This is a genomic window from Streptomyces sp. NPDC006385, from assembly GCF_040612485.1.
Taxonomy (GTDB): domain Bacteria; phylum Actinomycetota; class Actinomycetes; order Streptomycetales; family Streptomycetaceae; genus Streptomyces.
Window position 1 is genome coordinate 1 of the sequence record NZ_JBEXQG010000071.1, and the last position, 47,891, is coordinate 47,891.

Genomic DNA, 47,891 nt, shown 5'->3' on the forward strand with positions numbered 1-47,891 from the left:
GGGGTGCGGGCGCGGCACGAGGGAGGCGTACGTCGGCTCGGCGACCTCGGTCAGGAGCCCGTCCAGCGTGTCCCGTACGTCCGGGGCGCGGGCGAACCGCAGCCGGCCACGCCGGACTCGCTCGGATCCCACTCCGCGTCCCGCGGTGGAGCCCACGACAGACAGGGGGAAATCATGCAGTCGGCCACGGGGAAGGCCCAGGGAGTACTCATCCTCAGCCATGTCGGGTTCTCGTTCCTGGAGGACCTCGTCGAGGTACTGGACGCCCGCTCTCTCGCGTCCTACGTGCTGTCCTCGCTGCCCCTGCCCGAGCACCAGCTCGACAGGCCGCGCGAGATGCGCGAGAAGGCCGACGACGTGCGCGTCGTCGCCCGGCACGAACTGACCGAGGAGGACGTCGAGGCGTATCTGGCCGACCTGCGCGAACGCGGTGAGGACGTGGTCGCCTGCGTCAGCGTGTGGGAGGGCTACCGGCACCTGATGGCGCACGCCAACGCCGCGCTCGGTGTCCCCGACCTGGATCCCAAGCAGGTCCTGACGCTCCGCGACAAACTGACCGTGCGCAACCGGCTCGCCGACGCCGGACTGACCCGGTCCCGTGCGGCCGAGCTGACCAGGGAGTCGCTCGCGGCCCATCAGGGCCTGGAGCGGCGGCAGTTCGTCAAACCGGTGAGCGGCATCGCCTCCTACGGCGCCTTCCCGCTGTCACCCGGCACCACCTGGGACGACATCGAGCGGATCGTGCGGGAGGCAGGCGGCGACACCGTCTACGCCTCCGCCTTCGGCGACGACGGACTGACCTTCCTCGTCGAGGACTACGTCGAGGGGCAGGAGTTCAGCTTCGAGGTGATCGCCGACGACGGCGCCGTCTCCGTCGTGGCCGTACACGAGAAGTGCGAGGTCACCGAGGCGGCGGACACCGTACTGGAGAACGCCTGTGTCAGCCCGCCCCACGCTGTCGGCCAGGACGACCTGGCCCGGGGCCTGGCCTGGGTGCGCGAGGTGCTGGCCCACTTCGAGCTGCGGTGGGGCTGCTTCCACATCGAGGCCCGCTACGACGGCTCGCACTGGGACCTGATCGAGATCAACCCCCGAGTCGGCGGCGCCCTGATCTCCCCCAGCGTCAGGGAACTGACCGGACAGGCCGGGATGCTGGACCTCTGGACGGACGCACTGCTCGCCGCGGCCGGCGGGCCCTCGCGGCGCGCGGCCTTCCGGGACCGGCTCGCGGCGCTCGCGTACGCGCAGGACGGCTCGACGCCCACCCGGACGGCGACCTTCTTCCGGGTCTTCTTCGCCGAGAAGGGCCGCATCGAGCACCTCGGACCGCGCGAGGACCTGCCGCTGCGCCCCACGGTGACGCAGCTGCTGCTCAAGGCCGGTGACGTCGTCGACGCCGCCGCGCGCGAGGTCTTCCTGGGCCAGCTGCTGTGGAGCTTCCCCCGCGAGGAGAGCACCGCACGCCTGGCCGAGCTCGCCCGCACGTCCGCGCACGCCCTCGACGTCCGGTACGCGGACGCCACGCCGGATCTCTGACAGGCCCCAGGAGGCGCACCATGCCGGAACCCGCGACACGGTTCCTGATCATCGACTACAACCTGAGCCGGGTGGGTGACGTCCAGCGCATGGCGGAGTACGCCCGCAGCGCCTACGGCGCCGAGGTCACCCTCGTCCGCCCGAACCCGACCGCGACCGACCACCGGATCTGCGACGAGGTGATCGACCTCGACCCGCTGCGGCCCGACTTCGTCGAGGCGGGCGAGAAGCTGCTCGCCGACCGTAGCCACGAGTTCGCGGCGGGCGTGGTCTTCTCCGACAACGCGGTGGCCGGCGGTGCCGAACTGCTGAAGCGGCTCGGGCTCGCGGTGGACTCGCCCGCACTCGCCGACGGCGCGTTCTGCAAGCACGCCTACCGCAGCGCCGAGGCCCGCTCCCGCGACCTGCTCACCGCCCAGCGTGTCCTCGTCCCCGACTTCGCCCGCATCCGCTCACGGGCCGGCCTAGACGACTTCGCCGCCCGGCACCCGGAGGGCTTCGTCGTCAAGCCCACCAAGGAGGGCAACAACCGGGGCGTCGTCCTGGTCGGCCCCGGTGACGACGTGGACGCGGCGTTCGCCGAAGTGCTGCCGTACCTGGAGGACGGCGTGATCTGCGAGACGGTCATCCCCTACCGGCGTGAGTACTCCTACGACGGGCTGGGCGGGCTGTCCTTCCTCACCGAGAAGGTCAGCGCCGCCGGCCGCTACCCGGTGGAGGTCGCGCAGATCCTGCCGGCGCGGCTGGACCGGGCCGAACGCGGCACGCTGCAACGGGCCGGCCGTCTGGCGAACCTGCTGGTGGGCCAGTGCGACGGCCCGTTTCACAACGAGATCAAGCTCAGCGACGACGGCCAGTACGCCGCGGTCGTCGAACCCAACCGCCGCCCGGCCGGCATGCGGATCTGGTCCCTGGCCGAGTGGGTGTACGGAGTCGACCTGTACCGGCTCTGGGTGGACGCTGCCTTCGGCCGCTCCGGGGAAGTGGAACTGCCCACGCCGGGCTGCTCCGCGGCGGCGGTGATGCTGGGCGTCGCCGCCGACCGCACCTTCGGCCCCGACGACGTCGCACCCGGCGCCACGCCGTTCGAGGACGCCGTCGACCGGGCCGCGGCTCACCACGGGCTGGCCCCCGGCGAACTGTCCGCCACGGAGTTCGCCTGGCTCAGCCCCGAGCGCCGGCCGATCCACGTCGTCCCCCGGGACAACGCCGACTTCGCCGCCATGGGCTGCGTCGTCCTGCGCACGGACCGCGTGTCCGTGCGCGAGGTCGTGGACACGCTGCGCGCCGCCTGGCCGACCGCCCTGATGCGCAGCTGCCGCCCCGTCGCCGCCCCGGCGCACGCCACCTCCCACCAGGACCGCCGGACCGAGCTGGAAGTCACGCGATGAACATCCTCATCCTGCACCGCATCCCGTATCCCAAGATCGAGTACCACCGCGGCATCGACCACGAGCGGCACGACGTCACCTACTTCGGCACCGGCGCCGCCCTGGCGACGCTGCCCGCGGACCTGCGGTGCACGCGGGTCGAACGGCCCGGCGAGGACACCGCCTTCGACGAGGCGTGCGCCTGGCTCGCCGCCGAGCCCCGCACCTTCGACCGGATCATCTCGATGTCGGAGTACGAACTGCTCGACGCGGCCCGGCTGCGCGAGCGCCACGGCGTCGAAGGCGCCGGGGTGGAACAGGTCACGCTCGCGCGGGACAAGGTCCTGATGAAAAGGGCCGTACGAAGGGCCGGCCTGCGGGTGCCGCGGTTCCTGCCGCTGACCGACCTGCTCGACGGCCCGGAGCGGGCCGACTGGTCCGGGCCGACCGTGCTGAAGCCGCACAGCGGCGCCTCCAGCGTCGATGTCGTCGTGTTCGACGGCCCGGCCGAGACGTACGAGGCGATCACCGCCCGCCGGTCCGGGGTGACGGAGCTGGACGAGGCGTGCCGGGTGGGCGACTTCGAGGCCGAGGAGTTCGTCACCGGACCGATCCGGCACTTCGACGGGCTCGTCGAGCGCGGCCGGGTGCTGACCCTGGGTGCCAGTGAATACCTGGGCACCTGCCTGGACTACGCGCGGGGCGAGCCCATGGGCTCGTACCAGATCGAGCTGACGGACGAGACCCGTGACTGGGTGGCCCGCGCCCTCGACGCCGTCCGCATCCACGACGGCTGCTTCCACCTGGAGGCGATCGTCGACGGCGAGGAACTGGTCTTCCTGGAGGTCGGCCACCGGGTCGGCGGGGCCGACGTCGCCGCCACCTTCGAACTGGCCACCGGCATCCACCTGCCCTCCTGGGAGCTGCGGATCCTGCTCGGCGAACAGGTGGGCGACCTGCTGCCCGCGCCGCCCGACTCCCGCGACCGCTCCTGGTACGGATGGTTCGTCCTGCCCGGACACCACCTGAGCGGACACGTCTTCGAGGGATTCGACGGCGCCGAGGCGTTCCGTACCGCACCCGAGGCCGTCACCTGGCACGAACTCGCCGTCGGCGCGCAGATGCCGGACCACATCACCTACGGCGCGCACGAGACGGCGCTCGCCGGCATCGCGCGCACCGCCTCCCCCGACGCGACCCGGGAGTGGATGGCACGCCTGTTCGCCTCCCTGCGCGTCCGTACCTCCCTGCCCGGCCCCACGACCGAGCCGGCGGTGGCGGCCGCCGCCCGCGCCTGACCCGGCGTTCGACCACAGAAAGCAGACAACAGCCATGGAAGCACTCCGGTTCCACTGGGGCTCCGCACTGGACAGTGGGCAGAAGAAGTCGACCGAGCAGTACCGGTCCGACCTGCTCGACCTCGATGGCGCGATCGAGTACGCGCAGGACGCGGAGGCCCTGGGCGTCGAATCCCTCCTGATGGCGCAGAGCTACAGCCTGCCGGACCCGCTGCCGGTCATCGGGGCCCTCGCCCGCGAGACCCGGAGGGTGAAGTTCATCCTCGCCTACCGCCCGGGGCTGATGTCGCCCACGCTGTTCACCCAGATCGTCAACACCCTGTCGTGGATGTCCGACGGGCGGATCGCACTGAACGTGGTGGCGGGCATCTCCCCGGCCGAGCAGGCCTATTACGGCGACTTCCTCGCGCACGACGACCGTTACGCGCGCGCCGGTGAGTTCCTCGACATCCTGCACCGCTTCTGGCGGGGCGAGACCCCGATGTCGTACGAGGGCCGGCACTACCGGCTGGAGGAGGCGCAGCTCGGTCTCGGGCACAAGGGGGGCGGCCGGCCGGAGATCTACATCAGCGGCGCCTCCGCCGTCGCCCAGCACACGGCCGTCACCCACGGCGACTGCTGGTTCCGCTACGGCGACACGCCCGCGGAGATCGCCAAGGCGGCCGAGCCCCTTCTCGCGCAGGGCACCGAAGTCGGCGTACGGATGCAGGTGCTGGCCCGTCGGACACGCGAGGAGGCGCTGGCCGATCTCGCCGAGGTGATGAGCGAGACGGACGAGAACCATCGGGAGTTCGTCGCCCGGTTCGTGGCCGCCGCGGACTCCCAGGCCGTGAAGAACTCCTTCCGGCTGGCCGACGAGTCCGACCACGGCTGGCTCTCGCCGCTGATCTGGTCCGGTGCCGTCGCCTACCGCGGCGGTCCCGCGCTGTGCCTGGTCGGCAGCTACGCCGAGGTCGCCGCCTACCTGATGGAGTACAAGGCGGCCGGGGTCAGCCAGTTCATCTTCTCCGGCTGGCCCGCCCGGGACGAGATGCGCCACTTCTTCACCGAGGTGGTCCCGCGTGTGCGCGAGCTGGAGCAGCGCGCCCAGTCCCCACTGGCGGCACGCTGATGGCCGCCGCACGCGCACAGCGGGTGCTGTTCGCCGGCGGCGTGCTGCTGGGACTGACGGCGGAGCAGGTCGTGCTTTTCAGCGTCCCCCTGCTCATCTACCAGGAGACCGGGAACGTCTCGACCCTCGGTATCGCCTACGCCGTCGAATGGCTGCCCTGCCTGCTGGCCTACGCCTTCGCCGGCGTGCTCGCCGACCGGGACGGCGGACCGCGGCTGTTCTTCCGGGCCAACACCGGTCGCGCCCTCGTGCTGGCCTGCGCCGTCGTCCTGTGCCTGGCCAGGCCGTCCTGGACCACGGCGGTGCTCATGGTCAACGGCGCGCTGCTGGCGACGCTGGTGGCGCCCGTGCGCATGGCCATCGAGAAGGTCGTCCCCCAGCTCGCCAAGGGCGACGACCTCGCCAAGACCCAGGCGCTGGTGCAGAACACCGAGCTGCTCGCCCAGGCTCTGGGGCCGGGCCTGGCGATGGGTGCCGTGGTGGTCCTCGGCAAGCTGTGGCTCCTCGGGCTCGCCGCCGCCATGTTCGCCGTCGCGGCCCTGTGCTGGCTGCCGCTGCCGCGCCCGGTCCGCGATCCCGCCCCGGCCGCGGCCGACGGTGCCACCGGCACGGCCCGTGCGACGCTGGCCGAACTCGCCCTCGGCTGGCGGCTGCTGGCCGGCAACCGGCCGGTGATGCTGCTGGCCTGCGTGAACTTCTCCATCAACCTCGTGTTCGCCACCGTGCTGGGGGCCAACGCGGCGGTGGTGACCGGGGTGCTCAAGGCACCGGAGTCGTCCTTCGCCCTGCTCAACATGTGTGTCGGCGTGGCGGGCTTCCTCAACCTGATGCTCACCCCGGTGCTGCTGAAGAGGTTCGACGTGCGGTTCGTCGGGGCGCTCGGCTTCACCGTGCTGTGCGCCGCGCTGCTGGTCCTCGGCCTCGCACCGTCCTTCGGCGTCTACGGGACGGCGTTCGTGCTGGGCATGTGCGGCGTCGCCTACTTCAACATCTTCAACCGCACCCAGCGCGTGCGGGTGATCCCCAAGGAGCATCTGGGGAAGGTGATGGGTCCGTTCTTCCTGCTCAACCTGCTCTCCTTCCCCATCGGCGGCCTGCTGATCAGCGCCTTCGGCGCCTCGCTCGGCCCGCAGCGGCTCGTCGCAGTGCTGGCGTTGCTGCTCACCGCCTTCGGCGCGGTGCTGCTGCCGCTGACCATGCGCAGCTTCCGCACGGCTCTCGCCGCACGCGAGAACACACCACCGGTCCCGGTCGAGGCGTGAGCGAGACGGACTCCACGAGAGCCGGACGCACCGGACGCACCGGATTCCAGAAGACCAGAAGAAAGGGGGCAAGTCATGAACGTACTGGCCGATGACGTGCGGCGGCCGGTGGATCCGGGGGTCTTCCGCGACGCCATGGCACTGCTCGCGGCCCCGCTGACCATCGTCACCACTCTCGATGCCCAGGGGCGCCGCCAGGGCTTCACCGCGAGCTCCGTGACGTCGGCGTCCCTCGAACCGCCGCTGCTGCTGGTGGGCCTGTCGAACACCTCCAGCTGCCGGCCGGCGCTGACCCAGTCGGACGGCTTCGTCGTCAACGTGCTCGGCGAGCAGCACGCCGAGGTCGCCGGCCGGTTCGCCACGCGGGATGTGGACCGGTTCGCGGAGCAGGACTTCGGCAGCTGGCCGGGGTGCGGGCTGCCGTATCTGACGGACGCGAACGCCGTGCTGCGGTGCACGACGGTGGACCGCGTACCGGTCGGCGACCACCTGTTGCTGATCGGGGAGTTGACCGGCGTCCTCACACCGGGCTCGGCGCCGCCTCTGCTGTGGTACCAGCGCGCGTTCCGCTCCACTCGGAGGGCCTCGTGAAACCGGCCCACGTGCTGCTCGCCGTCCTGATCACCGCCGTCTGGGGTGTCAACTTCTCGGTGATCAGGATCGGGCTGGACTCGGTGGACCCGTTCGTCCTGGCCGGACTGAGGTTCCTGCTCTGCGCCCTGCCCGCGGTCTTCTTCATCCGGCGGCCCGACGTGCCCATGCGGTACGTCGCCGCGTATGGCCTGGTCTTCGGCGTCGGCTTGTGGGGCGTGGTCAACCTCGGTATCGCAACCGGGCTGTCCTCCGGGGTGGCGTCGCTGGTGCTGCAGTTCAGCGCCTTCAGCACGATCCTGCTCGGCGCGGCGGTGTTCCGGGAGCGGGTGTCGCGACACCAGTACGCGGGCGCTCTGCTGGCCCTGCTGGGCCTCGGCGCCATCGCCTTCGTCACCGACGGCAGCGTCACGGCCCTGGGCGTGGTGCTGGTGCTGTGCGGTGCCCTGTCGTGGAGCGTGGCCAACATCCTGCTGAAGAAGTCGGCGCCGAAGGACGTCCTGGCGTTCCTCGTGTGGTCGAGCCTCTTCTCACCGCTGCCGCTGTTCGCCCTGGGCTGGGCGACCGGGGGGTCGGCCGTATTCACGGATCTGGTGTCAGGGCTCGACTCCGTGGGCGTGCTGTCGATCCTCTTCCAGGCCTACCCGAACACCGTCTTCGCGTACGCCGTCTGGAACTGGATGCTGCGGGAGTACCCCGTCTCCACGGTCGCCCCGCTGTCGCTGCTGGTGCCGGTCTTCGGGCTGCTGGGGTCGGTGCTGATCTTCGACGAGCGGCTGCCGGGCATCAAGTCGCTGTCCATGGCCCTGATCATTCTCGGCCTGGTGGTCGGTCTCTACGGCAACCGGGTCGCCACCGCGTTCAAGAACGTGAACCGTCTGGGGGAGATCTCATGACTCAACGCGCAATGATCCCGGGGGTCGTCGACGGGACGGTGTCCGTCTCGCTCGACCAGGGGGGAAACGTCACTCTCCACGTCCTCGTCGGAGACGTCGGGCTCTCGGGCGCCGCCGGCGGGGGCGACTACGTGGAGATCGTCCTGGGCCCGGAGCACGCCGGCGAACTCGGCGAAACGCTGCGCGGCGTCAATCACCACAGCCAGACGGTGCCCTGCTCGGTGGGTGTCCGCTTCGACTCCCGCCCTTCGGCGCTGAGCACGGCCGCCTGCTGAACGCGACGAAGAACAGCGCACCGGAAGCACGGACAAGCACGGAAACAGAGAACCACGGAAACAGAGAACCACGGAACCGATTGGAGCTGTTGTGTCGGCGATCAACTCCGCAGTCCGGAGTGCCGGTGTCGAGCCCTCGTCCCCGCCCGGGCCCGGTGACGCCCGCGCGTCCATGGCCCGCCTGCCGAAGGCGCTCCAGTACCCGCTGACCCTGTTCACGGGAAAGGCGCTGCCCGGCCAGGCCGCACCGGGCTGGACTCCCACCCTCCACCTGGCCACGGCGCTCTCCTCCACGGTCGCGGGTGTCCTGGTCGGCGCCTTGGGCTGGGTGCTGGGCGGGGGCTGGCTGCTGCTCCTGATACCCGGCTGGGCGAGCACGCTGCACGGCATGCGCAACCTGCGGATGATGATCTACCACCAGTGCTCGCACCGGAACATGTACCGGCAGCGGAAGCTGGACCGCTTCATCGGGCACGGCATCTCCAGCCTGCTCATCATCCAGAACTTCCAGCGCTACAGCCGCGAGCACGTCAAGGACCACCACGCCGCCGGACACATGACGCTCAAGGACCCCACCGTCCAGGCGTTCCTGGTCAGCCTCGAACTGCACCCTGGTATGACGCGTCGTCAGATGTGGCGCCGGCTGCTGGGCAAACTCGTCTCCCCGCGCTTCCACTTCGCCTTCGCGGTCGCCCGCGCCCGTGCCTTCTGGAGCGAGTCGGCCCGCAGCGAGAAGGTCTCCGCGCTGGTGCTGTACGGCGCCGCCGTCACGGCCGGCGTACTCACCGGCGCCTGGCCGGCCCTGCTGGTGATCTGGTTCGTGCCGCTGATCCCGCTGTTCCAGGTGAGCAACACGCTGCGCCTGTGCGTCAAGCACACCTTCCCCGAACCCGGGGTGGAGGTCCGCCACGGCCGTGAGTACTTCGCCGGCCTGACCAACGCGATCTTCATCGGCGACCCCGTGCCCGCCGCCGGCCTCCCCCTCGGGCGGCGCCTTTCGGCCTGGGCCCGCTGGACGCTGCGGCTGGTGTTCCTGCACGCGCCGTCCCGCTACCTGGTGCTCACCGGCGACACCGTGGTGCACGACTACCACCACCGCTACCCGGCGGCCCGCGACTGGGCGAACTACATCTTCGCCCGCCAGGAGGACATCGACACCGGTCACCAGGGCTGGCCCCCGTACCACGAGGTCTGGGGCCTCTTCCCCGCCATCAGCCACGTCTTCGACTCGCTGTCCCGCGCGGACGCCCAGGAGTACGACATCAACCGTCTGAAGGCGGTCAGCAAGCGCGAACTGTTCGCGGCCTTCGACGACTGAGGTGACCGGCACGCAGCGCATGTGCCCCGCACGTCCGACGAGCCACCCGAACGACCACCCGCACGACCGGCCCGATCGACGACCGGCACATACGACGACCGACACATACGACGACCGACACGTGGGACGAGGAAACAGGTTCATGCAGAGCCAGCAAACAACAGGAACCCGCACGGTGATCCTCGGCGTGGCCGCCAGCGACAGCCACGCCGTGGCCAACCATCTGATCGCGTACTCGTTGCGCGGCGTCGGCTTCGATGTCGTCAACCTCGGCACATGCACCCCCGTCGAGGAGTTCGCCACAGCGTGCGGCGAGCATCCCGACGCCGAAGCCGTCATCATCGGCAGCCTCAACGGCCACGTCCACGAGGACCTGCGCGGACTCGCGGAGGCCAAGAACTCCGGGCGGATCGCCTGCCCGGTCATCGTCGGCGGCAACCTCTCCGTCGGCAGTCACAAGGACGCGTCGGACCACGAGCGCCTCTATGCCCTCGGCGTCGACCACATCCTGGCGGACCCTGCCCAACTGCCCGCGCTCCTGGACCTGTTGCGCGCCACGCGGAAGCACGCGGCCCCCATGCGTACGGCGTCATGACGAGGACGCACAAGCCGCTGGCCCTTCTCGGCACCCCCGCCGGGAAGGGCACCTCGGCGCCCGCGCCCACGGGGGACGCGGACCCGGGCCTGCCCACCCTCGCGGAGTCGGCCGCCTACATGGGCGCGCTCGGCAAACCGACGGCCGCCGACGTCCTGGAGGCCTGCCGTGCCTCGGGCCGGGTGGCCATCCAGCCCCGGTGCGGGGTCGGCGGGCACGCCGAGATGACGCACCTGCTCGCCACCCTGGAGGCCGAGGCCCGCCCCGACATCCTCACCCTCACCATCGACTCGCACACCCGGCTCAAGCGGTTCGAGGAGGCGCTGCGCACCCTCAATCTGCGCCCCGCCGACCTCAACGGCTATCCCCTGGTCGCCCATGGCTGGCGGCGCGGCCGGGAGCTGAACGAGTCGGTCGCCGCTCCCCTGGAGATCCGGCACGGCTCACCGGACGCCAGGCGGCTTTTCGACGTCTCCGTCGCGTCCGGGATCACCTCGTTCGAGGGCGGCGGGATCTCGTACAACCTGCCGTACTCCAAGGCGGTGCCGCTCACCGAGTCCCTCGCGGCCTGGCAGGACGTCGACCGCCGCTGCGGCGAGCTCGCCGAGCACGGCGTGATCATCGACCGGGAGCTGTTCGGCACCCTCACCGCCGTCCTGGTGCCGCCCTCCATCAGCCTGGCCATCAGCGTCATCGAGGCGGTGCTGGCCGCACGCGCGGGCGTGCGCTGCGTCTCCGTCGCGTACCCGCAGGGCGGCCACCTCGCCCAGGACATCGCGGCGCTGCGCTGCATCCCCGTCCTCGCCGAGCGCTACCTGCCCGCCGATGTCCAGGTGCACGCCGTGCTGCACGAGTTCATGGGGGTCTTCCCCCGGCAGCGCGGCAACGCCGAGGACCTCATCCTCTACGGGGCGCTCGTGGCCCGGCTCGGCGGTGCCTCCAAGCTCATCACCAAGACCTACCAGGAGGCGTACGGCATCCCCGACACCGCGGCCAACGTGGCGGGCCTGAGGCTCGCGGACCGGGCCAACTCGCCCTTGCTGGGCTTCCTCACCGTCGACGAGGCGAGCATCGCCGACGAGCGGGAATGGATCCTGGCGGAGGTCGCCGACCTGGTCGAACCGCTGATCGAGCGGGCCGACCTGATCGAGGCGGTCACGGACGCGTTCGACCGGGGCCTGCTGGACATCCCGTTCAGCGCCAGCCGCCACGCACGCTCGGACGTCATCCCACGGCGCGACGCCGAGGGCGCCATCCGCTATCTGTCGGTGGGGTCCCTGCCGTTCTCCGCGGCCAACCGCCGCCGCAACCAGGAACTGCTCCGAGCCGTGCCCGACGCCGAGGCCGAGCTCGGATCCCTGATGGCCGGACTCACCGGTGACATCAACTACTTCCGCCATGTTTTCGAAGAGACCGACCAGACAACGTCACTGGGCGGAATCAGTGCCGACATCCCAGCGAACAAGTGAGGTACCCATGCGCGCGATCCAGGTGAGCGGGGCAGGCGGCTCCGCGGCCCTCAACCCGACCGAACTGGCCGAGCCCACGCCGGCACCCGGCGAGGCCGTGGTGCGCAACGCCGCGATCGGACTCAACTTCATCGATGTCTACTTCCGCGACGGCACCTACCCCACGACGTACCCGTTCGTCCCCGGCCAGGAGGCGGCGGGCACGGTCACCGCCGTGGGCGAGGGCGTCGAGGGCGTCGCCGTGGGCGACCGGGTCGCCTACGCCACCCAGCTGGGCGCCTACGCGGAACTCACCGCCGTACCGGCCGCCAAGCTGGTGCCCGTCCCCGAGGGCGTCGAACTCCGTGACGCCGCGGCCGTGCTGCTGCAGGGCCTGGCCGCGCACTACCTCACCCACACCACACACCCGATCGTCGCCGGTGAGAACGTGGTCGTCCTCGCCGCGGCCGGCGGCCTGGGCCAACTGCTGGTGCAGCTGGCCGCGCACCGCAAGGCGGCCGTGATCGCGGTCGCCTCCAGTGAGGAGAAGCGCCGGATCGCGCTGGCGGCCGGTGCCCGGCACGCCCTGCCCTACGACGGCTTCGACGAGCGGGTCCGGGAGATCACCGGCGGCGAAGGCGCCCATGTCGTCTACGACTCGGTGGGCGCGGACACCTTCGACCGCAGCCTCGGCTCACTGCGCCGCCGCGGCCACCTCGTGGTCTGCGGGCTCTCCAGCGGCCCGGTCGGCGCGATCGACCTCGAACGGCTGCGTACAGCGGGTTCCGTGACCCTGACCCGGCCGTCCCTCGCCGACCACGTGCCTGACGCGGCGTCCCTGCGCGCCGCCGCCGCGGAGCTGTTCGGCCACGTCGCCGACGGCGTCGTACGGCCGCGGGTGCAAGTCGAACTGGATCTGGCCGAGGCGGCGCGGGCACACGACCTGCTCGAAGGCCGGGGCACGACCGGGAAGGTCCTGCTGACGCCCTGACGGCGCGGCGCGGCGGGCTGGAGGAAGGAAGCGCCGAGGACGGCGCCACAAGAGCGCCGAGGAAGGCTGGATCATGAGTGTCGAAGCGGGAGTCGGGACGAAGGCCGCGCACGCCGCCGTCACGGCGGGCAGTACGGACCCGGCGGGTACGCAGGGCAGAGGGCTCGGCTCGGTCCCGGCGCCGCTGCTGATGATGATCGGCATGGTCAGCACCCAACTGGGCGCGGTCTTCGCCAAGCAGTTGTTCGGCACGGTGGGCCCCGCAGCCATGACGGTGCTCCGTCTCGGCTTCGCCGCCGTGGTGCTGCTGTGGTGGTGGCGGCCCTCGTTCCGCCTGGAGCGGCGCACCGCCCTCGCGGTGGCCGGCCTCGGGATCACCATCGCGGGCATGAACATCTGCTTCTACCTGTCCATGGCCCGTATGCCCGTCGGCGTGGCGCTGACCGTCGGCATGGCAGGACCGCTGATGGTCGCCGCGCTGTCCAGCCGGCGGGCACGCGACCGGCTGTGGACCCTGCTGGCCGGCGCGGGCATCGCCCTGCTCGGCTGGCAGGGAGGCGCCGCGGGCCTGACGGGAATGCTGATCGCCGCCGCCTGCGCCGTGTTCTGGGGCGCGTATGTGCCCATGTCCGCCCGGGTCGGCGCACTGCTGCCGGGTGGCGGCGGGCTCGCCCTGGCCATGTCCTTCGGCACGGTGTGCGCCCTGCCGATCGGACTCGCCGAGGGCGGGGCGGCCTTTGCCGACCCGTGGGTGCTCGCCTTCGGGTTCGGCGTCGCGATGCTGTCCTCCCTCGTGCCCTACACCTGCGAGATGGAGACCCTGCGCCGGGTGTCGGCGCTGGTCTTCGGCGTGCTGCTGAGCCTGGAGCCGGCGATCGGCGCCGTGGTCGCGCTGATCGTGCTGGGCGAGACCCTCTCGCTCGGTCAGGTCATAGGCCTCGCGTCCGTCGTCGTCGCGTCGATCGGGGTCATCCGCAGCACCCGTACCGCCTCCTGAACCCGCCCGGCCCCGCCCTGAGCACCGAACCCCACAGAAGGACGAGATCCGTGAACGACATGAACCCCGCCCCGACCGGCACCGACCGGCGCGTGGCGCTGGCGGGCACCGCCGACGGCATCGAGCAACTGCGCACGCTGGTGGACACCGCCCTCGACGCGGTCTCCGGTGCGGCGGTCAAACGAGGTGGCCCGGTCGTGGCAGGCGGCCCCGACGCGGCGATCGCCGCCGTGCGGGACCTGGTGCGCCAGGACGGATTCCTGACCCGAGCACCGGGACCGGACCGCGTGGGCGAACTCTTCGAGGCCTACGCGACCTGGGCCGCCGATCTCACGCATCCGGCGGCCGTCTCGCGCATGCAGTGCGCGCCCACGCCCGCCGCGGTCGCCGCCGAACTGCTCGCCGCCGTCCTCAACCAGTCCCTCCACTCGTGGGAGAGCGGCCCCTTCGCCCTGGAACTGGAGCGCCGGCTCATCCGCGAGATGGCCGGCTGGGTCGGCTACGACCAGGAGGCGGCGTCCGGGACGCTCACTCCCGGAGGGAGCATCTCCAACCTCATGGGGCTGCTGCTCAGCCGCGACCACGCGCTCGGGGGCACCGCCGACGGTGACGTCTCGCGGGCGGGACTCACCGGCCAGGCGCTGCGGCCGCGGATCCTGTGCTCCGCGGCCGCCCACTTCTCCATCGCACGTGCCGCCGGCTTCCTGGGGCTGGGGCGCGACGCGGTGGTGAGGGTGCCGGTGGACGACATGGGCCGGATGATCCCGGAGGAGGCCCGCCGACTGCTCGACGGGTTCGGCCCGGACGAGACATGCATCGCCCTGGTGGCGACCGCGGGCACCACCGACCACGGCTCCTTCGACCCGCTGCGGGAGCTCGCCGCCCTGGCCGCGGAGCACCGGACATGGCTGCACGTCGACGCCGCGTACGGAATCGGGGCCCTGTTCTCCCAGACCCTCGCCACGCACCTCGACGGTCTCGCCGAGGCCGACTCCATCGCCTTCGATCTGCACAAGTTCGGCTGGACCCCGGCGTCCTCCAGCGTTCTGCTGGTGGGTGACCGGACCCGGATGAGCCCGCTCACCCAGCAGGCCGTCTACCTCAACCCGCCGGACGACGAGGCGGAGGGGTACACCGCGCTCCTGGGGACGTCGCTGCAGACCACCCGCCGCTCCGACGCCTTCAAGATCGCGGCGTCGCTGCTCGCCCTCGGCCGCAAGGGCATGGGCGACTGGGTCGACGCCTGCCACGCGCAGGCCCGCCATGCGGCCGCCCGCATCGCCGGCGACCCGGACCTCGAACTGCTCGCCGAACCGGTGCTCAGCACCGTGATCTTCCGGTGCCGGACCAGTGAGCCCGTCGACGACGAGAGCGCCTGGAACGCCGCGGTCCGGCGGCACCTGATGGCCGAGGGACGGGCCCTCCTGGCCCGCACGAAGGTACGGCGCCCGGACGGCGGGTTCCAGGTGCACCTGAAGCTGGTCTTCCTGACCCCGGCGACCTCGACCGCCGAGATCGACGCGCTCCTGGACGACGTCGTCACCGCGGCCGCGGAGGTGCGGGAGGCGAGGGAGCAGGCGGGCGCCGGCCGTCCCGCCCCTGGAGGGGAATAACCGGAGAGTGCCTCCTGTTGGATGGCTGCGGACAGCGCACGGCACCACAACAGGAGGCACCCCCCGTGGCGGCAGACGAGACCCAGGCCGACGGCATCCGAGGCACGGCACAAGGCACCGCCCCCGTCCCCCTGTCCGTACTGGACCTGGTCACGGTCAGCGCCGGCCACACCGCCGCCGACGCCCTGCGCACGAGCGTCGCGCTGGCCCGGCTCGCGGAGTCTCGCGGCTTCCACCGCCACTGGGTCGCCGAGCACCACTCCATGCCGGGCGTGGCGTCCTCGTCCCCCGCCGTGATCCTCGCCCACCTCGCCGCCCACACCCACCGCATCCGCCTCGGCTCCGGCGGCGTGATGCTCCCGAACCACGCCCCGCTGGTCATCGCGGAGCAGTTCGGCACCCTGGAGGCCATGGCCCCCGGCCGTATCGACCTCGGCCTCGGCCGCGCCCCGGGCACGGACGGCGCCACCGCGGCCGCCCTCCGCCGCACGGACCTCCTCGACGAGGGCGCCGACGACTTCCCCGAGCAACTCGCCGAGCTCACCCGCTTCCTGGACGACGACTTCCCCGACGGCCACTCCTACCGCCGTGTCCACGCAGTCCCCGGCCCGGTCCAGGCGACCTCACCCGGTGGCGTCCAGTCGCCGCACCGCCCGCCGATCTGGCTGCTCGGCTCCTCCGGCTTCAGCGCCCGCCTGGCCGCCGTCCTCGGCCTGCCCTTCGCCTTCGCGCACCACTTCTCCGCGCGGAACACCATCCCGGCCCTCGACCTGTACCGGGAGTCCTTCCGGCCGTCCGCCGTCCTCGACCGGCCGTACGCCCTCATCGGCGTCTCCGCCCTCGCCACCGACGAGGAGAAGGAGGCCCGCCGCCAGGTCAGGGCCGCCGCCCTCGGCATGATCCGCCTGCGCACCGGCCGCCCCGGCCTGATCCCCACCCCCGAGGAGGCCGAGGCGTACGCATTCACCCCGGCGGAGCGGGAGTTCGCCGACTCCTGGAACGCCAACGTCGTCCACGGCACCCCCGACGAGGTCCGCACCGGCCTCGACGACCTCCACAAGCGCACCGGCGCCGACGAGTTGATGATCACGAGCAACGCGCCCGGCATGGACGTACGCCTGCGCTCGTACGAACTCATCGCGGATGCCTACGGGTTGCCCGCGGCCTCCTGAACCTCGCACCCGCACACCCTCAACTCGGAGATGCGATCCGGCGGCACCGGCCGCGAGTACAGCCACCCCTGGCCGGTGTCACAGCCGATCCGGCGCAGACGCGAGGCCTGGGCCAGGGTCTCCACGCACTCCGCGGTGACCGTCAGGCCCAGCCGGTGGGCGAGTTGGATCATCGCCTCGACCACCACCTCGTCGGCCGGGTTCGGCGGGACGGCCGCGGCGTTGTCGCTCTCGTACTGGAAGCCCCGTACGAAGGAGCCGTCCAGCTTCAGGACGGAGACGGGCAGGCGGCTGAGGTACGCCAGGTTCGAGTAGCCCGTGCCGAAGTCGTCGATCGCGATGCGCACGCCCATGTCGCTGAGCGCCTGGAGGGCCTGGAGCGGTCGGCCCGCCGAGCCCATCACCGCCGACTCGGTGAGCTCCAACTGGAGCAGGTGGGGGGCGAGTTGCGTCTCTTCGAGGATCCGCGCCACGTCCGCCACCAGGTCGGAGTCCCAGACCTGGCGCACGGCCACGTTGACGCTCACGAAGATCGGCGGTTCGTCGGGGTGCGTCGTCTGCCAGGCGCGCGCCTGGCGGCAGGCGGTCGCCAGGATCCAGCGGCCGAGCGGCACGATCGAGCCGTCCTCCTCGGCCAGTCCGATGAACCGATTCGGCGCCAGTACGCCGAACTGGGGATGGTTCCAGCGGACCAGCGCCTCGACACCGCGCAGCAGACCGTCCTCCATGCTCACCAACGGCTGGTACTCCAGGGCGAATTCACCCCGGTCGATGGCCGGACGGAGCGTGGAGGCGAGGGCCTGGCGGGTCATGCGGTGGGCGTTGCGTTCGGGGTCGAACAGTGTCCAGCGGTCCTTGCCGTCGGCCTTCGCCCAGTACAGCGTGGTGTCCGCGGCCTGCATCAGGGCGGTCGGGGTGGTGCCGGTCGCCTGGCGTTCCACGACGCCGATCGAGGCCGACACCGACAGACGCCGGCCGGAGAGGTCGAACGGGGCCCGCAGGGACTCGAGCACCGACTCGGCGAGGTCGGCGAGTTGCTCGGTGCCCGTCGAGTCCTCGACGAGCAGGGCGAACTCGTCGCCGCCGAGCCGTGCCACCAGCGGCGGGCTCGACCGGGCGTAGCCCGCCTCCTCGGCGCAGCGCGTGAGCCGTTCGGCCACGGCGGCCAGCAGGGTGTCGCCGATGCGGTGGCCGAGGGTGTCGTTGATCGCCTTGAAGCCGTCGAGGTCCAGATAGCACAGGCCGATGCGGCCGGTGGTGCCGCTGTCCTCGTACGCCTCCGCCTCCAGCGCCGCCGACAGCCGCTCGAAGAACAGGGTGCGGTTGGGCAGCCGGGTCACCGGGTCGTGCATCTGCAAGTGCCGCACCCGCGCCTGGAGTTCGCGGTGGGCGCTGATGTCGGCGACGGACAGCAGGACGCCGCCCCGCTCCTCCCCGGGCAGCGGCGTGACCGTGACCTGGGCCCACAGGGAGTGTCCGTCGGGGTGCTTGAGGCGGCGCGTGCAGCGCAGTCTGGCCTGGCGGCCGCGCAGCACTTCGAGGTACGCGTGCCAGGTGCGCGCGTCGGAGGTGAGGTCCACCAGGTCCGCGGCGACGGAACCGGCCAACTCCCCGGGTGCCGTGCCGAGCAGCTCGGCGAGGGCGGGATTGGCGCCGGACACCAGGCCCTCGCGGTCCACCACGGCCATCGCCAGGGGCGCGGCCCGGAAGGCGGACGAGTAGCGCGGCGCCCCGGTACCAGGAGATGTCTGTACGTTACTCTCTGTGACGGCTGGCCCGATGAGGTCTGCCGCGGGCGTCGGCCCTTCGGACGTTCCGCTCACCGCTCGCTCCCGCAGTGCACTCGTTCTTCGGATGGGTCTCATCGGAATGGCCGGCCGGGGGCGGTCGGCCTCCGGGCCGTGTCCGTGCAGGAAAGTGTCAGGAAAGTGTGCCGATCATAGAGGCTGGCCCTGGGCCCTTCCACCCACAGTTCAGTGTTCCCATGGGACCTGAGCTTCTGACAGATCGTTTCTGCCCGCACCTGGACGGCTTCTTCGGTCACCCGACCGGTTGTGACGTTCCGTGAGCGATTCGGGGGTGTCGATGGGGGCGATTCCTCGGCCCTCTCACCCGTCCGGTGCAGGCAAACAGGGCGTAGTACGACAATCTGACTCAGGCTGGGAGCGGTGTCCCGCGAACCGCTCCCGGAGGTCGTCGTGCCGCGTCAGTTCCCCCTGCTCACCGGCATGGGCCGACTGCGGGACCGGCCCCGACTGCGCAGTTGCGCCGCGCTGTTCACCACGATGTCGGCACTCGCGGCGACCTCCCTGGTCGCCGGTCCCTCGGTCGCCGAGCCGTTCGACACGGAACCCTGCGCGCTCGAACGCACCGACGCCCACCACTCCGAGGGCCTGGACACCTGGAACGCCGCCTATCCGCGGCCGACCCGCAAGCTCGACGCGGTCATGGTGTTCCTGTCCTTCCCGGACTCCCGGCCCCGTACGTCACCCGCCGAACTGACGGCCGACCACTTCCCGCTCACCACCCGCTTCTTCGAACGCGCCTCCTACGGCAGGTTCACCCTGCGCCCGCATCCGCTCCGGCACTGGCTCCGGATGCCGCGCCCCTCGACGGCGTACGCCATACAGCGCGACTGGAACATGGACCAGCGGGCCGCCTATCTGCGTGACGCCCTCGCCCTGGCGGACCGGGAGGTGGACTTCTCCCGCTACGACATCGTCTACTTCGTCGCCGACCCCGACGCACCCGGTGTCGACTCGGACGCCACGAAGGTCGTCAACCTGGACGAACCGCTGCGGGCCGACGGCACGGACATCCGGCGCGTCGTCACCGTGTTCGAGAACCACCCGCCGGACCGGCTGGTCCTCGCGCACGAGACCGGCCACGTCTTCGACCTGCCGGACCTGTACCACCGTCCGGTGGACGGCAAGGGCGACTGGGACACCTTCGTCGGCGACTGGGACCTGATGGGCAGCCAGTTCGGCATGGCGCCGGATCTGTTCGGCTGGCACAAGTGGAAGCTGGGGTGGCTGGAGCCGCGGCAGGTGATGTGCGTGCGGGGGGCGGGGTCCGGGGTCACACGGCTGACCCTGGAGCCGCTGGCGGCGGGGCCCGGTGTGCCGGCGGGGACGGGTGCGGCGGGGGCGCGGGGCGTGTTCGGCGTGGGCGGTGCGGGTGGTGCCGGTGGTGTCGGTGGTGCGGACGGCACCGTCGGCGTGAGGGGTACGGTCGGCGGATCCGTGGGGGTCGGCGGACCCGGAGCGGTCGGCGGCGTGCCGGGATTCGGTCTGGGCAACGGCATCAAACTCGCCGTCGTCCGCACCGGACCCGAAAGCGCGCTCGCCTTCGAGGTGCGCGGCCCGGTGGGCAATGACGTGGCGGCCTGCCGGCAGGGGGTGCTGGTGTACCGCGTGCGCAACCGGACCGAGTCCGGCGGCGGCCCCGTCGAGGTGGTCGACGCCCATCCGCGCACCGAGGCCTGCTGGGAGGCGTCGGTGTACCCGCCGCTCGCGGACGCGCCGGTCGGGCCGGGCGAGAGCTTCACGGTGCCGGGGGAGGGCGTACGGGTGGAGGTGGAGGGGCGCACGGCGTCGGGGGCGTGGACGGTGAAGATCGCGACAGGGGGGTAGCGCCTGCGCCGGATGGGGGGTCGCGCGGCGGGCACGCGATGCGCCGGGAGGTGGCGGTGCGCCCGGTGGCAGGAGGGATGCGGGTGGTGGTACGGCGGTGCGCCGGTGGTACGGGGCGGTGTGTCCGTGGGAGGTGCCGTGCGCCGGGTGGGGCGGGGCTGGACACCGGCCGGACAGGGCCGGGCATGCGTAAAGCCCCCCGCTTTCGCGAGGGGCTTTCACTGTCGTGCGCCGCCAGGGACTCGAACCCCGGACCCGCTGATTAAGAGTCAGCTGCTCTAACCAACTGAGCTAGCGGCGCCTGCTGACGTCGTAGACCTTAGCACCCTGATCGGCGTGGGGAAAAATCGATATCCGAACGGCCGCGCGAGCCGCCCGCACGGCTGCCCAGAGCAGCACCTCCGGGCCCGGCAACCAGGGATTACGGGTGTCGGGGGCGACCAGCCAGCGAGAGCCGGAGGGCGCGGCGGAGGCGGAGGCGGAGAGGGCGTCGGAGGGGGCGTCGGAGGGGGCGGCGGAGCCGCACCCGGCGGGGACGGTCACCGCGTCTCCGGTGCCATGGCAGAGGAGCGGGGGGACGTCGCCCGCGCGACCGAACTCCTCCCACCGCAGCAGCGACGGCAGCCGCTGGGCCGTGCCGGGCGCGGAGAACAGCAGCAAGCGGCCCCGGAACACCGCCACCGGTCCCGTTCCGGGCCCTTCCTCCCACAGCCGGTCGACCATCCGGCGCCCGAAGACCGCGGGCGCGCTCACGACATCGAAGACGGAACCGCAGGTCAGGACCACGGGGGCCGTGGGCCGCTCGTCCCAGAGCGCCCGGGTGCCGCGCGGATACGGTTCTGCGGAGGCGAGCCAGGCGGCGCCGTCCGCTGTGACGGAGGCGGGCGAGAACGGGGCGTTGCGTGTGCTGCTCATGGCAGACACATCTACCGACGGTGAGCGCTCCGTTCCCGAGGGTTCCCGGAAACCGGGACAGGGCGGGGTGGCGAGGCGTATCTTGCCCGCCTGGCATATGCCATGGAGTGCGCCGGGTGGGGCGGGCCGGGGTGAGCCGACGTGACCCGGCGGCCGGTCGGCAGCTCACACCGGGTCGACGTGCCCCGGCCCCTCGACGCCCCGCATCAGATCCCGGCCGAACTCCACCATCTTCTTGGCGTAGTCCTCGGTCCACTCGGCCCGCGCGGCGATGTCGGCGGGCGTCAGCCGGTCGAACCGGCGGGGGTCCGCGAGCTGGGCCGCGGCGATGGCCTGGAACTCCACCGCCCGGTCCGCCGCCGCCCGGAACGCCTGGGCCAGCTCGGTCGCCCGCGCCAGCAGCGCCCGCGGGTCGTCGATGGACTCCAGGTCGAAGAAGTGCTCGGGATCGGCGGCCACCTGCGCGGGCTCGAAGAGCAGGGGCGCGGGGCGTAGCCGCGGTTCGTTCCGTCGCGGCGTGGGCTCCGCCATGTTTTCTCCTCCACTCGTACGTCACCGATCTCATAGGCCACCGGTAACTGCCTGGGGACCGGTCACCGTCCATTCTCCCGCGCCCGCGCAAGTGGGCCTCGGCCCCCAGCTCACAAGGGCTGCCGCCGACCGCGCCGCCCCCTCACGGCCCAGGCGGGTGCCCGGCTGCTCACGGTCGCCATGCCACCCGGTGTTCCGCGAGCCGCGCCAGTACCGCGTGGTTCGCCTCCCAGCCGTCCGGGCTGTGTTTGCCAGCCGCCTGCGGCGGCGTGCCGGACTCCGTCCCGCGGTCGGGTGGGCGGTGGTGTCGTGGTCCGCGTCGAGTGCGTGGATGCCCGGCTGCTCACGGTCGCCATGCCACCCGGTGTTCCGCGAGCCGCGCCAGCACGGCGTGGTTGGCCTCCCAGCCGTCCGGGAACTTCACCACCGTCCCGAGCTGCACCGGCTCCGTCGACGGGTAGTCGTCCAGCAGCTCGCTCACCCCCGCCCGGCACACCACGATGCACGCGTGCCGGTGGCGGGAGGCGAGGACGCACAGGCGGCCCGTCTCCAGATGGAAGGCGGTGGCGTCGGGGCGGCCGGAGAGCGGGTGGAGGACGACCGTCACGTCGTACTCGCGGCCCTGCAGACGGTTCGCGGTGTCGACGGTGACGTCCGTCACGCCCAGCTCGGCCAGTGCCGCCCGGACCGCCGCCGCCTGGTCCCGGTGAGCCGTGCCGACCGCGATCCGGTCGGCGGTGAGGGGCCCGGGGTCCGGCGAGCGCTCCGACGTGGCCGCGCCGCCCCGGTCCAGGAGACGCCGTACGACCGTCGCCACCGCCCGTACCGCCTCGGGATCCGTGCGCGGGGTGTGCCGGGCGGGCAGCTCCAGCAGGCCCCAGCCCGACTCCGCCGCCTCGTCGATCACCCGGTCGGGGCCCGAGCCGTCCGACGGCACCGCGAAGGACAGTCGGCGGTCGCCGTGGTCCGTGCCGCTGCGGAACGGGGTGTACGGGTAGAAGGCGCCGGACACCAGCGGCGCGGCGGACGCGGGAAGGCGCCAGGAGACCGGCAGACGGTGCTGGGGCAGCGCCGGGTTGTGGGCGAGGAGGGTGGTGACGGCGGAGGCCGAGGGGTCGTACGACAGGCCCGCCCACTGCTCGCCGCCGACGATGGAGAACGGGTCCAGCTGACCCGGGTCGCCGACGAACAGCGCCCGCTCGAACAGGCCGGCCACGGCGAGCAGCGAGTCCGAGCGCATCTGGTACGCCTCGTCGACGATCGCGTGCGGCCAGGGCTCGTCGACCTTGACGTGCGCCCACTTCGCCGCCGTGGAGACGACGACCGCGAGGCCCGCGAGGTCGCCCGCCTTCGCCGACTTGCGTACGTTCGGCAGGTCGTCCAGCGCCTTGTCGTACGGGTCGGTGTCACTGCTGTGCAGGCGCCCCACCGGCAGCTCGGGGTTCTTATCGGCGAGCCTGAGGACCAGGTCGTCGACCTGGGCGTTGGTCTGCGCGACGACCATCAGCGGGCGCCCGGCGTCGGCGAGTTCCAGCGCCGCGCGGACGACGAGCGTGGACTTGCCGGCGCCGGGCGGAGAGTCGACGACGACACCGCGCGCGGTGCCATGCAGCGTGTCGTGCAGGATCGCGTCGGTGGCCCGCGCCGCCGCGGAACCGGGGTCGAACACGGTCGTCACAGCACGTCCTCCTCGGTCAGCGGATCGGCGGGCTCGGACACCTGCTCCCCGGGCGGCCCGCCGTGCGTCCACGGCGTCTCCTCCGGGTCGGGCAGCTTCGGGCCGCCCCGCTGCTCGTGCTCGAACAGGGTGAAACAGACCAGGTCGCCCTTCTCCGGCACGGACCCTTCTTCCGGCTCCTTGCCGCGGCCCATCTTGTCGAGCACCCGCAGCACGACCAGCGCGCTCCCCTCCGCCACGGCCCCCTCGTAGCCGACGAACTCCGCCGACTGCGGCTTCCCGCCCAGCGACCGGAACACCCTGGCCCGCTCGCCCAGATGCGGCCGGTCGGCCGTGCGGACGGTGACCAGCGGGCGCGGGCTCGGCCGCTTGCCCTCGCTGTAGGCCATGACCACCTCGGTGACCTCGCCCGCGAACGCCTCCCCGGCCAGCCGCCGCCCCGCCATCACCAGCGGGTCGTCGAGCGCCTCCTGCGCCTCCAGGCGGGCCTGTTCGCGCTCGCGTGCGGCGAGCTTGCCCGCGGCGGTGACCGCGTCGTCACGGCGCGGCTGCGGAGGCTCCCCGGCGAGGACCCGGTCCCGGTGGCCGGTGAACGACCAGCGATCGCGGGTCCACCGCTCCTCGACCCGGCCGGCCTCGGGCAGCTCCCGCAGCAGGTCCAGGCCGCGCCACACCGCGTCCCAGGTGGGCCGGGTCCGGCTCTCGACCAGCGCGCGGATCTCCCGCTCGGCGGCGGTGAGGTCGCCGAGCCGGTCGTCGGCCTCCAGACCGTCCTCGGCGGCGGCGAGGGCCGTACGGGCGCGGTCGTAGCGCTCGATGGCGGGGGCGAGCAGCTTGTTGTCGAACGCCGGGTCGGTGGCGGGACCGGCCGGCGGGCACAGCAACTGGCCCTCCCGGTCCCGCGCGAGCTCCGCCCGCAGCGCGGCCTCGGCGCCCGTCCCACCTTCCGGAGGGTCGATCCAGGCCAGCAGCGCGCCCAGGTGCTGGTCCTCCAGGGTGGACTGGCCGGTCGCCCAGTGCCGGGCCAGTACGTCCGTCATGGCCAGCAGCAGCGAGGAGCCGGGCACGCGGGCCCGCTCCCCGAAGTGCGTCAGCCACCGCCCGAGCAACGGCACGCGCGGGGGCGCGGGGTACGGGGCCTCCGGGTCCTGCTCCGCCGTGCGCCTGAAGCGCATGGAGCGGCCCAGCAGCCGTACGAAGTCGATGCCCGCGCGGCTCGGCACGATCACCTGCGGGGCGTCCGCGCACAGTTCGACCTCGACCTTGACCCGCTTGCCGGTCTCCGGATCGGTCTCGGCCCGCTCGGCGGCCTCCACGTCGGCGGCGTAGGAGTCGACGTACGGCAGGACGACGTCCGCCAGCTCGGCCAGGAACGCGAACCTGAGGTCCCGGTCGCGCGGTTGCGGTACGACCAGCAGGTGCGGGGCGTCCCGGTCGGTGCCGACCAGCGCGCCGAGCGGGGCGCCCGCCTCACCGGCGGTGGTGAGGGGCACGAAGACCAGGGGGCGGTCGGACAGGTGCCGGTGGCACACGGTGGCGGTGGGCTGGGCGCGGCCCGTGCTGACGGCTTCGAGGCGGGCGAGGGTGGAGATCAGTGACACGGGGCCACCGCCTCCCGGCCGAGGGCCTCGGCGCGCAGCCGGGCCGCCCTGCGCAGGGCCGCCACCGCCGGGTCGTCCGGGTCGCCGGACTCGCCGCGAGCCGCCGACAGGACGTCCTCGACCGTCGTCAGGCCGCCCAGCTCGGCCCGCACCGAGCGGCCCAGCGAGGTCACCGCTCCGGACGCGCGGGAGCGGGCGCGGCAGTGGAAGGCCAGCTCGCAGGCGGACAGGCACTCGGGCGCGTACGTCGCCGGGACCGACTCGACGGCGGCGGTCAGGTCGGCCGCGGGCAGCTCGGGGGAGAAACAGGTGCCGTCGGGGAGGGCGTCGGCGATGTCCTCGATGCGGGTGAGGCGGGCCAACTGGCGGGCGGTCACCGCGCGCTGCTTGCGGACGTCCACGGCCGAGGCGGTGGGGACGTTGGAGAAGTCCTTCGGGCAGACCAGCAGGACGCGGTGGCGCACGCGCGGGGCGGGGGCCCTTTCTGAGGCGCTTTGCCCCGTGGGCGCACCGAGCCGGGCGGCGATCTGCTCCAGTGCCAGCACGTACACCGCCGCCTGCCTGGCTGCCGCGCCCACCTTGGCGGGGTCCGCCGAACCGTCCAGCATCGGGAAGGACTTGATCTCCACGACCGTCCAGCTGCCGTCGGGGTGCACGACGACCGCGTCCGGCTCCAGGAAGGCGGGGGAGCCGGCGACGTCCAGCGCGAGCATCGGGTGGTCGAGCAGAGTCCACTCGCCGTGCGCCCCGGTGGCCTCGCGCAGCGCCAGTGCCGTACGGGCCGTCCGGCCCTCGGGACCGAGGGCGGTGAGCTCGGGCACGCGCGCGTGGGCGGGCGGTTCGGCGGTGCGGTCCAGTCTCTCGTGCACCAGCCGCAGCAGCTCCGCGCCGCCGTCCGCCTTGACCTTGGCCTCGAAGGCGTTCCCGCGCGTGAAGGCGAACTGCGACTGCCCGAACACCGACGGCGAGCCCAGCGCGCTCGCCAGTGCCGCCTTGTTCACCCCGGCGCCGTCCAGGATCGCGCGCCGCTTGCAGCCGGGGTTGGCGGCGAGGGCGGCCAGGGCGCGGGCGTCCAGCGCCTTGGCCGGTACGTCGGGACCGCGCAGCTCAGCGAGCCGGTGCCGGAGCGCCGTCCCCCGCGTCCTGGGGGGCGGCACTCGGCTCGGCTCCGGAACCGAACCGGGAATCGCGCTGCCGTGGAATTCGCTCACCCGCGGAAGTCTGGCATCCGCCACTGACAATTGAGGAAGAAGCGTCGGAGGAGCGCACCGGGACGGGGGTGCCGGAGGCCGTCGCGACCGGTGCGGCCGCCACCCCGAACCGGGCGCGGACCCGGTCCATGGTCCGCATGACGTACGGCGCCAGCAGCAGGCCGACGCCCATCACGGCGGCGCCCGCGGCCGCGTCGAGGAAGTAGTGGTTGGCGGTGCCCATCACCACGATCGTGGTGATCAGGGGGTAGGCGACGGCCGCCGCCTTCGCCAGGCGCGTCCCGCCGTACCGCCACAGCATCACCCCGCACCACAGCGCCCAGCCGACGTGCAGGCTCGGCATGGCCGCGTACTGGTTCGTCATGCCGCCGAGGCCCCGGGGCGCGCTCGCCTCGCCGCCCCACCAGCCGTACGAGCTGTAGTGGGCCATCGTGTCCACGAAGCCGTAGCTCTCGGCGAGCAGCCGGGGCGGGCAGGTGGGCAGGAGCGTGAAGCCGATCAGGCCGATGAAGGTCGACGTCATCAGCCAGGTGCGGGCCGCGCGGTAGTGCACGGTGCGCGACCTGAAGATCCAGACCAGGATCGCCGGGGTGACCAGGTAGTGCAGCGAGGCGTACCAGAAGTCGGCCGGGATGCCGAGCCAGGGCTCGCGGGTGAAGAGGCGGTTGAGCGGGTGCTCGGCGTTGAGGTACAGCGCCTTCTCGATGTCCAGGATCGCGACGCCGTGGTCCACGGCGGTCGACACGTCACCCCGGGCGAGGAGGCGGCCCGCCGAATAGCAGGCGTAGACCAGGAGGAGCAGCGGCAACTCGGTCCACCATCGCGGGCGGTTCCGCTGCGTCGCCTCCACGCCAGCTGTCTCGGCGTGTGGCATCCGATCGCCTCCCCCTTCTTGTCACGGCGCCGCCCGGTTGACCGGTCGTACCACTTTACGGTGTATGCGCGAGCCCCCTTCGGGCGCCCCGGCCCTCAAGACGCAGAGATCGCCCCCCGGGTTGCGCCCGCACAGCGTGCGCGATGATGGAGGCGTTCCGCCTCTCATTTCCCGGAAGGGCCCCTTCATGGCACCGCGCATCCTGCTGGCCCGGCACGGACAGACGCAATGGTCGCTGGCAGGCAAGCACACCGGCAGGACCGACGTGCCGCTCCTGGAGGAGGGCCGCAGGGGCGCGAAACTCCTCGGCGAACGCCTGCACCGGCCGCCGTACGACGGGCTGGCGGGCGTCGAGGTGCGCACCAGCCCGCTCTCACGCGCGCGTGAGACGTGCGAGCTCGCCGGCTTCGGTGAACGCGCGCGTGCCTGGGACACGCTCATGGAGTGGGACTACGGCGCGTACGAGGGCATGACCCCGGCGGACATCCAGGCCGTCCGGCCCGGGTGGCTCATCTGGCGCGACGGCGTGCCCGAGGGCGAGACCCTGTCCGAGGTGACGGCCCGGGCCGACGAGGTGGTGGCCTGGGCGCGCGAGCGGGACCGGGATGTGCTGGTCTTCGCGCACGGGCACATACTCCGGTCCATAGGGGCGCGGTGGCTGGGACTGCCGCTCGATTTCGCGGCACGGATCCGGCTGAACCCGACGTCACTGTCGGTGCTGGGATGGGCGTACGGGGAGCCGGCGGTCGAGAGCTGGAACGACCTGGGGCACCTGGCGGCCTGACGGCCTGCCCGGCGCCGCCGCCGACGGGATGCCCGTCACGCCGTGCGGGGCACGCTCGCGTGCCGCTCCAAGAACGCCGACACCCCACTCGCCCGTCGGTGCGGCAGCAGCACCCGCGCTGTCCCCGCCAGCATCGTCTGGATCCGTGACGACTGCACCTGGTCCAAGAGGTCCAGCACGCGCATCCCGGCCGCGGCCGCCTCGTCGGGACGGCCCCCACGGGCCAGATCGTCCGCCAGCTCCGTCGTGTACAGCGCGATGTTGCGCGTGAAGTGCGGATCCTGGAGCCGGGTGGCCCGCCCGGCGTGCCGCGCCGCCCGCTGCCAGTTGCCCAGCGTCGACCAGCACTGCGCCTCAAGGATCTCCAGCTCGGCCTCTCCGTAGAAGGTCATCCACTCGGGGTCGGCGTCCGAGTGGCCGCGCGCGAAGAGGGCCTGCGCACGGCCGAGGGCCTGTTCGCAGCCGGTGCGATCGGCGAGCCCCGCCCAGCCGCCCGCCTCGCGCAGCGCGAGCAGCGACATCAGGCGGGCGGAGCCCAGGGCGCGCGCGACCCGTTGCGCGGCCTGCGCCGCCCGCACCGCCTCACGCGGCCGGCCCGCGTCCCGCGCGAGGAACGACGTGTTGCAGAAGGCGTGTGCCTCAAGGGCGGGATCCCCGGCCATCCGGGCCGTCGCCAGCGCCTCCGCGTAGTGCGAGCGCGCGTCGTCGAACCGCCCCGAGTCGTGCGCCAGCCATCCCACCGAGATGGCCAGTTCCCCCGCGCCCGCGTGGATCCGGTCGCCGGTCGCCTGCCGGGTCGTCCCGGCGTCGAGCAGCGCGTAGGCGGCACGCAGCGGGGTGGCCGCGCGCCGGTAGAGGCCGTCGGCGCCGTGCCGGTCGTCGAGCAGCCGGATGCGGCGGACGGCTTCTTCGAGCGCGTCCGCCTCGTGACCTCCGACACGTCTGACGGGACGCTCCGCGGCCGCGGCGTCGAAGGCGAGCCCCAGCGGGCTCAACGAGGCGGCGGCCACCGTGGCGCCCCCGCCGGTCATGAATGCGCGACGCAGCACGTCGCTCTCCTCGTGGATCTCGTGGTTCTGGTGGTTCTCGTGGTTCTGCCGTGCGCCGTACGGGTCATGGGGGCCATGGGGGTCGTACGGGTCCTGCGGGTTGAGTGGGTTCAGCGGGCTCAGCGGGTCATACGGCTCGTGGACGGCCGGCGTCTCACGTGAGGCGTGCGCCGGGATCGTGGGGTGCGGCAAGGGCGCGTCCTCGTCGGCGCGCGCCCGGCGTCCGCGTACGGACGAGCGGGGCGCGAAGCCCAGGTCGGTGAGCGTGCGGCCGGGGAACATGTGCAGGAACACCCGTTCATACGCGTAGTTGGGGCAGCGGATCTCGCCGGCCTCGACCCGACCGACATAGCGCGCGTCACAGCTGACCCGCTCACCGATCTCGCGAGCGGCCCGCCGCACCGCCGCGGCGAACTCGGCCGGCGAGCGCTGTCCGCGCAACTGCCGGAACGCGAGATTCGGCCGCGGTGGCCTGGGGGGCTGGGACGAGGTCAGCTCTGACGACGCCATGGCCGGGTCCTCTCGTGCGAACCGTCGAACCATGCCGGAGCGGGGACGGAGTCGAAACGGATATTCGGTGAGTCGGGCCGAATATCCGTGTGGTGCCCCTTGTCTCCGGCGGGCAAGAACGTACCTGCTGTATCGGACCCGGCACGCTGGGTTTGGCTACAAACCGGATATCTCATACGGGATCCGCCATGAACTGCCATCCTTTGCGGCGGACTTCCGCCGTAGCCGTTGACGGGGCGCCGCGTTGAACTCTTCGGACTGCAAAAGGGGTTCCGTGGTGGAGGTCGGGATGGAGACCAGCCAGAGCATCGTTCCTCGTACGCCGTCGACGACGGCGGGACTCGCGCCGGTCGCAGAGTGCAGCGAACCGCCGGGGGCGGGCTGTGACGTGGTCACGGTTCCGGCGCGGCAGGGCCTGGAGGCGGTCGACATCCTGCGGCGGGGCGCCGGCGACGCGGTGGGGCCCGTTCTGCACGACGACGGCGGCGACACGCTGGGCTTCGTCGTCCCGCCGGGCACGGCGGCCGCCTGGGACCTGCCCGGCAGCACCTGCACCGAGACCGACGGCCGGGGACTGAGCCTGAACCTCGACCCCGAGCCGCCGGTCGAGGGCTCGGACTGGCTGCTGCCGCCCGGAGAGGCGGACCTGGCGACGGATCCCACGGCCCTGCGTGCGGCGCTGGGGGAAGCGGCGCGGTTGATCGAGGCGGCCGACAACTGCCGGTGACGTGCGGTCCTGCCGGTGACGTGGGGTCGTCGGCGCGATGAGCCCGGTCCCGGCGCCAGGGGGGAGTGCCCGTACTCCCTGATCAGGTCGGAGTGCCCGTACTCCCTGATAATGGCCGGGTGGGAAAGACCAGGAACCCCCGGCGCTCGGGTGCGGCCGTCGCCTCCGTCGTCGAGACCGTCGACGGCGGGCTCGCCGAACTCATACCCGACCGGGACCGGGCGCGGGCCTGGACACTGCTCATCGACGGCGCCCCGCAGTCGCACGTCGATCTCGACGACCCGGCCTATCTCTCCTTCGAGTACCAGCGCCGCCTCGGGCACGTCATCGACCTGGTCGCCCCGCCCGGCAGACCCGTACAGGCCGTGCACCTCGGCGGGGGCGCCCTCACCCTCGCCCGCTATGTCGCCGCCACCCGCCCCCGCTCCACCCAGCAGGTCGTCGAGCGCGACGCTCCCCTCGTCCAACTGGTCCGCCGCGAACTGCCGTTGGACCGCAACGCCCGCGTCCGGGTGCGGTCCGTCGACGCGCGCGAAGGGCTCGCCAAGGTGCCCGACGGCTGGGCCGATCTCGTCATCGCCGACGTCTTCAGCGGGGCCCGCACCCCGGCCCACCTCACGTCCACCGAGTTCCTCGACGACGTCCGCCGGGCGCTGAGACCCGGTGGCTGGTACGCCGCCAACCTCGCCGACGGGCCGCCGCTCGCGCATCTGCGCGGCCAGATCGCCACCGCGGCCGCCCGGTTCGCCGAACTGGCCCTGGTCGCCGATCCGACCGTGCTGCGCGGCAGACGCTTCGGCAACGCCGTCCTCGTCGCCGCCGACCAGCCGCTCCCGGTCGCCGAACTGACCCGCCGCGCCGCCTCCGACCCGCACCCCGGGCGGGTCGAACACGGCAGGTCCCTCACCGACTTCACGGGTGGCGCCGTACCGGTCACGGACGCGGCGGCGGTCGCGTCACCAGCGCCCCCGGCGTCCGTCTTCAGGTGACCCGGCACTCTCGGCCGACTCAGTAGTTCCCGATGTCCACCCGCGGTGGCCCGTCGTGCCAGGTGCAGAACACCGACACACGGTCCGCCCCCGCGCCGAACTCCACCCGGATCCACGTCCGCGTCTTCCACACCTGCATCGACCAGCCCGCCCCCGGCGTCGCCGAGACGAGGGTCGCGGAGCTCTCGCCGATGTCGAAGACCACCCGGCCACCGTCGGTGTCGTAGCCCTTGACCTGGCCCGAGGTGGTGGGGGAGGGGCCGGGGTCCTGCGGCGGTGTCTTGGCCGGGTCCGGCGTGCGGGGCGTCCCGGTCGGCTCCGGCGAGGGACTCGGAGGGCTCGGCGGCCTCTTCGACGGGGTCGGCCGATTCGTGGACGACGCAGGCGGCTCGGACTCCTGCGCGGTCGCGTCGGCCGCCGTGATGGGCAGGGCGCGCGGCCGGTCGTACACCGTGCCGGCCATCACCGTGTGGACCCCCCACCACGACAGCGTGACCGCCGCGCCGGTGGCGAGCGACCAAGCGAGAACGTGTACGAATCCTCTGAGCATCGCGGGCCATACTGCCTCACGTGTCCCGGACGTGTCGCGGGTTGTCCACAGGGCCGGAGCCGCCCACAGGGGCGCGGTTGTCCACAACAGATGAGTTGTCCACAGGCCCGGACCGGGCTCGCCCGCATGGCGTACGGTGCGGCGCATGGCAAGTGTGCTCGTGGTCGAGGACGACCAGTTCGTACGCTCGGCGCTCATCCGGCACCTGACCGACGCCGCCCACACGGTGCGCAGTGTCGGTACGGCACTGGAGGCGCTGCGCGAGGTCGCCCATTTCCGCTTCGACGTGGTGATCCTGGACCTCGGTCTGCCCGATCTGGACGGCTCCGAGGCCCTGAAGATGCTGCGCGGCATCACCGACGTGCCGGTGATCATCGCCACGGCACGCGACGACGAGGCGGAGATCGTCCGGCTGCTGAACGCCGGGGCGGACGACTATCTGACCAAGCCGTTCTCGGTCGAGCACCTGTCGGCCCGGATGGCCGCCGTCCTGCGCCGGGCCCGGTCCGGCAACGGGGAGGCGACCCTGTCGAGCGTGCTCCGCGTCGGCGGCCTGACCGTCGACCCCCTGCGCCGCCAGGCCGAACTGGACGGCGTACGCCTGGACCTCACCCGCCGCGAGTTCGACCTGCTCGCCTTCCTGGCCGGCCGGCCAGGTGTCGTCGTACCGCGCAAGGAACTGCTCGCCGAGGTGTGGCAGCAGTCGTACGGCGACGATCAGACCATCGACGTCCATCTGTCCTGGCTGCGCCGGAAACTGGGCGAGACGGCCGCCAACCCGCGCTATCTGCACACCCTGCGCGGCGTCGGCGTGAAGCTGGAGCCACCCGGGACGGAGCCGCCGCGATGAGGTGGGCACTGGTCAAGGTCTGCCTGGCGGTGACCACCATGGTCGTGGTCGCCTTCGCCGTCCCGCTCGGACTCGTCGTCCGGGAGATGGCCCGCGACCGCGCGTTCACCAACGCCGAGCGGGAGGCCGCGGCCGTCGCCCCGGCGCTGTCCATCACCACCGACCGGGACCAGTTGGAGCGGGTCGTCGCCTCGGCCGGGTCGGACGCGGGCATGGCCGTGCACATACCGGCCTCCGATGACACGGCCGCCGTCGACCTCGGCCGGCAGCGCGCCGCCGCCGACGACATCGCGACGGTACGACGGCTGGGCCGCGCCTCGACCACCGAGGTGCCCGGCGGATCCACGCTGCTCCAGCCGGTCGCGCTGAGCTCCGGTGAGATCGCGGTCGTGGAGGTGTACGTCCCCGACTCCGAGGTCACCGACGGACTCGCCACGGCCTGGGCGGTGCTCGCTGGGGTCGGGGTCGCGCTGATCGTCGGCTCGGTGGCGGTCGCCGACCGGCTGGGCGTACGGATGGTGCGGCCCGCTCAGCGTCTGGTCGAGGGTGCGCATGAGCTGGGGGAGGGGAAGCTGGGCGCTCGGGTGCCCGAGGAGGGGCCGAACGAACTGCGGCTGGCGGCGGTCGCGTTCAACTCGATGGCCGACCAGGTCGTCCAACTCCTTGCGAACGAACGCGAGTTGGCGGCCGACCTGTCCCACCGTCTGCGTACGCCGCTGACCGTGCTGCGGCTGAACACGGCCTCCCTCGGGGACGGTCCGGCCGCCGAGCAGACCAGGGCCGCCGTCGCCCAGCTGGAGCGCGAGGTCGACACCATCATCCGTACCGCCCGGGAGGCCAAGCCGCAGACCGTGGCGGCCGGTCCGGGCGCCGGGTGCGACGCGGCCGAGGTGGTGCGCGAGCGGATGGCGTTCTGGTCGGCGCTGGCAGAGGACGAGGGCCGCAAGGTGCGGGTGGCCGGCGTGGACCGGCCGGTGCGCATACCCGTGGCCCGGGCGGATCTGGCGGCCGCGCTGGACGCCCTGCTCGGCAACGTCTTCCGGCACACCCCCGACGGCACGGCGTTCGCGGTCGACGTGCACAACGGCGAGGACGCGGTGATCGTGCTCGTCTCGGACGCGGGGCCCGGCATATCCGACCCCGAGGCGGCGATGGCGCGCGGCCGGGGCTCGGGCAGTGACGGGTCGACCGGCCTCGGACTGGACATCGTGCGGCGGCTCGCGGAGTCGACGGGCGGGGACGTGCGGATCGGGTCGTCGGTGCTCGGCGGGACAGAGGTGCGGATCTGGATCCAGCTGGACGGGCGGGCGCCCGTGCGCAGGGGGCATCGGAGTGCGGTCCGAAGACGCCGTCCCGGCAGACTGGTCTCCACCTTTAACCGCCCCCGATCCCTTCCTTGAGCGCGCCCTGAGATCGCCGACGCCCGTCTGGATCAGGTCTTTTGCCCGATTCCGGATCGCTAGCGTGCTGCCGCACCCCACCCTCGTGAACAGTGAGGCAGGCACGCGATGAGCACCCACCGGCGATGACGTGGTGGTCGTGTACTTCGCGGGGCACGGGCTCGTGCAGGACCGCGACCGGCACTACCTCCTGTGCTGGGACTCCCACGAGGATGATCCGGCCACCACGGCCCTGGCCACCGAGGACTTGGTGCGGATCCTGTGCCGAGGAGACCTCCGCCACCTTCTTCTCATCCTCGACACGTGCGCGGCCGGCGCGGGAAGCGCGGAGGCGGCCGGGGTCGCCCTGCAGTCCATCGCCTACCGGCACGGGGGCGCGGGAGCGTCCAGCGGACTGTGGTTCCTTGCCTCCGCCCGGCGCAAGGACATCGCCGAGGACGGCGCTTTCGCGACCGCCCTGCGAGGAACGCCGGGGCGCGGCACGCCCCCCGGCGTACCGCGCCCCGCCCCCCGGCCGACTGCCGTCCGCTAGAGCTCCTGCTCCACCGCCGGCAACGTCCCCGTCCGAGCCGCCTTCGCGTACCAGTACGCGCTCGACTTCGGCGTCCGCTCGAGCGTCGAGTAGTCGACGTACACCGCGCCGAACCGCTTCCCGTAGCCGTACGCCCACTCGAAGTTGTCCATCAGGGACCACAGGTAGTAGCCCCGGACATCGGCGCCGTCGGTGATCGCGCGGCGGACCTCGGAGAGGTGGCCGTGCAGGTAGGCGATCCGCTCCGGGTCGTGGACGCGGCCGTCGGGGTCCGGCTTGTCGTCGTAGGCCGCGCCGTTCTCGGTGATGTAGAGCGGCAGGCCCGGTGCCTCGCGCGTGTACCGCATGATCAGCTCGTGCAGGCCGGTCGGGTCGATGCTCCAGCCCATCTCCGTGCGCTCACCCGGCGTCTGATGGAACAGCACGTCGTCCGCCCCGGGCCACGGCGAGTGCTCGCTCGCCCCGTGGCCGTCGGCACGCGGGCCGGCCACCCCGGTCTCGGCCGCCGAGACCAGCGCGGGCGTGTAGTAGTTCAACCCCAGGGCGTCCAGCGGCTGGTTGATCGCCGCCAGGTCGCCGTCCAGCACGAACGCCCAGTCCGTCACCGGCTCCGTCGCCTCGTACAGCGACTCCGGGTACGCGCCGTGCAGGATCGGGCCGTGGAAGACCCCGTTGGCCAGATCGTCGATCTTCCGTGCCGCCACCAGGTCCGCCGGGTCCTGGGACAGCGGGCGTACCGTCGCGGAGTTGAGGCTGAGCGCCACCGAGTTGCGGGCCGGCATCACCGAGCGCAGGGCCGAGGTGCCCAGCCCGTGCGCCAGGTTCAGGTGGTGGGCCGCCCGCAGCGAGCCCGCCGGTTCGGTGCGGCCCGGCGCGTGCACACCCGAGCCGTAGCCCAGGAACGCGCTGCACCACGGCTCGTTGAGCGTGATCCACTGCTCCACCCGGTCGCCCAGCGCCTCGCCGACGATCTGCGCGTACTCGGCGAACCGGTACGCCGTGTCCCGCTCCGGCCAGCCGCCCGCGTCCTCCAGCTCCTGCGGCAGGTCCCAGTGGTACAGGGTGACGGCGGGCTTGATGCCGTGCGCCAGCAACTCGTCCACCAGGCGGCGGTAGAAGTCCAGGCCCACCTGCACCGCCGGACCCCGGCCCGTCGGCTGCACACGCGGCCAGGAGACGGAGAAGCGGTACGCGCCCAGGCCGAGCTCGGCCATCAGCGCCACGTCGTCGCGGTAGCGGTGGTAGTGGTCGACAGCGATGTCACCGTGCTCGCCGCCGGCCGTCCGGCCCGGCGTATGGCTGAAGGTGTCCCAGATGGACGGCGTGCGACCGCCCTCCCGCACCGCCCCCTCGATCTGGTACGCCGACGTCGCGGCGCCCCAGAGGAAGGCGGGGGGAAAGGACACGGAGGTCATGGGCTCAGGCATGGAAGCGCTCCCATTGGGGGTCGTGGAGACCGACGGGTGAGGAGAGAAGAGAAGGCGGGAGGAGAGGAGAAGAGGAGAAGAGGAGAAGAGGGGGACGGGGGAAGGGGGGAAGGGGGGAAGGGGGTGCTGGGGGCCGAGGCGGCGGTGACCCGGCCCCTGGAAGTCGTACGACGGAACGGGACGGCTGGGCGTCAGCCCTTGATCGCGCCCTGCATGATGCCGCCCACGATCTGCTTGCCGAACAGCAGGAAGGCGATCAGCAGCGGCAGCGTGCCGAGCAGGGCGCCCGCCATGATCACCGCTTGGTCGGGGACATAGCCGGTGCCCAGGGAGTTCAGGGCGACCTGCACGGTCGGGTTCTCCTGGTTCAGGGCGATGATCGGCCACAGGAAGTCGTTCCAGGCGAACACGAACGTCAGCAGGCCCAGGACGGCCATCGCGGGCCGGGCGGCCGGGAAGACCACGTGCCAGACCACCCGCAGACTGCTCGCGCCGTCCACCCGCGCCGCTTCGATCAGCTCACTGGGCAGCGCCTGCACCAGGTACTGCCGCATGAAGAACGTACCGAAGGCCGTGCACAGCGTCGGCAGGATGACCGTCTGGAGCTGGTTCGACCAGCCGAGGTCCGCCATCCAGAGATACAGGGGTACGACGGCCAACTGCGGCGGGATCATCATCGTGCCGATCGTCAGCAGCAGCAGGACACCGGAGAACCGGAACCGAAGCTTGGCGAAGGCGAAGCCGGCGAGCGTGGCGAACAGCACCGTGCTGATGGTGATGGTGCCCGCGACGATCGTGCTGTTGAGCATCGCGGCGCCGAGCCCGGCCTCCTCCCACGCCCGTTCCATGTTCTTGAACAGGTTCCCGCCGAACCACAGCGGCGGCGGGGTCTCCGCGAGCCGCCGGTCGGTGCGCGAGGCCGCGATCGCCGTCCACACCAGCGGGGCCAGCGACACCAGCGCGAAGACGCTCAGCACGACGTAGGTGAGCGGGCCGGCGTGCAGCTGCTTGCCGGCGCCCATCACCCGGGGTCGCTCCCGCCTGGACCCAGGCTTCTGCTTCCCTGCCTGAGGGAGCGTCAGTTCACTTGTACTCATTGGGACTTCCTCAGCCGTCGGGAGATCAGCAGCTGGATCACGGCGACGATCAGCAGGATCAGGAACATCGACCAGGCGATCGCGGACGCCTTGCCGAGGTTGCCGATGATCCAGCCCTGGTCGTACATGTACAGACCGAGCGTCTGGTACTGGTGCCCGGAGCCGCCCTTCGAACCGCTCACCCCGCCGAACAGCAGGGGCTCACCGAAGAGTTGGGTCGCGCCGATCGTCGAGACGACCACCGTGAACAGGATGGTCGGCCGCAACTGCGGGATCGTCACATGGAGGAACTGCTGCCAGCGGTTGGCGCCGTCGATCGCCGCGGACTCGTAGAGGTCGGCCGGGATCGCCTGCATCGCCGCCAGGTAGATCAGCGCGTTGTAACCCGTCCAGCGCCAGATCACGATCGACGAGACGGCGAACTGCGAACCCCAGTCGGACTCACGCCAGTTGACCGGATCGATCCCGACGAAGTCCAGCAGCCAGTTGATCATGCCGCCGTCCCAGGAGTACAGCAGGACGAACACCAGCGTCGCCGCCGCCACCGACGTGGCGTACGGAGTGAGCATGACGACCCGCCACATGGTCGAGCCGCGCAGCTTGTAGTTGAGCAGGTGCGCCAGGCCGATCGCCATCAGCAGCTGCGGCACCGTGGAGATCACGCCGATCGTGAAGGTGTTCCACAGCGCGTTCCAGAAGAAGTCCGAGGACAGCAGGTTCTGGTAGTTGTCCAGGCCGGTCCAGGTCTGGCCGTCCAGGTCGGCCAGCTGCACGTTGTGCAGGGAGTACCAGGCCGTGTAGAGCAGCGGGACGAGCGAGAACGCCCCGAAGACGATGAAGAAGGGGGCGATGAACGCGTACGGCGACGCCTTCATGTCCCAGCGGTACAGCCGGCTCCGCCAGGAGCTCGGGCCCGGCGGAGGCGGCGGCGCACCAGGTCCTCGAACGCCGGGGTGGCGCGCCGGGCCAGCAGGTCCGTCCGGCGCACGCCGGCCTCGTCCAGGGCTTCCTGCGGCAGCGGGACGTGGCCGCGGTCGAGGTCGTCGGAGAGGTCGACGAGGGCGTCGGTGAGGTAGATCGCCTCGACGGCGGTCTGGCAGGCCATGGCCGCGTCGGGCACGCTTGCGGCGATTGCTTCCGGCTCGGTGGACAGGCCCGCGGCGCGCAGCAGCAGGGAGCCTGCGCGCAGGACGAGCGGGGTGTTGATCAGGCTGTTGTAGTGCCGCCACTCCTGCCAGGTGGCGAACTGCCGTCCGTGGACGTCCTGGCGGAGTTCCTCGAACAGTGTGTGCAGGAATCCTGGCGGCACATTCCAGGTCAGCATGGTGTGGATCAGCGCCTGCCGTACCGGGTCGCTGCCGCGGCCTTCGCGCAGGTCCGAGTCGAACGCCGAGATCCACGCCTCCAGCCGTCCGGCCCGTCCCGGATCCGCCTCGCCGGCCGATCCGACTGCGTCGGCCAGGTCGTCTACGGCCCGGACGGCGCCGTACAGGGCCCAGGTGGCGGTCCGCAGCGGGGGCGGCAGCAGCAGCGAGACGGCGTACTCGATCTCGCCCGTCGCGCGGGTGGCGCGGCGGCACGCCTCGTAGCCGCGGCGCAGGGCAGCGTCGTGGATGCCGCTGCGCTGGTAGACACCGGTGGTGGGCAGGGCGATGGAGCTCACCTCACGCCTCCTCTTGTGGGGTCGAAGGTGCTTGCTGGGGGATCCAGGCCAGTGCGAGGGCGCTGCCGACGGCGGTGAGCAGGAAGCCCAGGAGCAGGCCGCCGAGGTTGGCGGCGACCAGGCTGACCAGGGACATCACGGCGGCCAGGACGCCGGAGAAGTAGCGCAGGGCGGGGTTGTGCCACGTCGTCACACCGGCGACGACGAAGAGTGCGCCGAGGGCCCACGAGGCGGCGCCCGCGGTGCCGGTGAACCTTAGAAAGCCCAGCCCCGCCCAGGAGACGCAGATCAGCTCCAGTCCGCCGAGGCCCAACAGCAGCCCCGCCGCGAACGGGCGGCCCCGACGCCACCCGCGTCGAACCGCCGTAGTCATCGGGTAGTTCCCGGCTCGCAGCCGCCCTCTCCCCGGCGCAGCTCGATGGCAACACCGCGGGACGTGATCGTCCCGGCGGTGAAGGCATGTGGCTGCGTGGTCACCGCGGTGGCGCTGACCTTCTGCGCGCCGACGGTGAACAGGCCCGTGGGCCGGTCCAGGGACACCCGGGGGGTGCTGAACTTCGCTCCGGAGAGCTTCACCGACCCGGCCGTGGCCTTGCCCGCCTCCACCGTCAGGCCAGAGGCAGAGGAGTGCTCGATGCGCACGATGGCCGTCACTGCTCCGACGACCGGCAGGTGGGTGGTGGAGGTGACGCAGGCGTCCTGCACGGTGGCCTGTTCCATCCGCGTGGCCAGCGCCGGCAATAGTCCGCCACGGCCTGAGGCGGCCGGAGAGGCCGACACACCCGATGCGGACACCCGCGCGGCATGGACCGTGACGGGAACCTCCCCCGCGAACGCCACGGAGACGACCCCCGCGGCGCTTCCGGTCAGCAGGACGGAGGCACCGACGAGTAGGGGAGCCAGCGCCAGAGCGAACCGCCGGCGGCTCGTGCGCCCGCCGCGTGTTCTCTCGGGGACGTTGTTATCGATCACGACCAGCCCAACGACCGTCCCGGACCGAAGTACCGCCAAGCCCACGATCGGCTGATACGACACCGCGGCTGGTTGCCTCGTCGGGTACGGCTACCCAGGGTGGCATTCACCCACCGGCCTCGTTGGAAGTGCGCACGAGTACGCAAGCGTGCTGTGAACAGCGGCATTTGTCCGTTGTCGAGGCCGCGCCCGAGCAGGCGGCGCCACGGCCTCCCTTCGCCGTGGTCACGGGAGCCGTGCGCGGGGTGGGACGGGCTGTCACCGGCCGTCTCGCCCGGGACGGCAGTCGGCTGGTGCTCGAACGACATCGGAGTAGCGCCACCTGCGTCGTACGGGTTGCGAACTCGGTCCGGACCACGTGGCGCTGGGCATCGATGTCGCCTGCGCGGACGAGGCGCAGCAACTGGCTACGGCGGACAGCCAGGCAGGCCGATGAGGGCAGCCCGGGCGAACCCGGCGATGGGTGGTGACAGATCCGGCTCCAGGCCGGCCCCGGGCACACCAGCGACGCAGGAGCGGGACGGGCAGTCCACGGTCATGCAGCGCAGTGGCCGGGAAAGAGCCAGGCCGCCGCTGGCGGAGTCGCCTGCGGCGATGCATTGCGGGGCGATGCTCTCCGCCAGCAGGCCCCGACATGCGAGGAAGACTTCACGGTGCATCTCCCTCCGGGCCGTGCATGCCTGTCGGTGGCACGGCGCGAGCGAGGTCAAGGCGCTCGCCCGATCGGGAGTCGCGGGGATGGCAGGTCATGGGCAGCGGGCCGGGGGAGATGACGATGCGGGCGCGCGGCCGGTAGCGGTGTCCCGGTACGGGGCGCAGCCGCCAGCGGGCAGCGATGGTGGCCACGGCGGTGAGGACCTGGTTCATCGTCAGGGCGTCGCCGATGCACTTGCGCACCCCCGCGCCGAAGGCGATGTCGGAGCAGCGTGCCAGGCTCTTGGCGCGGTCGGGCAGCCAGCGGTCGGGGTCGAAGCACAGCGGGTCCGGGTGGACTGCGGGGTTGCGGTGCACCGCGTAGGTGCAGTAGGCGAGTTCGGTTCCCGCAGGGAGTTCGGTCTGGCCGAGGCGTACGGGGACGAGGGCGCGCCGGCCCAGCATCCAGGGAGCGGGGTGCAGGCGCAGGGTCTCCTTGACGACCCGCCGGGTGTAATCGAGCGCGGGCAGGTCCTCGGCCCGCACGGGCCGTCCCTGGAGGACGGAGCCGATCTCCTCGTGCACCCGCTGTGCGACGGCGGGATTCAGCGCCAACTCGTAGAAGACGTGGGGCAGTACGTCCTTCAGGCCGTGGGTCGCGGCCCAGAGCAGGAACAGCGTGTCGGCGATGATCTGCTGGTCGTCGAGCGGCTCGTCCGTGTCGGGGTAGCGGGCCAGCAGGAGTTGGGAGAGGACATCGTCGCCGGCCGCGCCCTGGCTGCGGTGGTGGGCGAGGGAGGCCGCGACGGCGGCGCGCAAGCCGGACAGTGCCCGCAGGAACCGTCCAGTGCCCGGAACGTGCTTGATGTGGGCGAGCCCTGGGAGGGCGAGACGCCAGTACATGCCAGGGGTGGTCTGGGAGCTCAGAGCCGCAAGTTCGGCCGTCACCTGGTCGAGGGCAGGTGTGTCGCCGCATACGGCGCGGGCGTTGACGCTGTAGGCGAGGCGGGCCATTTCCTTGTCCACGCGGATGGTTGTGCCGGGGGCCCAGCCGGCGATGGTCTCTTGCACGGCCTGCCGGACCGCCGGTGTCCAGGCGGCGATCCGGCGGGGGTGGAAAGCCGGTTGTACGGCACGACGGTGCCGCAGGTGCGATGCGAAGAGTGTCAACCCGTCGAAGCGCATGTCCATCACCAGGCTGATGCCGAACTGAGAGCCGATTCCCGCGGTGATCCGTGCCTGGGAGTAGCTGCGGGCGTCGGTCACCAGGACCTGGTGCAGGAGTTCTGGTGAGTTGACCAGATAGACGTCGGGGGTGAAGGCAGGGCCCCGCATCCGCACCAAGGGGCCCAATTCGTTGAGTGACGTCATGAAGCCGAGCGGGTCGCACAGGAGCTTCAGGCCGTGCCCGAGCAGGGGCAGGGCTCCAGGAGCGGTCGGGACGGCGGTGGGAGGCACGGCGGCAGCCACGGGCCCTCTCTGAATCGGATCATGTACACATGCTGTGATCGGTAATGTACCGGCCGTAGCGGAAGGCGGGGTGGGGTGGCGGTTTTGCACGAAGTGCTCGTCGTGGGCTCCGGGTTCGGCGGGAGCGTCGCGGCGCTGCGGCTCGCGGAGAAGGGCTACCGCGTCACGGTCGTCGAGGCCGGGCGGCGATGGCGGCCGGAGGACTTCGCCACCTCCCCGTGGCAGGCGCACCGCCTGCTGTGGGCGCCCTGGCTCGGCTGGCGCGGCATCGCCCGCCTGCGGGTACGGCGTCGGCTGGCCACGCTGACGGGCATCGGCGTCGGCGGCGGGTCCCTCGTCTACGCGGGGGTGCACTACCGGCCCGACGGGACGGTATTCCGTGACCTCTGCTGGGATCCGTCCCTGGACTGGGAAGGCGAACTCGCCCCCTATTACGCGTCGGCGGAACGGATACTGGGCACCACCCCCGTCCCCCGGCAGGCGGCAGGGGACGACGCCCTGCGTCGGGCGGCCGACGCTCTCGGGGCACTCGGCGGCGTGCATGCCACCCGGGTCGGCATCCACTTCGGTCCCCCCGGCCGGGCAGTGCCGGACCCCTTCTTCGACGGCCGGGGCCCGGCCCGCGCCGGCTGCTCGGAGTGCGGCCGGTGCACCCTCGGCTGCCGCGTCGGCGCGAAGAACTCCCTGGACCACAACTACCTGTACCTAGCCGAACGGGCCGGAGCCGACATCCTGCCCCTGACCGAGGCGCGGACACTGGTACCGCAGCCGGACGGCACCTGGCGCGTCCACACGCGCCACGGCACCGGTATCAATCGACGCCACGCCGTACTGTCAGCGCATCAGGTCGTTCTCGCGGCCGGGGCCTGGGGCACCGCGGAGCTCCTGCACCGCTCCCGGCCATACCTGCCCAAACTGTCACCCGCGCTGGGTACGCGCACACGCACCAACCGTGAAGTGTTCGCCACCGTGTCCGCGGAAGGCTTCGACATCGGGCCCGGCGTCGCGATCAGCTCCGCGCTGCGAGCGCACCCGGGCCTCCTGGTCCAGCTGTGCCGACTCGGACCGGGCTCCCATCCGGCCGCACTCCTCGCGCTAACGACCCGCCCGTCCTGGCGGGACTTCGGCCGTCGCAGCGCCGTACTCTTCGCCATGGAGCAGGGCGACTCCCACCTGACCAGCCGCTACCGACGCGGACGGCTGACCCTCCACCCGGGAAGCCCACAGCCCGAACCCGTACGACTGGCCACCGCCGAGGCGGTGGCGCACCACTACGCCCAGCACATCGACGGTCGGACCGCTCTGCTGTGGAACACCACCTTGGGCCTTCCGGTCACCGCCCATCTGCTGGGCGGCTGCCCGATCGGCAGCGACCCCGCCACCAGCGTCGCCGACCTCTACCACCGCATCCACGGCTACCCGACCCTGCACATCACCGACGCCTCCGCCGTACCCGGCAACCTCGGCGTCAATCCCGCACTCACCGTGACCGCGATGGCCGAACGAGCCTGCGCCGCCTGGCCCGTCGCCGGCCAACCCGACCAACGCCCCGCCCAGAGCGAGCCGTACCGGCGCGTACCGCTCCCGAAAGCGGAGGACGCCCTGTGACCCACCCTCTTCTCGTCCGCCTCGCCACCAGCCGTGCCGTGCTCCGTGTCGCCCCTCATGTGCTGCCGCGCTGCGACCTGTTCATCCACCGCCTGACCCGGGGACGACTGCTGCCGACCCGACTCGTCCTGGACACGATCGTGCTCGGCACGACCGGTCACCGCAGCGGAACCCCACGCGCCACCCCCCTGGCCGCGCATCGGGCCGCGGACGGAACCTGGCTGGTGGTCGGCAGCAACTTCGGCCGATCCCACCACCCGGCCTGGAGCACCAACCTCCTGCACCACCCCCACGCCACGGTCACCGCACAAGGACGTTCCTGGCAGGTCAGCGCCCGCCGACTTACCGGCCATGAAAAGGAACAGCAGCGCAACCGCATCCTGCTGGCCGTCCCCTTCTACGACGCCTACGACACCTACGCCGCCCGCGCCGGCCGGGACATCCGCGTCTTCCGCCTCACCCCGATCACCGCCCCACCCGCCGACCGCCCCGCTCAGGCATGAGCACTGCACCGACGGGGGCAGACGCTCGTTCGGGCGAACAGCAGCGGCACGGCGTATCGCCGTGCCGAAGCGATACCGAGGTCAAAGGATGGTGGCGGAGGTACGTGGTGAACAGGAGCCCGGGGCGCGCCCGGCCCACCGTGTGACCACATTGGCCCGAAGCGCTTGACTACACGGCCTTGGCCATTGGGTGGGTGGCTCCGTGGCATCCGGCCGCGGAGCCTCCGCAAAAACCCGTTGGCGGACCACGGCGACCACTGCTACTTTTCCGGACGCCGTGCGAGAGAACGAGGAGGTGGTACCCGTGAACGCAGTATCGACGTGGGTGCTCCCCTCCGGGGTCACGGTCGGGCGATAGGTCGTCCGGGAGCGCCGTTTCTGAGCCCTCCCGAAAGGCACGACCATGCACTTCACTTCTGAACAGCGCCTCGAAGGCGGCGTCCTCGAGCGCGAATTCAGCCTCGGCGAGATACCCGGCATCCTGTGGTCACCCGCGTCCGCGTCCGCACCGGTCCCGCTGATCCTGCTCGGCCACCCTCCCCTCGGGCTGCGGAAGATGTATCCCCGACTGGTGGCCCGGGCCAAGCACGCCGCGGCGGAGGGCTTTGCCACGGCCACCATCGAACTCCCCGGGAGCGGTGACCGGCCCCGTTGGGCCGCCGCCGAGCAGGCACGCGCCGACCTGCGCCGGGCTATGGAAGCCGGCGAGCCGGCCAGCGACGAGATCATCGACGCCCTCATCCTCCCGCTCGTCGAAAAGTCGGTCCCGGAATGGCAGGCCGCCCTGGACGCCCTACTCTCGCTGCCTGAGATCGGCGGCCCAGTCGGGTACTCAGGCGGAGTGATCTCCATCGGCATCCGGTTGGCGGTGGTCGAGCCGCGCATCGTGGCCGCCGGCTTCTTCGCCGGGAGTTTCGTGCCTCGCGCCATGTTCGAGGAGGCCCGCCAGGTCACCATTCCGCTGCACGTCCTGCTGCAGTGGGACGACGAAGGGAACGACAGGCAGGCGGCCCTGGACCTGTTCGACGCCTTCGGCTCCACGGAGAAGACGCTGCACGCCAACATGGGCGGGCACACCGGCGTCCCGCAGTTCGCGGGGGACGCCGCGGACCAGTTCTTCACCCGGCACCTGAAGTGAAGCCGGGCCGGGAGGTCGGCAGCAGACGGTAAGCGGCGTCGGCCATGATGCCGTCATCGAGGACAGGCCCCGGACCTCCTCGATGACGGCGCCTGGCAGATGCACAACCGCCCCGATCGCGGCTGTACCGGCCAACGGCGGTACCGGACGGCCGGGGCGGCGCGAGGGCGTCGACCAGATTCGGTGTCAAGAGTCTCGATCGGATGACAGGGCGACTGGCTGCACTTGTAGGATCTCGCCGCTCGCGGCGGGTCGCGGCTCCTTGGCCTGCTGGTTCTGTGGCTGTCTCACCGCTTGTCTGAGAGTTTCCGTCTCACCGTCGTGCTCTTTTCTTCTGACGGCCCGCTGGGCCCGCCGCGCCCCGGATCGATAGTCATCAGTACCCGCGTTGGCCAAGGCGGGCATCATCCCGCCGCGCGCCAAGGGAGCGAAGGAATGGCAGGAGTCCGTAGTGACCTTGGCACGGTGGCTCGGGCACTCCTCACCAGTGGTCACCCTCGGTTACTATGCTCACTTCATGCCGGAGGCCGGAAGCAAGGGACGGACGGCCATCGATGGGCTGCTGGGGAGACAGGGAGATCTGCGTGCCAGTCGAAACTCCCCAGATTCTCCGCAGGGCTGATGCTGGGCGATTCCGGCTGTCACGTGCCTCCGAGACCACACATGGATTTCAAGACTGAAGGGGCGGGTGGCCTGGGAAAATGCTAAGAGAGGTCTTCGCTACCCGCTACATCGCACCCCTGCGCTCAGGCGGCTCCGTCCCAGGCGTCGTAGAGGCCGACGACCTGGGCACCTACGTCGTCAAGTTCACCGGCTCCGCGCAGGGCCGCAAGGCGCTGGTCGCCGAGGTGATCGTCGGTGAGCTGGCGCGCGCTCTGGGCCTGCGGTTCCCCGAGCTGGTCCTGGTCCACTTCGACCCGGCGATCGCCGACAGCGAGCCCCACCAGGAGGTCCGGGACCTCCTCGGCGCGAGCGCCGGAGTCAACCTCGGCATGGACTACCTGCCGGGCGCGCGGGACTTCACCCCGGAGGTCGCGAAGACCTTCCCCGTGGACCCGCTGGAGGCTGGCCGGATCGTCTGGCTGGACGCGCTGACCGCGAACGTCGACCGTACGGTGCACAGCTCGAACCTGATGATCTGGCCGACGCTCGGGACCGTCCCGCCCCGCCTGTGGCTGATCGACCACGGCGCCGCCCTCGTCTTCCACCACCGCTGGGACGGCTCCGACCCCGCGAAGGCGTACGACTTCCGCCACCACGCCCTCGGCCACTACGCGCCGGACGTGCGGGCGGCCGACGCCGAGCTGGCGCCCAGGGTGACCGAGGAACTGCTGCGGGAGATCGTGGCGGAGGTGCCGGACGCCTGGCTGACCGACCTCGCCTCGCCGGCCGAGGCCCGTGAGGCGTATGTGACGTACCTCCACGCGCGCGTGCGCGCCTCACGGCAGTGGCTGCCCACCGACTTCCCCAGCCGGGAGGAGCTCGCCGCCGAGGAGACCCGGCGGTCGGCGCGGAACCGGCAAGGACGCCCCGCGTGGCTCAAGCAGGTCCCCGACCTGCACGGCAGGCCCGCGGTCCAACAGGATGGGACGGTGCACCTCGGATGAGTGGCCGGGTCGAGATCGAGTACTGCACCCAGTGCCGCTGGCTGCCGCGTGCGGCATGGCTGGCTCAGGAACTGCTCACGACGTTCGAGGCGGAACTGACGGAACTGGCGCTGAAGCCCGGCAAGGGCGGCGTCTTCGTCGTCCGCGTGAACGACGAGACCGTCTGGGACCGCCGCGAGCAGGGCTTCCCCGAGCCCACGGCGGTCAAGCAGGCCGTACGCGACCGAGTGGCCCCGGGGAAGTCCCTGGGCCACTCGGACAAGCCTGCTTCCTGAGGGTTCAGCGAGGGTCCAGCGGGGTTCAGCCCTTCAGCTGCTCGTACGCGGGCAGCGTCAGGAAGTCCGCGTAGTCCTCGTCGAGGGAGACCTCCAGGAGCAGGTCGTGGGCCTGCTGCCAGTGGCCGGCCGCGAAGGCGTCCTCGCCGATCTCGGCGCGGATGGTGGCCAGTTCCTCGGCGGCGACCTTGCGGGCCAGCTCCGGGGTGGCCTTCTCGCCGTTCTCGAACTCGACGCCGGCGTTGATCCACTGCCAGATCTGGGAGCGGGAGATCTCGGCGGTGGCCGCGTCCTCCATGAGGTTGAAGATGGCGACCGCGCCGAGACCGCGCAGCCATGCCTCGATGTAGCGGATGCCGACCTGGACGGCGTTGACCAGGCCCGGGTACGTCGGCTTGGCGTCCAGGGAGTCGATGGCGATCAGGTCGGCCGCCTCGACGTGGACGTCCTCGCGCAGGCGGTCCTTCTGGTTGGGCTTGTCGCCCAGCACCTTGTCGAAGGACTCCATGGCGATCGGGACCAGGTCGGGGTGGGCGACCCAGGAGCCGTCGAAGCCGTCGCCGGCCTCGCGGTCCTTGTCGGCGCGGACCTTCTCGAAGGCCACCTTGTTGACCTCGGCGTCCCGGCGGGACGGGATGAACGCCGCCATGCCGCCGATGGCGTGTGCGCCGCGCTTGTGGCAGGTGCGGACCAGCAACTCCGTGTACGCGCGCATGAACGGGGCCGTCATCGTCACCGCGTTGCGGTCCGGCAGGACGAACTTGGCGCCGCCGTCACGGAAGTTCTTCACGATGGAGAACAGGTAGTCCCAGCGTCCGGCGTTCAACCCCGAGGCGTGGTCGCGGAGTTCGTAGAGGATCTCCTCCATCTCGTACGCCGCCGTGATCGTCTCGATCAGGACGGTCGCGCGGACGGTGCCCTGCGGGATGCCGACGTAGTCCTGCGCGAAGACGAACACGTCGTTCCAGAGCCGGGCCTCCAGGTGCGACTCCGTCTTCGGGAGGTAGAAGTACGGGCCCTTGCCGAGGTCGAGCAGGCGCTGGGCGTTGTGGAAGAAGTACAGGCCGAAGTCCACGAAGGCGCCGGGGACCTGCTGACCGTCGACCTGGAGGTGCCGCTCGTTCAGGTGCCAGCCGCGCGGGCGCATGACGACGGTCGCGAGCTCGTCGTTCGGGCGCAGGGCGTACGACTT

44 protein-coding genes, 1 tRNA gene and 1 pseudogene are annotated in these 47,891 nt (G+C 71.9%); 27 read left to right on the top strand and 19 right to left on the bottom strand.

What is annotated here, in order from left to right:
- A pseudogene (locus ABZ078_RS35905) lies at positions 1–87 on the bottom strand (rRNA methyltransferase); the annotation flags it as partial.
- Between the two features lie 87 nt (positions 88–174).
- Here ABZ078_RS35905 and ABZ078_RS35910 point away from each other — a divergent pair.
- The 15 genes from ABZ078_RS35910 (at position 175) to ABZ078_RS35980 (ending at position 16,473) form a co-directional block, all read left to right on the top strand.
- On the top strand, positions 175–1,536 hold the full coding sequence (locus ABZ078_RS35910; protein WP_356582399.1) for an ATP-grasp domain-containing protein: 1,362 nt from the start codon (positions 175–177) through the stop codon (positions 1,534–1,536).
- A gap of 20 nt (positions 1,537–1,556) precedes the next feature.
- Positions 1,557–2,927: a biotin carboxylase gene (locus ABZ078_RS35915; protein WP_356582401.1), complete on the top strand. Its 1,371-nt coding sequence runs from the start codon at positions 1,557–1,559 to the stop codon at positions 2,925–2,927.
- A complete protein-coding gene (locus tag ABZ078_RS35920) occupies positions 2,924–4,204 on the top strand; it encodes an ATP-grasp domain-containing protein (protein ID WP_356582402.1) in 1,281 nt (426 codons plus the stop codon). The genes ABZ078_RS35915 and ABZ078_RS35920 overlap by 4 nt, the downstream gene beginning before the upstream one ends.
- 34 nt (positions 4,205–4,238) lie before the next feature.
- Positions 4,239–5,315: an LLM class flavin-dependent oxidoreductase gene (locus ABZ078_RS35925; protein ID WP_356582404.1), complete on the top strand. Its 1,077-nt coding sequence runs from the start codon at positions 4,239–4,241 to the stop codon at positions 5,313–5,315.
- Entirely contained in the window at positions 5,315–6,577 is a 1,263-nt protein-coding gene (locus ABZ078_RS35930) for an MFS transporter (RefSeq protein WP_356582406.1), read from the top strand. The genes ABZ078_RS35925 and ABZ078_RS35930 overlap by 1 nt, the downstream gene beginning before the upstream one ends.
- A 75-nt stretch (positions 6,578–6,652) precedes the next feature.
- Complete coding sequence (locus tag ABZ078_RS35935; protein WP_356582408.1) at positions 6,653–7,168, top strand: flavin reductase family protein; 516 nt, start codon at positions 6,653–6,655, stop codon at positions 7,166–7,168.
- Complete coding sequence (locus tag ABZ078_RS35940; protein WP_356582410.1) at positions 7,165–8,064, top strand: EamA family transporter; 900 nt, start codon at positions 7,165–7,167, stop codon at positions 8,062–8,064. The genes ABZ078_RS35935 and ABZ078_RS35940 overlap by 4 nt, the downstream gene beginning before the upstream one ends.
- Positions 8,061–8,339: a hypothetical protein gene (locus ABZ078_RS35945; protein WP_356582412.1), complete on the top strand. Its 279-nt coding sequence runs from the start codon at positions 8,061–8,063 to the stop codon at positions 8,337–8,339. The genes ABZ078_RS35940 and ABZ078_RS35945 overlap by 4 nt, the downstream gene beginning before the upstream one ends.
- A gap of 91 nt (positions 8,340–8,430) precedes the next feature.
- Positions 8,431–9,657, top strand: coding sequence for a fatty acid desaturase (locus tag ABZ078_RS35950; RefSeq protein ID WP_356582414.1), 1,227 nt, complete (start codon positions 8,431–8,433; stop codon positions 9,655–9,657).
- 142 nt (positions 9,658–9,799) lie between these two features.
- Positions 9,800–10,252, top strand: coding sequence for a cobalamin-dependent protein (locus ABZ078_RS35955; protein ID WP_356582416.1), 453 nt, complete (start codon positions 9,800–9,802; stop codon positions 10,250–10,252).
- Complete coding sequence (locus ABZ078_RS35960; RefSeq protein ID WP_356582417.1) at positions 10,249–11,721, top strand: methylaspartate mutase; 1,473 nt, start codon at positions 10,249–10,251, stop codon at positions 11,719–11,721. Before ABZ078_RS35955 ends, ABZ078_RS35960 begins: the two co-directional genes overlap by 4 nt.
- A gap of 7 nt (positions 11,722–11,728) precedes the next feature.
- Positions 11,729–12,691: a quinone oxidoreductase gene (locus tag ABZ078_RS35965; RefSeq protein WP_356582419.1), complete on the top strand. Its 963-nt coding sequence runs from the start codon at positions 11,729–11,731 to the stop codon at positions 12,689–12,691.
- A gap of 73 nt (positions 12,692–12,764) precedes the next feature.
- On the top strand, positions 12,765–13,688 hold the full coding sequence (locus ABZ078_RS35970; RefSeq protein ID WP_356582421.1) for an EamA family transporter: 924 nt from the start codon (positions 12,765–12,767) through the stop codon (positions 13,686–13,688).
- Positions 13,689–13,747: 59 nt separating this feature from the next.
- The gene (locus tag ABZ078_RS35975; protein WP_356582481.1) at positions 13,748–15,301 is read left to right on the top strand and encodes a pyridoxal-dependent decarboxylase; all 1,554 of its coding nucleotides are present in this window, start codon (positions 13,748–13,750) and stop codon (positions 15,299–15,301) included.
- 65 nt (positions 15,302–15,366) lie between these two features.
- Positions 15,367–16,473: an LLM class flavin-dependent oxidoreductase gene (locus ABZ078_RS35980; RefSeq protein ID WP_356582423.1), complete on the top strand. Its 1,107-nt coding sequence runs from the start codon at positions 15,367–15,369 to the stop codon at positions 16,471–16,473.
- Here ABZ078_RS35980 and ABZ078_RS35985 read toward each other — a convergent pair.
- Positions 16,449–18,296, bottom strand: a complete 1,848-nt coding sequence (locus tag ABZ078_RS35985; protein WP_356582425.1) for an EAL domain-containing protein — start codon at positions 18,294–18,296, stop codon at positions 16,449–16,451. The two genes, ABZ078_RS35980 and ABZ078_RS35985, sit on opposite strands and share 25 nt — an antisense overlap.
- A 345-nt stretch (positions 18,297–18,641) precedes the next feature.
- Between ABZ078_RS35985 and ABZ078_RS35990 the strand changes: the two genes are divergently transcribed.
- Complete coding sequence (locus ABZ078_RS35990; RefSeq protein ID WP_356582427.1) at positions 18,642–20,105, top strand: M6 family metalloprotease domain-containing protein; 1,464 nt, start codon at positions 18,642–18,644, stop codon at positions 20,103–20,105.
- Positions 20,106–20,332: 227 nt separating this feature from the next.
- Here ABZ078_RS35990 and ABZ078_RS35995 read toward each other — a convergent pair.
- From ABZ078_RS35995 to ABZ078_RS36025, 7 genes are all read right to left on the bottom strand, one after another.
- Positions 20,333–20,406 (bottom strand) — tRNA-Lys (locus tag ABZ078_RS35995).
- Complete coding sequence (locus ABZ078_RS36000; RefSeq protein WP_356582429.1) at positions 20,397–21,020, bottom strand: bifunctional DNA primase/polymerase; 624 nt, start codon at positions 21,018–21,020, stop codon at positions 20,397–20,399. The genes ABZ078_RS35995 and ABZ078_RS36000 overlap by 10 nt, the downstream gene beginning before the upstream one ends.
- 165 nt (positions 21,021–21,185) lie before the next feature.
- Positions 21,186–21,551 (bottom strand): hypothetical protein, encoded by a 366-nt coding sequence (locus ABZ078_RS36005; protein WP_356582431.1) that lies wholly within the window; start codon positions 21,549–21,551, stop codon positions 21,186–21,188.
- 343 nt (positions 21,552–21,894) lie between these two features.
- The gene (locus ABZ078_RS36010; protein WP_356582433.1) at positions 21,895–23,229 is read right to left on the bottom strand and encodes an AAA domain-containing protein; all 1,335 of its coding nucleotides are present in this window, start codon (positions 23,227–23,229) and stop codon (positions 21,895–21,897) included.
- On the bottom strand, positions 23,226–24,830 hold the full coding sequence (locus tag ABZ078_RS36015; protein WP_356582435.1) for a hypothetical protein: 1,605 nt from the start codon (positions 24,828–24,830) through the stop codon (positions 23,226–23,228). The genes ABZ078_RS36010 and ABZ078_RS36015 overlap by 4 nt, the downstream gene beginning before the upstream one ends.
- A complete protein-coding gene (locus ABZ078_RS36020; protein WP_356582437.1) occupies positions 24,821–25,987 on the bottom strand; it encodes a hypothetical protein in 1,167 nt (388 codons plus the stop codon). Before ABZ078_RS36020 ends, ABZ078_RS36015 begins: the two co-directional genes overlap by 10 nt.
- Positions 25,938–26,915 (bottom strand): phosphatase PAP2 family protein, encoded by a 978-nt coding sequence (locus ABZ078_RS36025; protein WP_356582439.1) that lies wholly within the window; start codon positions 26,913–26,915, stop codon positions 25,938–25,940. The genes ABZ078_RS36020 and ABZ078_RS36025 overlap by 50 nt, the downstream gene beginning before the upstream one ends.
- Positions 26,916–27,102: 187 nt before the next feature.
- Between ABZ078_RS36025 and ABZ078_RS36030 the strand changes: the two genes are divergently transcribed.
- Positions 27,103–27,699 (top strand): histidine phosphatase family protein, encoded by a 597-nt coding sequence (locus ABZ078_RS36030; protein WP_356582441.1) that lies wholly within the window; start codon positions 27,103–27,105, stop codon positions 27,697–27,699.
- Positions 27,700–27,734: 35 nt separating this feature from the next.
- Here ABZ078_RS36030 and ABZ078_RS36035 read toward each other — a convergent pair whose 3' ends face one another.
- Positions 27,735–29,258 (bottom strand): hypothetical protein, encoded by a 1,524-nt coding sequence (locus ABZ078_RS36035; RefSeq protein WP_356582443.1) that lies wholly within the window; start codon positions 29,256–29,258, stop codon positions 27,735–27,737.
- Between the two features lie 289 nt (positions 29,259–29,547).
- Between ABZ078_RS36035 and ABZ078_RS36040 the strand changes: the two genes are divergently transcribed.
- Both ABZ078_RS36040 and ABZ078_RS36045 read left to right on the top strand, forming a co-directional pair.
- On the top strand, positions 29,548–29,985 hold the full coding sequence (locus tag ABZ078_RS36040; protein WP_356582445.1) for a hypothetical protein: 438 nt from the start codon (positions 29,548–29,550) through the stop codon (positions 29,983–29,985).
- Positions 29,986–30,104: 119 nt separating this feature from the next.
- A complete protein-coding gene (locus ABZ078_RS36045) occupies positions 30,105–30,974 on the top strand; it encodes a fused MFS/spermidine synthase (RefSeq protein WP_356582447.1) in 870 nt (289 codons plus the stop codon).
- Positions 30,975–30,993: 19 nt separating this feature from the next.
- Here the strand turns inward: ABZ078_RS36045 and ABZ078_RS36050 are convergent, their stop codons facing one another.
- A complete protein-coding gene (locus ABZ078_RS36050) occupies positions 30,994–31,524 on the bottom strand; it encodes a hypothetical protein (protein WP_356582449.1) in 531 nt (176 codons plus the stop codon).
- A gap of 145 nt (positions 31,525–31,669) precedes the next feature.
- Between ABZ078_RS36050 and ABZ078_RS36055 the strand changes: the two genes are divergently transcribed.
- From ABZ078_RS36055 to ABZ078_RS36065, 3 genes are all read left to right on the top strand, one after another.
- On the top strand, positions 31,670–32,374 hold the full coding sequence (locus ABZ078_RS36055) for a response regulator transcription factor (protein WP_356582451.1): 705 nt from the start codon (positions 31,670–31,672) through the stop codon (positions 32,372–32,374).
- On the top strand, positions 32,371–33,774 hold the full coding sequence (locus ABZ078_RS36060) for a HAMP domain-containing sensor histidine kinase (RefSeq protein WP_356582453.1): 1,404 nt from the start codon (positions 32,371–32,373) through the stop codon (positions 33,772–33,774). Before ABZ078_RS36055 ends, ABZ078_RS36060 begins: the two co-directional genes overlap by 4 nt.
- Before the next feature lie 130 nt (positions 33,775–33,904).
- Entirely contained in the window at positions 33,905–34,306 is a 402-nt protein-coding gene (locus ABZ078_RS36065; protein WP_356582455.1) for a hypothetical protein, read from the top strand.
- On the opposite strand, the gene ABZ078_RS36070 is transcribed toward ABZ078_RS36065, so the two are convergent.
- From ABZ078_RS36070 to ABZ078_RS36100, 7 genes are all read right to left on the bottom strand, one after another.
- Positions 34,303–35,733, bottom strand: a complete 1,431-nt coding sequence (locus tag ABZ078_RS36070; protein ID WP_356582457.1) for a GH1 family beta-glucosidase — start codon at positions 35,731–35,733, stop codon at positions 34,303–34,305. The two genes, ABZ078_RS36065 and ABZ078_RS36070, sit on opposite strands and share 4 nt — an antisense overlap.
- Before the next feature lie 191 nt (positions 35,734–35,924).
- Positions 35,925–36,830, bottom strand: a complete 906-nt coding sequence (locus ABZ078_RS36075; protein WP_356582459.1) for a carbohydrate ABC transporter permease — start codon at positions 36,828–36,830, stop codon at positions 35,925–35,927.
- A complete protein-coding gene (locus ABZ078_RS36080; protein WP_356582483.1) occupies positions 36,827–37,720 on the bottom strand; it encodes a sugar ABC transporter permease in 894 nt (297 codons plus the stop codon). Before ABZ078_RS36080 ends, ABZ078_RS36075 begins: the two co-directional genes overlap by 4 nt.
- Complete coding sequence (locus ABZ078_RS36085; RefSeq protein ID WP_356582461.1) at positions 37,702–38,493, bottom strand: squalene/phytoene synthase family protein; 792 nt, start codon at positions 38,491–38,493, stop codon at positions 37,702–37,704. Before ABZ078_RS36085 ends, ABZ078_RS36080 begins: the two co-directional genes overlap by 19 nt.
- Before the next feature lies 1 nt (position 38,494).
- A complete protein-coding gene (locus ABZ078_RS36090; RefSeq protein ID WP_356582463.1) occupies positions 38,495–38,866 on the bottom strand; it encodes a DUF6114 domain-containing protein in 372 nt (123 codons plus the stop codon).
- Positions 38,863–39,465, bottom strand: a complete 603-nt coding sequence (locus ABZ078_RS36095) for a DUF6230 family protein (RefSeq protein WP_356582465.1) — start codon at positions 39,463–39,465, stop codon at positions 38,863–38,865. The genes ABZ078_RS36090 and ABZ078_RS36095 overlap by 4 nt, the downstream gene beginning before the upstream one ends.
- 648 nt (positions 39,466–40,113) lie before the next feature.
- Complete coding sequence (locus ABZ078_RS36100) at positions 40,114–41,568, bottom strand: cytochrome P450 (RefSeq protein WP_356582467.1); 1,455 nt, start codon at positions 41,566–41,568, stop codon at positions 40,114–40,116.
- Between the two features lie 75 nt (positions 41,569–41,643).
- Here ABZ078_RS36100 and ABZ078_RS36105 point away from each other — a divergent pair, with 75 nt between their 5' ends.
- The 5 genes from ABZ078_RS36105 to ABZ078_RS36125 all read left to right on the top strand — a co-directional run bounded on the left by ABZ078_RS36105 (position 41,644) and on the right by ABZ078_RS36125 (position 46,699).
- Positions 41,644–43,176, top strand: a complete 1,533-nt coding sequence (locus ABZ078_RS36105; protein WP_356582469.1) for a GMC family oxidoreductase — start codon at positions 41,644–41,646, stop codon at positions 43,174–43,176.
- The gene (locus tag ABZ078_RS36110; protein ID WP_356582471.1) at positions 43,173–43,679 is read left to right on the top strand and encodes a nitroreductase family deazaflavin-dependent oxidoreductase; all 507 of its coding nucleotides are present in this window, start codon (positions 43,173–43,175) and stop codon (positions 43,677–43,679) included. Before ABZ078_RS36105 ends, ABZ078_RS36110 begins: the two co-directional genes overlap by 4 nt.
- Before the next feature lie 403 nt (positions 43,680–44,082).
- On the top strand, positions 44,083–44,817 hold the full coding sequence (locus ABZ078_RS36115) for an alpha/beta hydrolase (RefSeq protein WP_356582473.1): 735 nt from the start codon (positions 44,083–44,085) through the stop codon (positions 44,815–44,817).
- A gap of 701 nt (positions 44,818–45,518) precedes the next feature.
- Positions 45,519–46,424: a HipA family kinase gene (locus tag ABZ078_RS36120; protein ID WP_356582475.1), complete on the top strand. Its 906-nt coding sequence runs from the start codon at positions 45,519–45,521 to the stop codon at positions 46,422–46,424.
- A complete protein-coding gene (locus tag ABZ078_RS36125; protein WP_356582477.1) occupies positions 46,421–46,699 on the top strand; it encodes a SelT/SelW/SelH family protein in 279 nt (92 codons plus the stop codon). The genes ABZ078_RS36120 and ABZ078_RS36125 overlap by 4 nt, the downstream gene beginning before the upstream one ends.
- A 25-nt stretch (positions 46,700–46,724) precedes the next feature.
- On the opposite strand, the gene aceB is transcribed toward ABZ078_RS36125, so the two are convergent.
- Positions 46,725–47,891: malate synthase A (aceB, locus tag ABZ078_RS36130; protein WP_356582479.1), on the bottom strand; the 1,167-nt coding region annotated here is incomplete at its 5' end.

What these genes read in the sequence shown, in the direction of transcription:
- ABZ078_RS36025 (WP_356582439.1), bottom strand. Translation starts at nt 26,915, where the DNA reads ATGCCACACGCCGAGACAGCTGGCGTGGAGGCGACGCAGCGGAACCGC.
- ABZ078_RS35930 (WP_356582406.1), top strand. Translation starts at nt 5,315, where the DNA reads ATGGCCGCCGCACGCGCACAGCGGGTGCTGTTCGCCGGCGGCGTGCTG.
- ABZ078_RS36115 (WP_356582473.1), top strand. Translation starts at nt 44,083, where the DNA reads ATGCACTTCACTTCTGAACAGCGCCTCGAAGGCGGCGTCCTCGAGCGC.
- ABZ078_RS36035 (WP_356582443.1), bottom strand. Translation starts at nt 29,258, where the DNA reads ATGGCGTCGTCAGAGCTGACCTCGTCCCAGCCCCCCAGGCCACCGCGG.
- ABZ078_RS36050 (WP_356582449.1), bottom strand. Translation starts at nt 31,524, where the DNA reads ATGCTCAGAGGATTCGTACACGTTCTCGCTTGGTCGCTCGCCACCGGC.
- ABZ078_RS36125 (WP_356582477.1), top strand. Translation starts at nt 46,421, where the DNA reads ATGAGTGGCCGGGTCGAGATCGAGTACTGCACCCAGTGCCGCTGGCTG.
- ABZ078_RS36090 (WP_356582463.1), bottom strand. Translation starts at nt 38,866, where the DNA reads ATGACTACGGCGGTTCGACGCGGGTGGCGTCGGGGCCGCCCGTTCGCG.
- ABZ078_RS36055 (WP_356582451.1), top strand. Translation starts at nt 31,670, where the DNA reads ATGGCAAGTGTGCTCGTGGTCGAGGACGACCAGTTCGTACGCTCGGCG.
- ABZ078_RS36075 (WP_356582459.1), bottom strand. Translation starts at nt 36,830, where the DNA reads ATGAGTACAAGTGAACTGACGCTCCCTCAGGCAGGGAAGCAGAAGCCT.
- ABZ078_RS35960 (WP_356582417.1), top strand. Translation starts at nt 10,249, where the DNA reads ATGACGAGGACGCACAAGCCGCTGGCCCTTCTCGGCACCCCCGCCGGG.
- ABZ078_RS35955 (WP_356582416.1), top strand. Translation starts at nt 9,800, where the DNA reads ATGCAGAGCCAGCAAACAACAGGAACCCGCACGGTGATCCTCGGCGTG.
- ABZ078_RS35915 (WP_356582401.1), top strand. Translation starts at nt 1,557, where the DNA reads ATGCCGGAACCCGCGACACGGTTCCTGATCATCGACTACAACCTGAGC.
- ABZ078_RS35910 (WP_356582399.1), top strand. Translation starts at nt 175, where the DNA reads ATGCAGTCGGCCACGGGGAAGGCCCAGGGAGTACTCATCCTCAGCCAT.
- ABZ078_RS35945 (WP_356582412.1), top strand. Translation starts at nt 8,061, where the DNA reads ATGACTCAACGCGCAATGATCCCGGGGGTCGTCGACGGGACGGTGTCC.
- ABZ078_RS35925 (WP_356582404.1), top strand. Translation starts at nt 4,239, where the DNA reads ATGGAAGCACTCCGGTTCCACTGGGGCTCCGCACTGGACAGTGGGCAG.
- ABZ078_RS36040 (WP_356582445.1), top strand. Translation starts at nt 29,548, where the DNA reads ATGGAGACCAGCCAGAGCATCGTTCCTCGTACGCCGTCGACGACGGCG.
- ABZ078_RS36120 (WP_356582475.1), top strand. Translation starts at nt 45,519, where the DNA reads ATGCTAAGAGAGGTCTTCGCTACCCGCTACATCGCACCCCTGCGCTCA.
- ABZ078_RS36060 (WP_356582453.1), top strand. Translation starts at nt 32,371, where the DNA reads ATGAGGTGGGCACTGGTCAAGGTCTGCCTGGCGGTGACCACCATGGTC.
- ABZ078_RS35920 (WP_356582402.1), top strand. Translation starts at nt 2,924, where the DNA reads ATGAACATCCTCATCCTGCACCGCATCCCGTATCCCAAGATCGAGTAC.
- ABZ078_RS35975 (WP_356582481.1), top strand. Translation starts at nt 13,748, where the DNA reads ATGAACCCCGCCCCGACCGGCACCGACCGGCGCGTGGCGCTGGCGGGC.
- ABZ078_RS36005 (WP_356582431.1), bottom strand. Translation starts at nt 21,551, where the DNA reads ATGGCGGAGCCCACGCCGCGACGGAACGAACCGCGGCTACGCCCCGCG.
- ABZ078_RS36070 (WP_356582457.1), bottom strand. Translation starts at nt 35,733, where the DNA reads ATGCCTGAGCCCATGACCTCCGTGTCCTTTCCCCCCGCCTTCCTCTGG.
- ABZ078_RS36030 (WP_356582441.1), top strand. Translation starts at nt 27,103, where the DNA reads ATGGCACCGCGCATCCTGCTGGCCCGGCACGGACAGACGCAATGGTCG.
- ABZ078_RS35965 (WP_356582419.1), top strand. Translation starts at nt 11,729, where the DNA reads ATGCGCGCGATCCAGGTGAGCGGGGCAGGCGGCTCCGCGGCCCTCAAC.
- ABZ078_RS35935 (WP_356582408.1), top strand. Translation starts at nt 6,653, where the DNA reads ATGAACGTACTGGCCGATGACGTGCGGCGGCCGGTGGATCCGGGGGTC.
- ABZ078_RS35970 (WP_356582421.1), top strand. Translation starts at nt 12,765, where the DNA reads ATGAGTGTCGAAGCGGGAGTCGGGACGAAGGCCGCGCACGCCGCCGTC.
- ABZ078_RS36000 (WP_356582429.1), bottom strand. Translation starts at nt 21,020, where the DNA reads ATGAGCAGCACACGCAACGCCCCGTTCTCGCCCGCCTCCGTCACAGCG.